The 55,755-nt window shown below is 66.8% G+C and carries 51 protein-coding genes and 1 pseudogene (2 of these 52 only partly in view); 26 read left to right on the top strand and 26 right to left on the bottom strand.

Features of this window, described 5'->3' with window-relative positions:
* The 3 genes from bioD to ACESMY_RS14370 form a co-directional block, all read left to right on the top strand.
* Window positions 1-491, top strand: the 3' portion of a protein-coding gene (bioD, locus tag ACESMY_RS14360) for a dethiobiotin synthase (RefSeq protein ID WP_372785289.1). Its footprint begins 133 nt before the window's first position; 491 of the gene's 624 nt are visible here — the last part of the coding sequence; its start codon lies beyond the left edge, outside the window; it ends in the stop codon at window positions 489-491.
* 207 nt (window positions 492-698) lie between these two features.
* A complete protein-coding gene (locus ACESMY_RS14365) occupies window positions 699-1,322 on the top strand; it encodes a hypothetical protein (protein ID WP_372785290.1) in 624 nt (207 codons plus the stop codon).
* Between the two features lie 143 nt (window positions 1,323-1,465).
* Window positions 1,466-1,924, top strand: coding sequence for a DUF488 family protein (locus tag ACESMY_RS14370; protein WP_372785340.1), 459 nt, complete (start codon window positions 1,466-1,468; stop codon window positions 1,922-1,924).
* A gap of 199 nt (window positions 1,925-2,123) precedes the next feature.
* Here ACESMY_RS14370 and msrB read toward each other — a convergent pair whose 3' ends face one another.
* On the bottom strand, window positions 2,124-2,612 hold the full coding sequence (gene msrB, locus ACESMY_RS14375) for a peptide-methionine (R)-S-oxide reductase MsrB (protein ID WP_372785291.1): 489 nt from the start codon (window positions 2,610-2,612) through the stop codon (window positions 2,124-2,126).
* Between the two features lie 831 nt (window positions 2,613-3,443).
* Between msrB and ACESMY_RS14380 the strand changes: the two genes are divergently transcribed.
* Both ACESMY_RS14380 and ACESMY_RS14385 read left to right on the top strand, forming a co-directional pair.
* Window positions 3,444-4,337, top strand: coding sequence for a hypothetical protein (locus ACESMY_RS14380; protein ID WP_372785292.1), 894 nt, complete (start codon window positions 3,444-3,446; stop codon window positions 4,335-4,337).
* A 62-nt stretch (window positions 4,338-4,399) separates the two neighbouring features.
* Window positions 4,400-5,779 (top strand): hypothetical protein, encoded by a 1,380-nt coding sequence (locus ACESMY_RS14385; protein ID WP_372785293.1) that lies wholly within the window; start codon window positions 4,400-4,402, stop codon window positions 5,777-5,779.
* Window positions 5,780-6,315: 536 nt separating this feature from the next.
* Here the strand turns inward: ACESMY_RS14385 and ACESMY_RS14390 are convergent.
* A complete protein-coding gene (locus ACESMY_RS14390; RefSeq protein WP_372785294.1) occupies window positions 6,316-7,293 on the bottom strand; it encodes a hypothetical protein in 978 nt (325 codons plus the stop codon).
* Window positions 7,294-7,576: 283 nt separating this feature from the next.
* Entirely contained in the window at window positions 7,577-8,269 is a 693-nt protein-coding gene (locus tag ACESMY_RS14395) for a TetR/AcrR family transcriptional regulator (RefSeq protein WP_372785295.1), read from the bottom strand.
* Window positions 8,270-8,359: 90 nt separating this feature from the next.
* Here ACESMY_RS14395 and ACESMY_RS14400 point away from each other — a divergent pair, with 90 nt between their 5' ends.
* From ACESMY_RS14400 to ACESMY_RS14430, 7 genes are all read left to right on the top strand, one after another.
* Window positions 8,360-9,259, top strand: a complete 900-nt coding sequence (locus ACESMY_RS14400) for a type II CAAX prenyl endopeptidase Rce1 family protein (protein WP_372785296.1) — start codon at window positions 8,360-8,362, stop codon at window positions 9,257-9,259.
* 118 nt (window positions 9,260-9,377) lie between these two features.
* Window positions 9,378-9,833 carry a DUF2147 domain-containing protein gene (locus tag ACESMY_RS14405; protein ID WP_372785297.1) on the top strand — a complete coding sequence of 152 codons (456 nt, stop codon included), beginning with the start codon at window positions 9,378-9,380 and terminating at the stop codon, window positions 9,831-9,833.
* The gene (locus ACESMY_RS14410) at window positions 9,830-10,054 is read left to right on the top strand and encodes a hypothetical protein (RefSeq protein WP_372785298.1); all 225 of its coding nucleotides are present in this window, start codon (window positions 9,830-9,832) and stop codon (window positions 10,052-10,054) included. Before ACESMY_RS14405 ends, ACESMY_RS14410 begins: the two co-directional genes overlap by 4 nt.
* Before the next feature lie 292 nt (window positions 10,055-10,346).
* Window positions 10,347-12,284 carry a pyrroloquinoline quinone-dependent dehydrogenase gene (locus tag ACESMY_RS14415; RefSeq protein ID WP_372785299.1) on the top strand — a complete coding sequence of 646 codons (1,938 nt, stop codon included), beginning with the start codon at window positions 10,347-10,349 and terminating at the stop codon, window positions 12,282-12,284.
* Window positions 12,285-12,313: 29 nt separating this feature from the next.
* A complete protein-coding gene (locus ACESMY_RS14420) occupies window positions 12,314-13,522 on the top strand; it encodes an acyltransferase family protein (RefSeq protein WP_372785300.1) in 1,209 nt (402 codons plus the stop codon).
* Window positions 13,519-14,211 (top strand): helix-turn-helix domain-containing protein, encoded by a 693-nt coding sequence (locus ACESMY_RS14425; protein WP_372785301.1) that lies wholly within the window; start codon window positions 13,519-13,521, stop codon window positions 14,209-14,211. The genes ACESMY_RS14420 and ACESMY_RS14425 overlap by 4 nt, the downstream gene beginning before the upstream one ends.
* Window positions 14,212-14,259: 48 nt before the next feature.
* Window positions 14,260-14,763, top strand: a complete 504-nt coding sequence (locus ACESMY_RS14430; protein ID WP_372785302.1) for a hypothetical protein — start codon at window positions 14,260-14,262, stop codon at window positions 14,761-14,763.
* Window positions 14,764-14,871: 108 nt separating this feature from the next.
* Here the strand turns inward: ACESMY_RS14430 and ACESMY_RS14435 are convergent, their stop codons facing one another.
* Window positions 14,872-16,170: an SMP-30/gluconolactonase/LRE family protein gene (locus tag ACESMY_RS14435; RefSeq protein ID WP_372785303.1), complete on the bottom strand. Its 1,299-nt coding sequence runs from the start codon at window positions 16,168-16,170 to the stop codon at window positions 14,872-14,874.
* A 62-nt stretch (window positions 16,171-16,232) separates the two neighbouring features.
* Complete coding sequence (locus ACESMY_RS14440) at window positions 16,233-17,180, bottom strand: hypothetical protein (protein ID WP_372785304.1); 948 nt, start codon at window positions 17,178-17,180, stop codon at window positions 16,233-16,235.
* Between the two features lie 231 nt (window positions 17,181-17,411).
* Here ACESMY_RS14440 and ACESMY_RS14445 point away from each other — a divergent pair, with 231 nt between their 5' ends.
* The 5 genes from ACESMY_RS14445 (at window position 17,412) to ACESMY_RS14465 (ending at window position 20,610) form a co-directional block, all read left to right on the top strand.
* Window positions 17,412-17,786, top strand: coding sequence for a YciI family protein (locus ACESMY_RS14445; RefSeq protein ID WP_372785305.1), 375 nt, complete (start codon window positions 17,412-17,414; stop codon window positions 17,784-17,786).
* Between the two features lie 51 nt (window positions 17,787-17,837).
* Window positions 17,838-19,142, top strand: a complete 1,305-nt coding sequence (locus ACESMY_RS14450; RefSeq protein WP_372785306.1) for an RNA polymerase sigma factor — start codon at window positions 17,838-17,840, stop codon at window positions 19,140-19,142.
* A 99-nt stretch (window positions 19,143-19,241) separates the two neighbouring features.
* The gene (locus tag ACESMY_RS14455) at window positions 19,242-19,787 is read left to right on the top strand and encodes an SRPBCC domain-containing protein (RefSeq protein ID WP_372785307.1); all 546 of its coding nucleotides are present in this window, start codon (window positions 19,242-19,244) and stop codon (window positions 19,785-19,787) included.
* Window positions 19,788-19,948: 161 nt separating this feature from the next.
* Window positions 19,949-20,188 carry an Arc family DNA-binding protein gene (locus ACESMY_RS14460; RefSeq protein ID WP_372785308.1) on the top strand — a complete coding sequence of 80 codons (240 nt, stop codon included), beginning with the start codon at window positions 19,949-19,951 and terminating at the stop codon, window positions 20,186-20,188.
* Window positions 20,185-20,610, top strand: coding sequence for a type II toxin-antitoxin system VapC family toxin (locus tag ACESMY_RS14465; protein ID WP_372785309.1), 426 nt, complete (start codon window positions 20,185-20,187; stop codon window positions 20,608-20,610). The genes ACESMY_RS14460 and ACESMY_RS14465 overlap by 4 nt, the downstream gene beginning before the upstream one ends.
* A 47-nt stretch (window positions 20,611-20,657) precedes the next feature.
* On the opposite strand, the pseudogene ACESMY_RS14470 reads toward ACESMY_RS14465, so the two are convergent.
* The 3 genes and pseudogenes from ACESMY_RS14470 to ACESMY_RS14480 all read right to left on the bottom strand — a co-directional run.
* Window positions 20,658-20,891 (bottom strand): annotated as a pseudogene (locus ACESMY_RS14470) (amidohydrolase family protein); the annotation flags it as partial.
* Window positions 20,892-20,945: 54 nt separating this feature from the next.
* Window positions 20,946-21,350, bottom strand: a complete 405-nt coding sequence (locus ACESMY_RS14475; protein WP_372785310.1) for a cupredoxin domain-containing protein — start codon at window positions 21,348-21,350, stop codon at window positions 20,946-20,948.
* Entirely contained in the window at window positions 21,319-21,840 is a 522-nt protein-coding gene (locus ACESMY_RS14480; protein ID WP_372785311.1) for a DUF4142 domain-containing protein, read from the bottom strand. The genes ACESMY_RS14475 and ACESMY_RS14480 overlap by 32 nt, the downstream gene beginning before the upstream one ends.
* 128 nt (window positions 21,841-21,968) lie before the next feature.
* Here ACESMY_RS14480 and ACESMY_RS14485 point away from each other — a divergent pair, with 128 nt between their 5' ends.
* Entirely contained in the window at window positions 21,969-22,658 is a 690-nt protein-coding gene (locus ACESMY_RS14485; RefSeq protein WP_372785312.1) for an RNA polymerase sigma factor, read from the top strand.
* A 50-nt stretch (window positions 22,659-22,708) separates the two neighbouring features.
* Here ACESMY_RS14485 and ACESMY_RS14490 read toward each other — a convergent pair whose 3' ends face one another.
* The 14 genes from ACESMY_RS14490 to ACESMY_RS14555 all read right to left on the bottom strand — a co-directional run bounded on the left by ACESMY_RS14490 (window position 22,709) and on the right by ACESMY_RS14555 (window position 39,590).
* Window positions 22,709-23,158 (bottom strand): MarR family winged helix-turn-helix transcriptional regulator, encoded by a 450-nt coding sequence (locus ACESMY_RS14490; protein WP_372785313.1) that lies wholly within the window; start codon window positions 23,156-23,158, stop codon window positions 22,709-22,711.
* Between the two features lie 95 nt (window positions 23,159-23,253).
* Window positions 23,254-23,853, bottom strand: a complete 600-nt coding sequence (locus ACESMY_RS14495) for a PRC-barrel domain-containing protein (protein ID WP_372785314.1) — start codon at window positions 23,851-23,853, stop codon at window positions 23,254-23,256.
* Between the two features lie 99 nt (window positions 23,854-23,952).
* Window positions 23,953-24,453 (bottom strand): GreA/GreB family elongation factor, encoded by a 501-nt coding sequence (locus ACESMY_RS14500; RefSeq protein ID WP_372785315.1) that lies wholly within the window; start codon window positions 24,451-24,453, stop codon window positions 23,953-23,955.
* 270 nt (window positions 24,454-24,723) lie between these two features.
* Window positions 24,724-25,269, bottom strand: a complete 546-nt coding sequence (locus ACESMY_RS14505; RefSeq protein ID WP_372785316.1) for a hypothetical protein — start codon at window positions 25,267-25,269, stop codon at window positions 24,724-24,726.
* A 297-nt stretch (window positions 25,270-25,566) separates the two neighbouring features.
* On the bottom strand, window positions 25,567-26,142 hold the full coding sequence (locus tag ACESMY_RS14510; protein WP_372785317.1) for a bacterioferritin: 576 nt from the start codon (window positions 26,140-26,142) through the stop codon (window positions 25,567-25,569).
* Window positions 26,143-26,272: 130 nt separating this feature from the next.
* Window positions 26,273-27,214 (bottom strand): class I fructose-bisphosphate aldolase, encoded by a 942-nt coding sequence (locus ACESMY_RS14515; RefSeq protein ID WP_372785318.1) that lies wholly within the window; start codon window positions 27,212-27,214, stop codon window positions 26,273-26,275.
* Window positions 27,211-27,951 carry a ribulose-phosphate 3-epimerase gene (gene rpe, locus ACESMY_RS14520; RefSeq protein WP_372785319.1) on the bottom strand — a complete coding sequence of 247 codons (741 nt, stop codon included), beginning with the start codon at window positions 27,949-27,951 and terminating at the stop codon, window positions 27,211-27,213. The genes ACESMY_RS14515 and rpe overlap by 4 nt, the downstream gene beginning before the upstream one ends.
* Window positions 27,929-28,783: an HAD family hydrolase gene (locus tag ACESMY_RS14525; RefSeq protein WP_372785320.1), complete on the bottom strand. Its 855-nt coding sequence runs from the start codon at window positions 28,781-28,783 to the stop codon at window positions 27,929-27,931. The genes rpe and ACESMY_RS14525 overlap by 23 nt, the downstream gene beginning before the upstream one ends.
* The gene (gene zwf / locus ACESMY_RS14530; RefSeq protein ID WP_372785321.1) at window positions 28,780-30,315 is read right to left on the bottom strand and encodes a glucose-6-phosphate dehydrogenase; all 1,536 of its coding nucleotides are present in this window, start codon (window positions 30,313-30,315) and stop codon (window positions 28,780-28,782) included. The genes ACESMY_RS14525 and zwf overlap by 4 nt, the downstream gene beginning before the upstream one ends.
* A complete protein-coding gene (gnd, locus tag ACESMY_RS14535; RefSeq protein WP_372785322.1) occupies window positions 30,312-31,295 on the bottom strand; it encodes a phosphogluconate dehydrogenase (NAD(+)-dependent, decarboxylating) in 984 nt (327 codons plus the stop codon). The genes zwf and gnd overlap by 4 nt, the downstream gene beginning before the upstream one ends.
* 17 nt (window positions 31,296-31,312) lie before the next feature.
* Complete coding sequence (locus tag ACESMY_RS14540; RefSeq protein WP_372785323.1) at window positions 31,313-34,165, bottom strand: bifunctional transaldolase/phosoglucose isomerase; 2,853 nt, start codon at window positions 34,163-34,165, stop codon at window positions 31,313-31,315.
* Complete coding sequence (gene tkt / locus ACESMY_RS14545; RefSeq protein ID WP_372785324.1) at window positions 34,162-36,309, bottom strand: transketolase; 2,148 nt, start codon at window positions 36,307-36,309, stop codon at window positions 34,162-34,164. The genes ACESMY_RS14540 and tkt overlap by 4 nt, the downstream gene beginning before the upstream one ends.
* Before the next feature lie 412 nt (window positions 36,310-36,721).
* Window positions 36,722-38,335, bottom strand: a complete 1,614-nt coding sequence (locus tag ACESMY_RS14550) for a mercuric reductase (protein WP_372785325.1) — start codon at window positions 38,333-38,335, stop codon at window positions 36,722-36,724.
* Window positions 38,268-39,590 (bottom strand): glucoamylase family protein, encoded by a 1,323-nt coding sequence (locus tag ACESMY_RS14555; protein ID WP_372785326.1) that lies wholly within the window; start codon window positions 39,588-39,590, stop codon window positions 38,268-38,270. The genes ACESMY_RS14550 and ACESMY_RS14555 overlap by 68 nt, the downstream gene beginning before the upstream one ends.
* Before the next feature lie 337 nt (window positions 39,591-39,927).
* Between ACESMY_RS14555 and ACESMY_RS14560 the strand changes: the two genes are divergently transcribed.
* The 4 genes from ACESMY_RS14560 (at window position 39,928) to ACESMY_RS14575 (ending at window position 51,247) form a co-directional block, all read left to right on the top strand.
* Window positions 39,928-41,571 carry an alpha-D-glucose phosphate-specific phosphoglucomutase gene (locus ACESMY_RS14560; protein WP_372785327.1) on the top strand — a complete coding sequence of 548 codons (1,644 nt, stop codon included), beginning with the start codon at window positions 39,928-39,930 and terminating at the stop codon, window positions 41,569-41,571.
* A gap of 300 nt (window positions 41,572-41,871) precedes the next feature.
* Window positions 41,872-42,129, top strand: a complete 258-nt coding sequence (locus ACESMY_RS14565; RefSeq protein ID WP_372785328.1) for a hypothetical protein — start codon at window positions 41,872-41,874, stop codon at window positions 42,127-42,129.
* A 292-nt stretch (window positions 42,130-42,421) separates the two neighbouring features.
* The gene (locus ACESMY_RS14570; protein ID WP_372785329.1) at window positions 42,422-50,770 is read left to right on the top strand and encodes a GH36-type glycosyl hydrolase domain-containing protein; all 8,349 of its coding nucleotides are present in this window, start codon (window positions 42,422-42,424) and stop codon (window positions 50,768-50,770) included.
* A 108-nt stretch (window positions 50,771-50,878) separates the two neighbouring features.
* Window positions 50,879-51,247 carry a DUF488 domain-containing protein gene (locus tag ACESMY_RS14575; protein WP_372785330.1) on the top strand — a complete coding sequence of 123 codons (369 nt, stop codon included), beginning with the start codon at window positions 50,879-50,881 and terminating at the stop codon, window positions 51,245-51,247.
* 61 nt (window positions 51,248-51,308) lie between these two features.
* Here ACESMY_RS14575 and ACESMY_RS14580 read toward each other — a convergent pair whose 3' ends face one another.
* Window positions 51,309-51,503 carry a hypothetical protein gene (locus tag ACESMY_RS14580; RefSeq protein WP_372785331.1) on the bottom strand — a complete coding sequence of 65 codons (195 nt, stop codon included), beginning with the start codon at window positions 51,501-51,503 and terminating at the stop codon, window positions 51,309-51,311.
* 2 nt (window positions 51,504-51,505) lie between these two features.
* Between ACESMY_RS14580 and ACESMY_RS14585 the strand changes: the two genes are divergently transcribed.
* Window positions 51,506-51,832 carry a hypothetical protein gene (locus tag ACESMY_RS14585; protein WP_372785332.1) on the top strand — a complete coding sequence of 109 codons (327 nt, stop codon included), beginning with the start codon at window positions 51,506-51,508 and terminating at the stop codon, window positions 51,830-51,832.
* Here ACESMY_RS14585 and sdhD read toward each other — a convergent pair.
* The 3 genes from sdhD to ACESMY_RS14600 are packed head-to-tail and all read right to left on the bottom strand — an operon-like array spanning window position 51,829 to window position 53,341.
* Window positions 51,829-52,200: a succinate dehydrogenase, hydrophobic membrane anchor protein gene (gene sdhD / locus ACESMY_RS14590; protein ID WP_372785333.1), complete on the bottom strand. Its 372-nt coding sequence runs from the start codon at window positions 52,198-52,200 to the stop codon at window positions 51,829-51,831. The genes ACESMY_RS14585 and sdhD overlap by 4 nt on opposite strands.
* Window positions 52,201-52,219: 19 nt before the next feature.
* Complete coding sequence (gene sdhC, locus ACESMY_RS14595) at window positions 52,220-52,636, bottom strand: succinate dehydrogenase, cytochrome b556 subunit (protein ID WP_372785334.1); 417 nt, start codon at window positions 52,634-52,636, stop codon at window positions 52,220-52,222.
* Window positions 52,637-52,639: 3 nt separating this feature from the next.
* Window positions 52,640-53,341, bottom strand: a complete 702-nt coding sequence (locus ACESMY_RS14600; RefSeq protein WP_372785335.1) for a succinate dehydrogenase iron-sulfur subunit — start codon at window positions 53,339-53,341, stop codon at window positions 52,640-52,642.
* Window positions 53,342-53,725: 384 nt separating this feature from the next.
* On the opposite strand from ACESMY_RS14600, the gene ACESMY_RS14605 reads away from it, so the two are divergent.
* The 3 genes in view from ACESMY_RS14605 to ACESMY_RS14615 are tightly spaced (each overlapping or abutting the next) and all read left to right on the top strand, a layout consistent with a single transcriptional unit that may run on beyond the window.
* Window positions 53,726-55,339: an FAD-dependent oxidoreductase gene (locus ACESMY_RS14605; protein WP_372785336.1), complete on the top strand. Its 1,614-nt coding sequence runs from the start codon at window positions 53,726-53,728 to the stop codon at window positions 55,337-55,339.
* Window positions 55,336-55,713 (top strand): DUF488 domain-containing protein, encoded by a 378-nt coding sequence (locus ACESMY_RS14610; protein ID WP_372785337.1) that lies wholly within the window; start codon window positions 55,336-55,338, stop codon window positions 55,711-55,713. The genes ACESMY_RS14605 and ACESMY_RS14610 overlap by 4 nt, the downstream gene beginning before the upstream one ends.
* A protein-coding gene (locus ACESMY_RS14615) for a DUF1971 domain-containing protein (RefSeq protein WP_372785338.1) crosses the window boundary here: on the top strand, window positions 55,710-55,755 show its beginning. The gene runs 242 nt beyond the window's last position; only the first 46 of its 288 coding nucleotides appear in the window; its start codon is at window positions 55,710-55,712; its stop codon lies beyond the right edge, outside the window. Before ACESMY_RS14610 ends, ACESMY_RS14615 begins: the two co-directional genes overlap by 4 nt.

The raw sequence follows: 55,755 nt of genomic DNA on the forward strand, positions 1-55,755 counted from the left end.
CAACGCTTCAGGCGCTGCACGCCCTCTCCCCCTGGCGCTTCACGGCGGCCCTGGCTCCGCCTACGGCGGCCCGGCTGGAGGGCCGCGACCTGCCGATCCGGCCCATCGTGGATTTCTGCCGCAACCGGATGGCCGCCGCTGTCGCCGACCTGTTGATCGTGGAGGGCGTCGGGGGGGTGATGTCCCCACTTGCCGAGCACGCCACCGGCCTCGACCTCATGACGGCCCTGAATTTGCCGACGATACTGGTGGGCGGCGCCTATCTGGGTGCGATCAGCCACACCCTGACGGCGCTGGAGGTTCTGCGGACCCGCCGCCTCGAGGTTGCAGCGGTGGTCATCAGCGGGTCTGCGGACCTCGAAAGCCCCGATTTCGTGCAGACGGTTGGGCTGGTGACCGACTTCGCCGGCGACTTGCCGGTCATCGCCGCGCCTCGCAACGACGCCCTGCTCGACCTGATCCCAGGACTCTTTCAGACCCTATGTCTTTGACCCAGAACGCCGTGACGGGTTTCGAGGTCCTGCAGACGGTTGGTCGAGGCGCCTCGTCGATATGTGTAATCATTCATCGCCTTGACTCCGTACATAGGTACAGCTGGTACCGGAATGCCGGCCCCTCCCCGGCCAAGCACAATTAATCGGAGCAGACACATGCGGCGAACGTCTTTGGGTTCTATCGGGCTGGTTTTGAGCGTGTTCATGTTCGCAGCGCCCGCGGGAGCCCAGTCCGCTGCACCTTCGACGCGAGCCTCGACGACGGCTGCGCTGAGGCCGACGCCGCCCACCCAAGGTCGTGTTGTCGGATTGACCGGCGACGTGCTGACCGTGACGGGCGTCGGCGGAACCGCAAAAACCTTCACGCTGGCGAGCGACGTTCGCATCCTGAAGCTCAGGAAAATCGATCCGAGCGCCATTCAGGCCGGCAGTTTCGTGGCCACCGCCAACGCCAACCAACCCGACGGCAGCGGGATGTCCACCGAGTTTCGGGTGTTCGCGCCGGAACTGCGGGGGCTTGGCGAAGGCAATGGACCCATGTCCGGAGAAGCGCCCGGCACGATGATGACCAACGGCACGGTATCCGCCAAGGTGGTCTCCACGCCTCGCGGTCGCGAGATGGATGTGAGCTATGGCGGCAAGCAGGGGCAAGGCGTGCGCCACATCGTCATCCCGCCAAACATCACCATTCGCGAGATGAGTTCGGTCGGTCGCGGGCAGATCAAACCTGGCATTGCGGTGGATGTGCGCGCGGGCCAAGCGGCGGATGGATCGTTTGTCGCTCGCGCCATCCTGATCGGCGAGAATGGCGCGCCGCCAGCCAGCTGAGTTGATTGATCGATGCCGAGCGTTGCGTCGGCCCGAGCGCCGTCGCAACGTCTTCGTTTGAGAGTTCGGCGCTATGGCGAATACCTTTTTCACGATCGGCCACTCGACCCGGACGCGTGAAGCCTTCGCGGCCTGCCGACCACGTGGTCGATGTCAGGTCCATCCCGCGATCGCGAACCAATCCGCAGTTCAATGGCGACGGCCTGGCCGAGGCCCTGGCTCCGTGGCAGGTCGGCTATGAGCATTTGGGGGGCCTTGGTGGCCTTCGGTCCAGGTCGCCCGGCTCCCCGTCCTCGCCCAATGGCTATTGGAAGGTGAAGAGCTTCCGCAACTACGCGGACTACGCGCTGACGCCGGCCTTCGGTAAGGAACTGGCGCAGCTTGAGGACCTCGGACGTCGGTTCCGCTGCGCGATCATTTGTGCGGAGGCCGCCTGGTGGCGCTGCCACCGGCGGATCATCGCCGATTACCTGTTGGCGAGCGGGCAGACCGTGCTGAACATCCTGGGGCCTTCCCACATCGACGAAGCTCGGCTGACGCCTGGCGCTGTGATCAGCAGTCCTGCGAAGATCGTCTATCCAGGCGCTGAGGGCGCCGTCTAGGCAGCCGAACAGGCCATCAGACGGCCGCCGCCACACACCACGAAAGGTCACCTGAAACCCCTGTCGAGTGAAGCTCTGCTCGTCGCCTAAGCGCCACGTCTGGCCGGTGTCGCGGTTGATTTGGTGGCGGGCGTTGAAATGGTCGCGATCGACCTTCGACGAGGTCAGCCTCGCGACGCGGGCTGCAGGGGACTGGGCGTCAGGTTGCCTGAAACCTCAGGGCTACCCCGTCATTACAGTACCGCAGTCCGGTGGGTTTGGGCCCGTCGTTGAAGACATGGCCCTGGTGGCCGAGGCACTGTGCGCAGTGGTATTCTGTACGCTCTTCGAGTGCGAGCAGGTGATCGGACTTGGATCGAATGTTCGGCTTAATCACCGTCCAGAAGCTCGGCCAACCGGTGTGGCTGTCGAACTTCCAGGCGGATTTGAACAGAGGCAGCCCGCAGGCCAGGCAATCGAAGGTTCCGCGACGATGCTCGTTCAGGAGCGGGCTCGTAAAGGGCTGCTCCGTGCCGTCCTGACGCAGCACCTGGTAGCTTTCCGGCGGCAAGCGCTTCTTCCACTCCGCGTCGGTAAGCTTTCGCCACTGCGACTTGGCGAACGGGTCCGGCCCGGCGGCGAAAGCGCTCGGGGCGATCATCAGCCCGGCACCGGTCAACAGCAAGGCGCGGCGGTGATGGCTGGTCATGTCTCTGTCCTTGAGCTGGTGATTTTGGATTCCTGGCCCGGCGTCAGGGCACGCGAAACCACGGATTGTCTTGCTGGGCCTAAGAGGCGGAAATCGGGCGCTTGGTCAGCGCCAGGTCCCGGACCTTCGACCAGGGCGTCTTGCTGGTGTGGATACGCGTCAGGGCGCCGCATCGACGATGGCGCGCCGGCTTTCGAGCGCCACCGGTGGGGCTGCCACGGGCGCCTTTTGGTCTGGAGGTCGCCAGGCGCTGCGACTTCCCCTAAGTTCCTTCTTAACCCATTGAGTCGATGATGCATTCGACGGCAGCCCGGACGACGACGTGGGTTGGAGCGTCGGACAAGCCGAAACTTAAGAGGCGGCTGGCCGTTGAGACAACGCACCTGGACTGAACCGTGTCCCTGGCCGGCGGCCCGGCTTGCGGTGACGCCGAGGGGACCTTACGTCAGACCTGATGCTGCGCCGCAGCATCATCGCGTTTTCGCCTTAGAGGAGTGTTCAGGTTCTCCGCTGGTTTAATTCCCTGGCGCCGGTGTCGCGGAGGCAGGAAAGCTAGACCGTAGTGGAGGGCATTGCGCGCTTGACCCCATGACGAAGAGAGGCCATTCAACAACTCCAGCGCGTGCGGCGGAGTCTCACGCGCAAATCGCACCGCGGGCTGGCGTCCTGCGGAAGATGGGCAAGCCGGCGCCCGGGGGGCGTCACAACGAGGGGGCGGCGGACAACGTGCCGACGACACTTTTCCCAGTCGTGCGTCGTGGGCAGCTGGTTTGCGCCACCTCAGCCTCAGGTAAACACGAGGCCCTGACTGTCGAGCAAAGCGGGGTCGCGATGGCCGCGCTGCAGTTGGCCGCGCCCAACACCTTGAAAGCCATCCAGGCCGCGATGCTCCAGGCTCTGCCCGGTCGGGTGGATATCCTCAAAGACGCCATGGTCGATCGTCAGGGTGGCGAGCCCGCCCACGGTCTCGGCATCGTTTTCAACTACCCGGAATTCGCCATCCTGCTCGATGGCGCGCAGATCATTGTGCGGTCGTCCGTCACGCTGTGCATCAAGCCGCCCGTGGGTTCCGACCCCAACCGTCAGATGCCGTTCTCAAAGTGCTGGACGCGGATGATCCTTCAATCGCATCCGGCGAGCACCGCTGACCAATATGCGGCGATCGACCTGCCGGATGAAATTCTGCGCGCCTTCGACGAAGACTGCACTGTGCTGCACCGGGCGGCCGTGGACGCGATCCTGCCGGACTACGCCAAGGTCATCAGCGCGGCGATGGATCAGACGCTGAGCCTGGACGCCTACGGCAATGGCGCGTTTGAGGTGCTGACACTCGGCGCACGTGGCGGCGATATTTCCGAGGTGTTCAACGCCATTGCCGACGGCGAGACCCTGACCGCTCAGGCTGCGGACTCGGACGGCGCACGCCGATTGGTCGATTTCGCGCTGCCCAGCCTCACCCGGCAGACGGGCGTGACGCGCGACAAAGCGCTGGCCGCCTTCCGCGCGGACGACGAGCGCCAGCTCCTGGTCGTCGAGACAGGCGAGGCCGATCAGGCGCTTTATCTGGCGCTGTTCAAGAACAAGACCGCGCGGTTCGTCGGGATGGCTGTCGACAACGGCCGGCGGGTGCCGGAAGCCTTGCGCAACAGTCCGGCCGAGGCCCGCCACGGCGTCGCCAATGTGGTCAGCGCCAGCCTGATCGCCAACTACGCGCGGCAGTTCTAGCTGACGCTTTACACCGCCCCCTGACGACTTATGGTTGTCGGATAGTAGTTGGGGGTACAGGGGTGTCTGAGGGGCCAGCCACCGACGCGTCAGACGCGTCGGAATCGTTAGCTGACGAATCGAAACTGTCTTTCGACGAGACAAACAAGATCAAGGCCCGAGAGCCGGGCGAAAGCATCTTCAAGGGCTATCGCGCGCGCCGTGAGCGGCAGAAACAACGCCGCGCGGCCGAGGATGTCGAGAAGGGACAGCTCGACGAGGATGAACGCGACCCCGGCGATGAGATCTATCTGCACGACGTGCTCGACCGCACGCGGCAGATTTTTTCCCGCTATACGATCTACCGGACCAAGGCCCACCCTGAGACCGCGACTCATTTCGAGAAACTCCCGGAAGATACACTCCGCCACGAGCGGCCAAATCTGAAGGTGATCTGCGTCGGCTCGGACCTCGACATCTGGTCCCAGAGCAAGCTGAAGATGACCACCGTTCAAGACGGCTGCAGCATCCTTCAGCCTCTGGAGAACTTCAATCCCAGCCGCTGGATCCACGAGCGGATCGCCGAGCTCAAGGCGGCCATCAAGCTCAAGCCCGATATCATCATCTTTCCGGAGTTCGCGTATCCGCCGGCGCCGCTCGTCGCCGGCGGCGGCTGGACCGTCGATGACGTCCGAGACTACTCAACTCACCGGTCTGAGTTCGAACGCCTGGTGCTGCAGGCGGTCAAAGGCCACCACGTGTTCCTGGTCATGGGGTCATTCCACTGCCAGATGACCCTCTACAATGTCGGCGTCATCTTCCCCTGGGGACGGCACCGCGACGGGCAGGCCTCTTACGACAAACCCATTCGGGTCAAGGGCAGGGGCGGCCTCGAAAACATAAGTCACCTGCCTAGCACCGACCGGATCATCGCGCCGGTCCAGTACCGAAAACGCTTTCCCGCCCGGAAAATCGGCGAACAGACCCGTGTCCCGGAAGGACAAGGGCTCAACATTTTCAAGACCGGATTTGGCAACGTCCTGGTGCTGATCTGCTCCGACATCCTCGACATCAACCAATTCATGACGATCATTCAGCAGAGCCTGGAGCACAAGGATTTCGACTATATCTTGGTGCCCGCCTACAACCCGGGAAAGAGCTTCAACAAGATCTGCCGCGACCTCTCGGATCTGGCGGCCACCACGGTCATCGTCGCCAATGCGCGCGACCAGGGCGTCGACCTCACGCCCTCGGAGATATTCATCTGCGGTCGCTCGGCCAGCGAGCTGCCAGACTCGAAGTGGCACGAACAACACGGCATCGTTACGCCCGGCGTGAAGAAGGTCGGCCACCACACGGTACTAAAAATCTTCGACCTGCACCTGTCGAACCTGAAGATTGCGCGTGATGAGCAAGTGCGCCGGCTGGATCCCAACGACGGCTTCCAGAAGGGCGGCAAGTAGGTCGCCAGCGGCGATCGCCGGCGAGGCGGCTCATTAACGTTCGAAGCGATAGAGTCTCGCGGTCGCCTCCGGGAAGCGTCGGGAATACGAATTCACAAAGGGCCAACTCGCCGCTGACGTAACCTCCGTTTCTCATCCAGTCACAATGAGAGTCCGGAGTTGACCTAAGCCTGGGTTTAGGAGGGTGGAGTTTCCGCTGATGGCGCGGGCACGTCCCTGGGCGCGGAGCGACCATACGAGGGTCGCTACGATCGGAGCCATTGCTCCGACGAGCCGGCGCCGTGCGGTTCGCATTCCGGATTGCTCCACATTTCGACAATGGCTAGGTGCGTCCGGCGGATCCGCCTCGACAACAGGATGACATCGCCCAGGCCTCAGGTGATCAGGACCGTCAGGGCGAAATAGACGATCCGTTGGGGGCGCGCGTGAGATTTGGTCGTGGCGCGGCGGCTTCAGGCGCGCGTTGCGTTGGTCATCTAGCGATCTTGGCCGGGTTGATGGCGAAGGCTCTGTGCCTGAGCAGGCGTCCGAATCTCTCACTCTACCCAGGCCTTGGCGTCCGGATAGTCAAGGGTGACGGCCAAGCCATGTAGCACGTTCCCGCCGATGGCCCCCTCGACGCGGCCGCTCATCATCGAGGACATGAACTCGTGATAGCTTTTGTCCGACCGCTCAGTGATCCAGACCGGCCCGGTTCTACGTCCGGCGATTTCAACGGAGGGGACCAGGATCATAAGCGCGTGGGTCCCCACCTGCGCGTCTTCGATCACTCGCCAATCCGGATGCCGCCTTCGCCACCCTTCGACGACGCTGTGCGCCATCATGCTCGTCGCGCGCAGCGCTGGCCGACCATCGGACAGTGCCCCAAGCGCCTGTGGCGTCAGGATGGTCGAAGCGCCCGTGTCGAACAGCACCGGCAGGTATTCCCCGTCGATCCGGACAGTCACGCGTGCAAAGTCGACCGCCCGCTTGCCGTCCGCATCCGTCTTGAATGCGACCTCAAGGGGCGTGGCCAAAGCAGGCGGACGCCAATGGGCCGGTCTCAGGATCAGCTGGCGGTGCGGGTAATCCCAGGTCCAGGTATGGCCGCCAAACCATGCGTTGCCCAAAATTCCGTCGCCGATGGGCGGCCACCCCGCCATCGGGATGACCGTAGGCATGACGACGAACCCGGCTTGGGCCGGAAGCGCGGGCCAGCTTTGCTTGACGAAGGCGGTCGCGTCCGCGGACTTCGTGTCCGGACCCAATTCGGCCAGGGTGTCCGGGTCGGTTTCGGGCCTGAGCGCCAGGTCGAGGCGCTTTGCAGCGTCTTGCGACAGAAGGAGCGAACCGCCGCCCGAGTCCGTGAACAGACGGATCGGCAGGCGCCCGTTGGGCGCCGGCATCTCGACCGTGACGCGGTCATCGACGAACGACGCCTTGATCTGTTCACCCTCTTTGGCCGGCTGGGGCAGAGCCGGCTGTCCATGGGCCGCCGTCGCGAGGACGATCACACATAAGGCCAGTCTCGCCATCTTGGGCGGCGGTCCCTGATCACCGCTTGGGCGTCGTTCGCGGGCTTCGGCGGGGTGCGGCCATGAGAGGGCGCGAGCGATCAAAGCCATGGCGTCGATGAGCTTGGGTCGTGCGTTTCGCATTCCGGGTAGCTCCATTTTCGAGGAGGTCTCGGTGCGTCCGACGGCTCTGCCTCGGATGATCGCCTTCGAGACGGGCGCGCGTGTTTAGACGGAGCCCACAGGCGCGTCGTTGAACAGCATAGGCAGACAGGTCTCAAGCGTCTTTCAGCGGTAAAGCCGGTCATGGCGTCTCACCTGCCAGCCGTCGCTCAACGCCGGCAATCAGGGCCTCGAGCCCGAAGGCGAACCGCGCGTCGAAGTCTGGCGGCGCGGCCAGCCGCTCGGCCAGGGCCCAGAGCGTGGGATAGGAGGCCACCCACTCGGGCTGAGGGGGTGCGTGGCGCAATCCGCCGGCGTCCTTCTGCGCAGCCAATTCGAGGTAGCTGGCCTCGGCGCTCGCGAGGCTGTGCACCAGCAGCATGCAAGCCTGATAGACTTCGATCAGCTCGTCATCCTTGAGGCCCGATGTGCGCAATATGCTTAGAGCCACATCCATCAGCGGCGCGATGTTCGGGCCGATCGAGACCTGCCCCAGGGCGATGCGGGTGGCGTCGCGCATCGTGATCAGGCGAAGACGCCAGGCCGCGGCGAAGGCGCGCAAATCGGCGCGCCAATCGGCGCCATCCAATCCAGGCACGCAGTCCGCCATGAGGTGGTCGAATAGCAGATCGTCCAGCTCTTCGCGGCTGTCGACATAGCGATAAAGCGCCGCCGCCTGAACATCGAGTTCGGTTGCGACCGAGCGCATGTTCAGGGCGTCATAGCCGTCTCGGGCCAGCACCTTGGCTCCGGCCTCGACGATCTCCTCGCGCGACAGGAATTGTCGGCGTTTGCGCGTTGCGGGTCCGGTCGCGGGACGGAAGGGAAGCGCCACCGAACGCGCCTTTCTGACAGTTAATTAATGCCGTTCGTTCTGTGAACGATGTTAATTCGGCTTGATGCTGTTGCAAGGGGAATAGGGCCGATGGCGATCGAATTCGCGAATGAAACCGGGTCGCGAAGCCGCACCCTACGTCAGTTGGGCGCCTATTTCGGCCTGACATTCGCGATCACCTGGGGCCTCGGGGCCCTGTTGATTCTGGCCCGGCCACAGCTAGAGGCGATCATCGGTCCGATCGGCGAGACCAGTCACCACTGGCTCTATTATGTGGCCGTCTATGCGCCGACGATTTCGGCCGTGTCCTTGAGCTTGGCGTTCGGCGGCTGGGCTGGCGTAAAAGCCCTGGCGATGCGATTTGTGCGCCCGGCCCGACCCGCGTGGCTGCTGATCGCGCTGCTCTTCTGGCCGCTTGTGCTCACATTATATGAGCTGGCCATGCGCGTGGCCGGCGCCGCAGGCGGAGTCGATCTCCACGCTCTGTGGGTCGGAGCCCCCGTGCTGGCGCTGACCACGACCGCCCTCATCACCGATCCGGGTGGTTTTGGAGAAGAAATCGGGTGGCGCGGATTCGCCCTGCCACGACTGCTCACGCTCTGTCGGCCGTTAACCGCGGCGCTCATCCTTGGATTCATTTGGGGCCTCTGGCACCTGCCGGCGTTTTTCGTTTCCGACTTGTCCCAGTCGCAGTTCGCGCTGGGCTGGTTCCTGCTGACGACGACGACCTTGACCGTGGTCATGACCTGGATCTTCGTGAACGCCAACGGCAACCTGCTGGTCGCAGGCGTCATCCCTCACCTGATGTTGAACCTGCTCTTCGACGTCCACGCCCTGAGTGGAAACATCGTCCGCATTGAGGCTATCTCGATGACGGTGTTGGCCGTGGGCCTGGTGGCTATCCTGGGACCGAGCCTAAAGGGGTGGCGGAGCCCCGAAAGCGCGTCGGAAGAGGCCCTGTCGTCCACCGTCTCGTCGGCCGGTTCTTGATCTGACTCTACGTCGACGCCGTCGTCCGGCGAGCGCTGATCAACGCCTGCGCTCTCATCGCGCATTCCACCATTACGCGCTGCTGCCCAGCTGCCTTGGCTGAGAGAAAGATACCATCATGAAAATCATCGCTGCAGCTCTAGCCAGTGTGTTGTCTGTGATCGCAATGGCGCCAGCTTGGGCCGCGACCACAGCCGTGACAGGGACATGGATGGGGCCGGGTGGATTTGGGGTGGCTATTGCGCCTTGTCCCGACCACGGCCAAGCAAAGCTGTGCGGGAAAATTACCGCCTTGAGCAAACCCCTCGACGCCCATGGCCATCCCGTCACCGATGAGCACAACCCCAACCCAGCCCGCAGATCTCTCCCACTTATCGGTTCGACATTTCTATCCGGCTTCATCGCGTCTGGTGAAGGCCATTGGGTCGGCGGCAGCATTTACGATCCCGATAGCGGTCGTACCTACAATTCGAAAATGACGCTCATCGGCGACGACCAACTGAAGGTCGATGGCTGTGTCTTGATCGTTTGCAAGGGACAGGTTTGGCAACGTGCGGCGGGACCGGTTCGATGACGCCTTCAGGCTCCGGCCGCGTAACAGCCCTCGTCCTCCTTGCACTGTTGTTTGGCACGCCCGCCGCGCCGCAGCCCGCTTTGGGCTCGCCTTTACTGGACCGCGCGCGGTTTGAACCGTTCATCGACGGCGTCGTTCGGCACGCGGTGCGGCAGGACGCGATCGCCGGCGTCACCGTTGCGGACGTCGGTCCCTCGGGACCGGTGATCATCAAGGGTTAGGGGATCGCGGCGCCCGGTCGTCTGGTCACGCCGGATATGCTGTTTCCGGTGCAGTGGATCTCCAAGACCCAAGGTCTGGATCGCGGTCACGCAACTGGTCGAGCAGGCCATCTCATCCCTGGCATAGTCGACACCTACGTCGACTTGTTCGGCTGTTCCGAAGCGACCAGGGCGATCCAACAACCGAAAACGCCATCCAGCGCATGCGGGCCAGGCGCGTGGCGCGGCGGTCGCGGAGCCGTCGAGCGAGGTCCGCTTTACAATCACCCCTCCCAACGCTACCGATAGGTGAATGAACCGTTCATTTCTATATTCGTTCGGCGCGGTAATGTTGCTGGTCCTCACCGGCTGCGGGCTAGCGCCGGATATTCATGCCGTCACCGAGGCTGACAAGGAATGGCCGTTCTATGGGTCCGATGAGGGCGGTCAGCGCTTTTCAGCCGCGGGCCAGGTGACGCCGCAAAACGTGCGCGCGCTCAAGGTCGCCTGGACCTTCTCCACCGGTGACCTGGCCAGCAAGAGCGACGCGATCAAGCGCGCCGCGTTCGAAGATACGCCGATCATGGCTGGCGGACGGCTCTACGTGGAATCGCCGTTCAACGAAGTCTTCGCGCTTGACCCCGCGACCGGCAAGACGCTGTGGCGTTTCGACCCCGCGATCGACACCTCAGTGCGCTACGGTGAGGGTTTCACGGCCCGTGGAGTCGCCTATTGGCGCGACCCGGCGGCCAACCCGGGCGCGCCCTGCGCCGAGCGGATCTTCATGGCCGCCAACGACCGGCGATTGTTCGCGCTGGACGCCGCCAGCGGACGCCGCTGCGCAGGCTTCGGCCAGGACGGAGTGGTGGACACCGCCGCCGGGATCCATCTGAACACCCCCGGCGAGATGCAAATCACCTCCCTACCCGTGGTCGCCCGCGGCGTGGTCGTCGTCGGCTCCGGCGTCGCCGACAACCAGCGGCTGAAGGAGGTCTCCGGCGCGGTGCGCGCCTTCGACGCGGTCACCGGCCGGCCTCGCTGGAGTTTCGATCCCCTCGCCTCAGCCAATCCGCCGATCGTGGCCGGCGCCGCCAACGTCTGGGCACCCATGTCCACCGACGAGAAACGCGGCCTGGTCATCCTGCCGACCACCAGCCCCAGTCCCGACTTCTGGGGTGGGATGCGCAAGGGGGACGACGGCGACGCCGATTCCGTGGTCGCGCTCAACATCGAGACCGGCCAGCGCGTCTGGGGCTTCAAGACCGTCCACCACGACGTCTGGGACTACGACAATCCGGCCCAGCCGACGCTCGGCATGGTCGCCTGGCACGGGGTGCTGCAGCCCGCGGTTCTGCAGCCCACCAAGCAGGGCCTGCTGTTCACCCTCAACCGCGACACGGGCAAGCCGGTCATTCCCGTGGAGGAGCGGCCGGTCCCGCAGGGCGCCGCCCCCGGCGAGGTGCTCTCGCCCACCCAACCCTTCCCGACCGCACCCCGCGCCTTGGCCCCCAGCACGATCCGCCCGCAGGACGCCTATGGCGTCTTCCCATGGGACAAGGCCTTGTGCCGCAAGGTGATCGCCGGCGCCCGTCATGAGGGCCTGTACACGCCGCCCTCCACCCAGGGGACGATCGAATATCCCTTCACCGGCGGCGGATCGAACTGGGGCGGCCTCGCCTTCGATGCAACCCGCCAGGTGGCCTACGTCAATACCTCAAGCGCCATGCACCTGGTCACCCTGATCCCGACCGACAGATTGAAGGCGGCTAGAGCCGCCGCCGGACCCGATCAGGAGATCTCACCGCAGGCCGGCGCGCCCTTCGGCGTGCGCCGCGAGCTGCTCCGCTCGAAGACCGGCCTGCCCTGCAATCCACCGCCTTGGGGCCAGCTGCACGCCATCGACATGCGCACCGGGCGCATCCTCTGGGAGGTTCCGCTGGGGACGACGCAGGACCTCGCGCCCGGCAGCCAGTTCCTCCTGCGCGGCACGGGAGCCCCCAATTTCGGCGGGCCGATGACCACGGCCTCGGGACTGGTGTTCATCGGCGCGGCGCTCGACAATTACCTGCGCGCGTTTGACGGGGCCACTGGCCGCGAACTTTGGCGCGGCCGACTGCCGGCCGGCGGCCAGGCCACGCCGATGACCTATGTCTGGAAGGGTCGGCAATATGTCGTGATCGCCGCCGGCGGCCACTCGAAGGCCGATACCAAACGCGGCGACCAGCTGGTGGCTTTCGCGCTACCGCAATAGGGCGCGCCATGGCGCCCGGAGACCAGGCCATGACGGCGAGAACGATGGACGGACGGACAGCAATCCGCGCGAACGTCACGTCGGTCTCCAAGGCGCCGGCGTCCGCGGCGCCGCGTCTGCTGTTCATCGACAATATCCGCTGGGCGATGATCCTGCTGGTGCTCAGCATGCACGCGGCGGACACCTACAGTCCGTTCGGCAACTGGTACTACACCGAGCACCCCGCGGCCGGGCCGGCGACCACTCTCTTCTTCCTGACCTACCAGACCTTCCTGCAGGGCTTCTTCATGGCTCTGCTGTTCTTCGTCGCGGGCTATTTCACGCCGAAGTCCTATGACGCCAAGGGACCCGGCCGGTTTCTGGCGGGGCGGCTCTACCGGCTGGGTTTGCCGACCTTGCTCTATGTGGCCGTGATCGGCCCGGTGACCGAATACTACATCGCCCATTCCTGGCGCACGCCGCACTCCTTCGCGCACGAGATGGGCCTCTATGTGGTCCGAGCCCGTTTCCTCTCCGGCACTGGACCCATGTGGTTCTGCGCGGCCCTGCTGATCTTCGGCTTCGGCTACGCCGCCCTGCGCGCGGCGCGGCCGCCCCGGCCCTCGTCCACCACCCCGCAGGCGCCTGGCGCGGCGGGCGCCGCCCTGGTGGTCGCGGGCCTGGCGCTCGCCACCTTCGCGGTACGCATCGCCATCCCCGGTGGAACCTCGGTCTTCAACATGTCGCCGGCCGACTTCCCAGCCTACGTGATCATGTTCGCCCTGGGTGTCACCGCGGGGCGGACCGGCTGGCTCACTCTGGTCAGCGACCGCTTCGCCTGGTGGGCCGCCGGCGTCTGCGTCGGCGCCGCCGTTCTGGCCTGGGCGCCCCTGCTGGTCCTTGGCGGCGCCTTCCGGGGTCAGTCGGCCGCCTATGCCGGCGGATTGCACTGGCAGAGCGCGGCCCGCAGCCTCTGGGAAGCTCTGGTCTGCGTCGGTATGGGTTTTGGCGTCCTGGCCGCGTTCCGCGCTAGGCTGCCGGGTCAGGGAAGGGTCGCGCGATTCATGTCGGACAACGCGTTCGCCGTCTATGTCGTCCATCCGCCGGTGCTGATCGGCCTGGCGCTGGCGCTCGCGCCGCTACCGCTGCTTCCGGTCCCGAAGTTCGCTCTCCTGTGGGGCCTGAGCGTCCTGGCCTGCTTCGGCCTCGCCGCTCCCCTGGCGCGCCGGATTCCGCTGGTAGGGCGGGTACTGCAATGAGCGCGGCCGTGGCGCGCCGCCGCGGCGTCAACCGCACCCGCGAGGTCGCGCAGGCCGCGCTCGCCTGTTTCAGCGACGGCGGATTCCGACTCACCCAGATCGCCGACGTGAGCGACCGGATGGGCGTCTCGGTCGGCACTATCTACCGCTACGTAGAGAGCAAGGAAGCGCTGTTCCACCTCGCGGCGCTTGAGGCCGTCGGCCTGCTGCCGGACGCCCTTTCGCTGCCGGTAAAAGTCTCCGGGCCGGCGGACACCGCCGCGATCCTGCGCAAACTGGTCGCTGAAGATCGCCTGTGGCCCATCCTGCAGGCCGCCCTGGACGGGCCAGCGCCCAAGGATGCGAAAGCCGAGGCCGGCGCGATCGCCGGCGAACTTTACGACACGATCGCCGCTCGCGCGGCGCTGATCTCCCTGCTCGACCGGTGCGCGCACGACATCCCCGAACTCACCGACGTCTTCGATCGCCAGATGCGGCACAGGCTAATGGACGACCTGGAGACCTGGGTCAGTCGCCGGGACGCGGCGGCCGGCCGGCAAAGGCCGGACGTCGCGGCGCTGGCGCGCGGCGCCATGGAATCCGTCGCCTGGCTGGCCAAGTCCCGCCGGCGAGATCCGACCGCCAGCGAGATCGCCGAGGACCACGCGCGCGCAGCGGCGGTGCGGATCTTCGCCAACGCCTTCGACTAGCAGGCCGGAGAAGGCCCTCCACGTCACCGAGCACCAAGGAGATCGAATATGACACGCCAAACCTCGGCGTCGCTTACAGCCGCACTCATCGGCCTCTGGGCGACAGCGGCGGCCGCGGCGCAGCCCGCCAGCGTCGAGCCGCTGATGCGCTACAACGGCGACTGGGCCGCCACGGTGGGAGACGGCAAGATCACCGACATCGACAACCGCTGCACGCAGGATAGGGCGTTCATCACCTGCGAGCAGGTCATCGACGGCAAGCCCACCGGCCTGCTGGTGTTTCTCCCGGTCGCCGGCCCCGCCGGGACCCGCGAATACCTGACGACCTCGCTCAGCGCGGACGGATCGCCGACCCACCCGTGGAGCCATCTTACGATCGCGGGAGAGCACTGGGTTTTCCATTCCGACAAGCCCGACGCGGACGGAAAGAACTACAGCCGGGTCATCAACGACTTCAGCGGTCCGACCCGGATCCACTACGAGATCCAGAGCTCTGAGGACGGGAGGACCTGGGCGACGCAGCGCGCGGGCGACGAACGCAAAATTCGGTAGGGCGCCGCCACCGAAGACGACTCGGGCGGGCCAGCTACGGCGCACGGCGGACGGCAGATCGTGGCGCCAGGACGACGTCCCGGAGAGCGTCAGCAATCGGTCGGCAACCTAGCGTCTGAGCCTCACGCTCAGGACCGGGGTTTGATTCAGACCCTCAACCTTTAAGGCGCCCGCGACCGTGAAGGCGTTCTGCTGGCTGTCGGCGATGAAGACCAGCGACGCCCCGACGACCACCCCCTCGGTCGCAGCCTTCATCTGGGGATCGTCACGCGCGAGCGCGCGTGCGGTGACGACCTTGGTCATCGTGCGGTCGAGCCGGAAGGCCATCACCCGGTTCACGCCGAAGCCGCTTTGGACGCCGATCAGCTGGCGGCGGTAGAGATAGAGGCCATCGATCCCGCCCGACGCAACGCCCGCCGGCTCCGCCATCCGAGTGATCTTGCCCGTGCGAACGTCGATCCGCGCGACGCCCGCCAGGTCGGCGACGAACAGGACCCGACCTTTGGGGTCGATCGCGATTCCGTTTGGGTAGAGCAAGCTGTCTGGGCCGGTCAGGGGGGTCAACCGACGGGTCTGGCCGTCCAGCACAAAGATCCGGCCATCGCGGCTGTCGGTGACATAGGCCGACCCGTCCGGCCCCACAGCCAGGTCATTGAAGAGGTGCGACCGTCCGTCCCCAACCCAGGCGGCGGCGCGCAGCTGGCCGGTGTTGAGGTTGTAGACAAGCACCCCGGAGCGGCCGATGTCGGCTGGCTGTGTGTCCTGCAGGTGATTGTCGTCGGCGCCGGTGCAGACAAACAGGGTGCGCCGCGCGGCATCGACCTTCAGGCCAAGGGCCTGGAGCAGGCCATGGTCCTTCGGCTGGACGAAATCGTCGGTTCGGCCGGACCGGTCTCGCACGACGACTTTCCGCAAGAAGGTGCTGCTGGCGAAGAAGCGCCCAGTCGCGGGGTCGAAGGCGAGGCCTTCGGGGATGAGGCGCGGATCGGCGAGGCGGAAGGCCTCCCGGTCTGCCCCGATCGGCCGCTGGGCGAGCGCGCGGCGCCGAAGCGAGGTCCAGCCCGGCCGCCCTTCCAGGCTCGCGAAGGCCGGATCCGCCGCGACGGCCGCGCCGACCCCCTGGTCGACCAGGGCCGCGTAGGCCGCGACGGCGGCGTCGGCCTGGCCGGCGCCCGCCAGGGCCCGGGCGTTGAGCAACTCGACGCCCGGGAGATGGGGCGTCACCTGCATCAGCCGCCGCGTCCCGGCCAGCGCTGCGTCAAACCTCGCCTCGCCGAGCGCGTTTTCGGTGGCATCGAGCGTCGTTTCGAACTCGGCGAAGGTCATCGCCGCGGCCTTTGCTGTGGCCGGCGCGACCAGTCCAATTAGGGCGGCTAGGGCGAGGTAGGTCAGGCGGGTGCGGCTCATGGCGGCGCCTCTGCGCGACTGGGGGTCGAGCGACCCGAGACCCAGATTGGCGACGCCGGCGCTCAGCCTACGATTTCCTTCAGCGCCGCACCCACCCGTGCTGGCATCTCCGCCTCAGGGATCCTTGCCAGCTCCGGCAGGGTGGCGCCTTTCTCAAGCATGCGGCCCACCACCAGCCAGCCGGCGATATAGGCCTCGCGCTCCAGGCCATTCGGACCCTTTCCCATGGTGAACTTGAAGAGCGTCTCGCCATCCTTGCGGTCGCTCAAGGGGGCGATCGCCCTGGCGATGGCGGTGCGCCGAGCGAGGCCCTTGGCGAACCAGTCTTGCTCGCCGACATAGGCGTAGTCCGGCCGTCCGGGGACCAGCCGCTGGGTGGTGCGCATGGCCAGCCCCTCCTCGAACACCACGCGCGCCAAGCTGCGCTCGTAGCCGCTGGAGAGGTGGCCCACGAGGATGTGCATGGCGTGGGTCATCTCATGCGGCAAGATCAGGCTGCGGACCTCCGGCGTCATCTCGATCGGCACGGCGACCACCGGGCCATCCGGCGTCGAATTGGTGAAGGCGTTGGTCTCGAAAGCCCCGACATAGGCGATGACCCCGACCTTGAGCGGTCTGGGCGCCTGTAACAGCTCGGCGATCCTCACCGCCACGTCCAGCGGGGCCGGGCGCATCGCTGCGGCGCCGGCTTCGATGACCGGCAAGGCAGCGGCATAGCGCGGCCAAGCCTCATCCAGCAGTTTGCGCGCCATGGCGTCGCCCTGCGGCGTCGGCGGGGTCGCGGCGAAGCCGTAGCGATCCTGCCAGATCGCAAAACGCGCGTCGGGGCTTGCCCCTTGGGCCGCGCGATAGAAGTCGAGAAAACGAGGACCAAGGTCCCGGGTCGAGAGGGTCACGCCATCGCGGGACGCCTCAAGGGGCGCGATCGGCAGCTTGGCCGCCAAGGCCGCCGGCGCGACCGCCAGCGCGGCGGCTCCCGCCAGGACGCCGCGCCGTGTCGCCGTTCGCATGGCAGCCTCCCTCGCCGGGCTCCCGCGGCGCGGGAGGCTCGAACGATATCCTAGAGGACAGTGCGACATTTGTTAGCTGAACAACGCTATGGGCGAAGCGAACGCCGTGCCTTCACGTCGCGGCGGGCGGCGCCCGAAACAATTTCCAACGCGCTGTCGATTTCAGCTTGAGCTGATCGACGGTCTATCGAAGTCCAAACGGATCTCACCGGATTTAGATCGGAGCACACGATGCAATTCATTCTTCTCAACTTCCCGGGGGACAAGGCCGAGACCCGGACCTTTCCCGATCGAGCGGCCATCACCGGCATCATGAAGTACACGGCCGAGCTTCGTAAGGCGGGCGTCCTGCTCGCGCTCGGTGGGTTCAAGCAGAGTTCGCTTGGCGCCCGGGTCCGCTTCGATGGGGACAAGCCTGCCATCACCGATGGCCCGTTCAGCGAAGCCAAGGAGCTGATTGGCGGCTACTGGCTGATCCAGGTGAACTCCAAGGCGGAGGCAGTGGAATGGGCGTCACGCGGACCGGCCGCCGAGTGCGAGATGATCGAGGTGCGCCAGCTCTATGCCCCCTCGGATTTTCCGGCGGAATTTCGACAACCCGCTTAGCCCACCGCGCGCGGTTGTTCCTGAACGGGGAAAGTGGTGGGATCGACCACGGTGGATAGGGTCGATCTTCATCAGCGCATCGAAGCGGTCTGGCGGATCGAGGCCGCTCAGATCATCGCGGGCCTGGCGCGTTACACCCGCGACGTCGGCGTGGCTGAGGAGCTGGCGCAGGACGCGTTGGTGGCGGCATTGGCGCAGTGGCCGGGCTCCGGGGTTCCGCGGAATCCCGGCGCCTGGCTGATGACGGCAGCCAAGAGACGCGCGATCGATCGGCTTCGTCATGCGGAGCGCGCCGCGCGTGTCCACGGCGAGCTTGGACGAGAGCTCGACGCCCTGCACGCTGTCGCCCAAGCGGACCTCGAACTGCGCCTCGATGACGACATCGGCGATGATCTGCTCCGCTTGATGTTCGTTGCGTGCCACCCCGTTCTGGCGCGGCCATCCCGGGTGGCGCTGACCCTGCGTCTGCTCGGCGGGCTCACAACCGAGGAGATCGGGCGCGCCTTCCTGACGTCCGAAGCGACAATCGCGCAGCGGATCGTCCGCGCCAAACGCACGCTCGCGGAGAAGGAAATCCCCTTCGAAATTCCGCGCGGGGCCGCCCTTCAAGCCCGCCTGGAATCGATTTTGGAGGTCGTCTATCTGATCTTCAACGAAGGCTACACGGCGACCGAAGGCGCCGACTGGATGCGCCCGGAGGTGTGCGACGAAGCGTTGCGGCTCGGCCGCATTCTGGCAGACCTGCTGCCCGGCGAACCGGAAGTCCATGGGCTGACTTCGCTCATGGAGTTTCAAGCTTCCAGGACGAGCGCGCGCGCGGGGCCGCAGGGAGAACCGATACTGCTTGCCGACCAGGATCGCGCCCTCTGGGATGAGGCTCAGCTGCGCCGAGGCTTTGCCGCCCTCGACCGGGTGGACGCCCTTAGGGTCTTGCCGGGCGCCTATGCGCTGCAAGCCGGGATTGCGGCCTGCCACGCTCGGGCCGCTACGGTCGAAACGACCGACTGGGCCCGTATCGCCGCCCTCTATGCCGCCCTGGCGACCCTGACGCCCTCCCCGATCGTTGAGCTGAACCGCGCGGTCGCGGTCTCCCGGGCCGCCGGGCCGGCCGAAGCCTTGGTGATCCTCGACGAACTCGCAGCGACGCCAGCGTTGACGCACTATCACCTGTTGGCGAGCGTTCGGGGCGATGTCCTCGAAAGGCTGGGGCGACTGGAGGACGCACAGTGCGAGTTCGAGCGCGCTGCCGGCCTTACGCGCAACGACTCCGAGCAGGCCTTGATGCTGCGGCGGGCGCAGGCTTGCGCAGATGCGATGCATCGCCCTCCCCGATCATCGGACGAAAATATTCGCTGACCTCCGTCGATCCAGGCCTCGCCCAACCGACGTCCTCATGAGCGCGCATCGGGCGCGTGCCCCGGCCAAACTCGCCGGAAGGCTCACGAGGATTTTGAAATGATCACCATGACGTCCAAGCGCAAGCTGATCTCCGCTGTCGCGGGGCTCGCCCTTCTCTCCGTTTTGGGCTTTACCCCCGCCACGGCTCAGGACGCGAAGACATCGCCCGGCCTGTCGTTCGATGGGTCGGTCATCCACCAGGAAGCGCACATCCCCGCGTCGCCTCAACGGATCTACGAGACGCTCCTCTCGACCAACGACTTCGACAAGGTTGTGAAGATGGGCGCGGCCTACCGCTCGGGCCGGCTCGGTGCGGTCCCGACCAAGATCAGCACAGCCGTCGGCGGTGAATTCACGCTGTTCGGCGGCTTCGTGGTCGGCCGCAACATGGAGCTCGTGCCGAACGTGCGGATCGTCCAGGCCTGGCGGGAAAATGAATGGACGCCTGGGGTCTATTCGATCGTGCGGATTCAGCTGACCCCTGAAGTCGGGGGAACCAAGATCTTGTTCGATCAAGCCGGTTTCCAGGCGGACGCAGGCCCGCACCTGACGGTCGGCTGGCAGGAGAACTACTGGAAGCCGATGGCGGCGATGTTCAACTGAGCAGGCGTCGTCGCCCGGCCCTTGGTGGGGGAGCCTGTTCACCTGAATGCGCTCCTCGACGACCGAGATCACGCTCGCTTCCTGCCATTGGGCGCCTGGCAAGTTGACGGCATTTCGCGCATACCGCTGTCAATGACGACGGTTTCCGTGGGATGATGTCAATGTCAGTGGTCACAGTCCGGAATTTGCCCGAGGAAACGCATCGCGCCCTGAAGGTGCGAGCGGCTCAACATGGCCGGAGCACCGAAGCGGAAATCCGAGCAATCCTGGAGTCCGCCGTGCGCCCGCCGGACCGGATCCGGCTCGGTTCCGTACTGGCTGCGATCGGCCGAGAGTTTGGCGGCGTGGAGCTCGATATTGAGCGCGATAAGACGCCCGCCGGCACGGTGAGCTTCGAATGATCGTCCTCGACACGAATGTCGTTTCCGAGCCGCTCAGGCCGACCAGGGACCCGAACGTGCTCGCCTGGCTCGATCGACAGAATATCGAGACCCTCTTTCTAAGCGCGATCAGCCTGGCCGAACTTCGCTATGGCGTCGCAGCGTTACCGGATGGTCGGCGCAAAGGCGGCCTGGGCGCGGCCTTGGAAGGTCGCATCGTCGCCCTGTTTGGTCCGCGCGTGCTTGCCTTCGATTCCGCCGCCGCGGACGCCTATGCGGTCATTCGCGCCCGGGCGAAAACAGCGGGCAAGGCCATCGCTGCGACGGATGGCTACATCGCCGCAACGGCAGTGGCGCACGGCTTCACGGTGGCGACACGCGACACGGCGCCGTTTGTGAGCGCCGGCGTTCCTGTGATCAATCCATGGGAAGCGGAACCCTAGTCATCAATCTCGTGGAAAGCCGACCCGCAGCCTGGGCCCCAAACCAATCACTTCCCGGTCTTTTCGGCTTGCGCCGATGACCAAAACGCATGCTGCAGCGCTGCCTCGCTGAACCAACGTCCGCGAAGCATCACGCCGTCCTGACGGAATGCGTTGGCCACGTCCTCTAAGGGATTCGCTTCCAACAACACGAGATCGGCGGCATAGCGCGGCAAAATGGCTCCGGTGCTCCGCTGCCGGCCCAGGAAACGCGCCGGGGTTGCTGTCGCGGCGGATTTGGACCTGTTGGCGGGCCACGACGACTCCCGGTTCCCCCTTGGTTTCCTAGGTCCCGATCATTTCGCAACCACCAGGCGGCCCATCATGCCCGGGTGATAGCGGCAGTAGAAGGCGAAGGCGCCGGCCTTTTTCAGCGTCAGGCGAACGTGCGTCTTGGGCTTCAGCTCAAGGTCAAAGCTCTTGTCCTTGGCGGTGGCCGAGTGGACGAAGATGTCGTTGTTGACCCACTCTATGGTGTCGCCGACCCGCAGCCCCGCAGGGACGGGCCCGAAGGCCATCTGCTGAAGGGTGATCGTAGAGACCTTGGGCGCCGCGGACGCCGGGGCGGCGACAAACGCCGCCCCGGCCAGCGCGAGCAGCAGACGGCGGGGGATCGCCGCAGACTCTCGGAAGGGAGTCGGGTCCGCAGCAGACTCGCGCTGAAGGCGCCTAGTGATGGCTGGCCGCCAGGTGTTCGGCATGCAGCTGATGGTCGGTGAAGAGCTTCAGTCCGGTCTTCAGCAGACTCTTCAATTCGGCGTTCTGGGCATTGGGGATCAGGGTTGCCGAGAGCGCTCCATTGACCGTCTTGTGGTAGGCGACTTCGTTGGCGAGATAGGCCTTGTCGAAGGCGCCGCCCTTCAACGCCGCAAGGGTCTCGAGCTCGGCCGCCGCGCCCTTGTTCAGCGCCTGGCTGGTGGGATTGTCCTGCGGGGTCACGCCCAGCTTTTTCTCCAGCGCCAGCGCCTGGTCGTTGACGGCGGTGTGGTCGCGGACCATTTCCTGGGCGAAGCCGCGTACCGCCTTGTCATGCGACTTGGCGAGCGCCTGTTTGCCCGCGGCCACGTCGATGACGCCGGCGGTATAGGCAATGTGGGCGATCTGGGCGTCGTTGATACTGGGCGCTTGCGCCTGGACGGCAAGCGGCGCCGCCAGCGCGAGTGCGGCGGTGATTGCTAGGGCTTTCAACATGGTCGTCTTCTCCGGTTAGGTTGGGCGGGCTTGGACGCGGTCTGCAGATTGGATAGCCGGGCGGCGCGAAGGTTCCCGGGAACCTTCGCGGTCCCTCGGCGTCCAACAGGTGTAACCAGGGACTCGCCATGGCTGTCGCCCGCGCATTCGATTACGCCCGCCTGGCCGAAGCCGAGCTGGTCGGCTTCGCCCGCACCGGCGACCACGGTGCGTTCCGCGTCATCATGCAGCGCTGTAACCAGCGCCTGTTCCGCGTCGCGCGCGCCATCATGCGTGATGAGGCCGAGGCTGAGGACGTGCTGCAGGAGGCCTACGCGCGGGCTTTCGCCGCGATCGCGACCTTCCGGGGCGAGGCGGGCATCGCCACCTGGCTGACCCGCATCGTGCTCAACGAGGCACACGCGCGCTTGCGCCGCCGCCGACCCATCGTCGAGCTCGACGAGGTGGAGACGGCTCAGGAGACCGCGCAGCTGTTGAATTTCCCCGGCGTGGCCAAAAGCAGCGATCCGGAGGCCGACGCCGCCCGCGCCCAGATCCGCCGCATCCTGGAGCGTGCGGTCGACGACTTGCCCGAGGCCTTTCGCCTGGTGTTCATCCTGCGCGAGGTCGAGGAGCTGTCGGTCGAGGAAACCGCCGTCCACCTGGGCCTCAAGCCCCAGACCGTGAAGACTCGTCTGCACCGCGCGCGCCGTCGGCTGCGCGAAGCGCTCGACGACCAACTCGCCGACGTAATGGTGGGGGCGTATCCCTTCCTCGGCGCTCGTTGCGCGCGGATCACCGAGGCGGTGCTCGCCCGGATGTCGGGCGAGCCGGCGTAGGGCGACGCCCGGGCGGTGCGGTTCGACGCGGCTCGGCGCGTCGGACGCCATCAGCCGCCGCTGAGCTTGTCCATCTGACCAAGCAGGCCCGCAAAAGCAGGCGCGATCATCCGCAGTTCTCGCAGATTGCTTACGGAAAGGTCCGCCAAGACCTTCTCGCCGCGCCGCGTTAGGGTCACCAGGACCTTGCGGCGATCCTCGACGTCCACGCTCCGGCGGGTGAAGCCAGCCTTCTCCAGGCGCCCCACCAGCTCGACCGTGCTGTGATGCTTGATGAGCAGTTCCGCAGCCAGGTCGCCGATCGACATGGGCCTGGTCGCCGTGCGAGCCTTGATGGCCAGCAGGGCCTGATGCTGCTGCGACGTGAGGCCGACGGAGCGGGCGTTGGCCTCGGCAAACGCCAGGTAGCGCCGCACGCCGTACCGGAACGAAGCCAAGGTGTCGTAGTCTCCGGGTGTCAGCAGGGCTTTTCCCGGCGCGGACGGTTTGGCGGACGTCATCAGGTCTTCAGGCCCTCGCTCGACCGACGGCGGAACAGATTGCCGAACGGCCTGACCAAGAATCGCGCTGTCGCAGCATTATATCGTAGCCCGATTCAACGACCATGGTGTTCCGGATGGGTCGATCTCGCCCGCGCGACGCTTCGGTTCGACGCGGCATCGGTGGGGTCCCCGGCCCGCGAGGTGATCGGTAGGTCGAGGTCCGGCCGGTCGTGGGCCTCATCGAAGGGTGACCCGTAGCCCGCGCCGCACCACTCCAGATCGGTGCGCTGCAAGCTGGGCGTGGCCGCGACCTCATCGCGGGCAAAGGGCAGCGTATAGCCCCTGAGCTCCGGGGCGTAGGTGAAGAGCCTCCAGGGCAGGGGGTGGAAACGCCGCCCGAACCCCAGAAATCCACCGACTTCAAGCAACACATGGGCGACTTGTCCGCTGGCCTTATCGATCGAGAGGTCGAAGACGCGTCCCAACCGATCGCCGGTCTTGTCGAAGACGGGCGTATCGCCGACCCGACCCGCCGTGACCAACAGGTGCCCGGGGTGCTCCGCGGCGAGAAATTCCGCCGACGGGTTCGGCTCGCGTGAGACCGGCGCCCGGTACCAGGAACTCTCCGCCGAGCGATGCCAGCGCCGATCGGCCTCCACAAAGTCGCGGCCCGACATGCCGTTGGATGCGAGCCATTCCGCAATGTTCTTCATCACAGCCTCCTATATCTTCTACATAGTATCGTAGTACGATATAACTAGAGGCGGCAAGCCGAATTTCTGGCCACACGTTCCGGCGAAATCGAGATTCTGTCAGCGCGCGGAGAGCAGTTCGGCGATCAACCGCCGCCGTGCTGCAAGGCGTTCACCCGCGACGCGATCCTGCGCATCGGGGTCGGCGGCGACCCGGTCCACGCGCAGCATCCGCAGGCCCTCGTGCGGCGAGACCCAGGGGAACCGATCGCCGACCTTCAGGCCGATCAGCGCCGCGCCGACCGAGCTTGCGACGGACACCCCCCGGCGGCTGCGTCTCCCGGGGCTGACGAGTTGCACCGTCCGATGCAGCGGGTCGGTCAGATCGGTATAGCCGACCGTGGAGTTCAGGTGGATCAAGCCTTGCGGGGCCTGGCCGGTGGGAAGGATTACAGCGCGCTCAAGCTCGCGCCAGAGCAGCTCGATCCCCGCCGTCGCGGAGGTGGAACCGCAGACGATATCGGCGAGAATATCGTAGTCTTCCTCAAGGATGTGGATCGGCGGCAGCGCAAAACCCTCACGTCGAAGTCCGAAACCGTTGCCAAATTCGTCAATCTTCATTGCAATAGCTCTGACTAACCGGCTCCACGAAAAACATTCGCAGCTAGCCTCTGGGTTGACGGTTCCCCCGCCCACTTCCTACTGAATGCAGTTTGCTTTCTATCCTTGCCTCTTGCGACGGCCTGTACTTTCCTGCTGCGTATTGAATCTATGTATTCGTTGGGGGGTTTCAAGCCCAGAAGACGTCGTCTGACGAATTGTTTACACGACGCCGGGTATGCCGGCGCGAGGTCGCCCGGAGCGCGGCGCGGGCTGGGCCGGCAGCTCGGCCTAGCGGCCGCGGAAATCCAACCCGAGCATTGGCGACATCGGCTGGCCACCCGGCGCGAAGTCGTGAGCATGTTGTTCCTCATCCCGACGCTGCGTGATGGCGTCGATCCGAGCGCTCAGCGCTCCGAGTTGTTCGGCGTAGGGATGCTGGGCCCCCATGGCCCCGTGACGCCCGACTTCGGCGATCAGCTGTAGAAACCTCGGGTGTTCGACCGAACCTGTCGCGGGCGGATGGTCGAGCAGCGGAGTCAGCTCCTGCAGCACCTCTGGAAAATGCCGGGCTTCCGACCTGTCAGGGTTCCTCTCTGCTGTCGGCGCGGCGGGCGACGGATTCGACGATGACGCCTGGCCGGTCACGAGTTGCGATGATGACGCCGCCTGGCGAGCGCAGAGGTCGGAGCGCCGCGCGGGGCGGACCATGGCTGGCGGATCACTGGCGGGAAAACTCTCGGCGAGCGCCTCATCAAGCGCGTCTTCCCGATGTTGAATATCCTCTCGGCTCGCCTCGGGACAGGCGGCGACCACCGGCTCGTGAGCTTCGACCATTCTTTGTCCTTTCTGGCCCGGGAATGAGCAACCAGGCCCTGAGCGCATTGCACCGAATGCGGACGGCCGTGCGGATCGCGCGCGGCTACCCTTAAACATCGGCTTACGATATATATGGGGCGAGTAGGCGGAAGGCCAATGGAGTTCGCGACATGACGGCGCGATCCGGTGACGATCGCACCGCAAACGCGGGTGGACGCGTGATGAGCGCCGCAGGCCGTACATCGGATCGATGTTCCGGCCCTCGGACGACGCAAAGGACGGGAGACCCGAAGGCGATGGGCGGCGTGCCTTTTTTTAAGTGGCCGGCAGCATGGGCCTGCCTTGGTGAGCCACCAGGAGGTCGTGCATGTCGCTCGCGTGCTCTTCTTCGACGCGCAGGATGCCTTCCAGCATCACCCGCGTCGCCGGATCGTCATCCCCGAAGAAGCGGATCAATTCCCGATAGTGATCGACGGCGATCCGTTCGGCGATCAGATTCTCCCGGATCATGCCGACCAGATTTTCCGCTTCTGTGTATTGCGAGGCAGAGCGCTGGCTCAGGCCATCGGGGTTGAAGTTCGGAACGCCGCCAAGTTGGCTTATCCGCTCGGCCACGGCCAAGGCGTGGTCGTGTTCCTCCTTGGCATGCTGCTTGAATTCCGCCTTGACGCCCTCGCTTGAGATGCCCGCAGCTGCGACCGTGTGCATCGTGTAGCGCAGGACACAGACGATTTCGGTCGCAAGAACCGTCTGGAGGATGTCGATCGTTCGCTCGACATCACCGACGTAGCTCGAGGCGATGGCCCCCGCCTCAAGATGCTCGCGGGCCCGGGCGCGCAGGGTCTGGATGTCTGACAGAAACGGCGTCGCCGTGGTTGGTCTTTTGGTCATGTGGCCTCCAGGATATTCGTGCCGTAGGCGGTTGGCCGATCCAGCTGCCCCGCACGGGGGAAATGTCGCCGCGGCCGAAGTGGACGCGACGTTCGCGCGCCGTCCGGCTCGGTGGCCTGTCGGTCCATGCTCAAGGCTTTCGAACTCTAGGCTTCGGCGCCGCATAGATGTCCATGACGTCGCCAAGCATTCGGAGCGCGTCAGCTTTCGGGCGCTGGAACGAGTTGCGGCCGATGATCGAGCCAAACCCGCCGCCGGCATGGATGGCACGGATTTCGTCGAGCAACTTCTCGTCGTCGAAGATCGCGGCGCCGCCGGAGAAGATGACGATACGGCGGCCCGCGAAGGCGCAATCCACGATATGGCGGACGCGCTCGGTCGCGGTGGCGATGGGAATGTTCTGCGCCTCGAAGACCTTGCGCGCCGCCTCTTGCTCGAGATGGGCGGTCGGCAGCTTCACCTTGATGATGTGCGCGCCGAGTTGCGCGGCGATCTGGACGGCGTACCCGACCACGTCGATGGCGGACTCGCCGTCCTTGCTCAGGCTGGAGCCCCGAGGATAGGACCAGACGACGACCGCCAAGCCTTGGCGCTTCGCCTCCTCGGCGCAGGCGCGGAACTGCTCGTACATCGCCAATTCGTGAGCCGATCCAGGATAGATCGTGAAGCCGACCGCGCAGCAGCCCAGGCGCAGCGCGTCGTCCACGCTCGCAACCAGGGCCTGGTTTGGATCGGCCTCGTCACGCAGGACGTCGCTGTCGTTCACCTTAAGGATAAGCGGTATCTCGCCGGCGAAATCGCGGGCGCCCGCCTCCAGGAAGCCCAGTGGCGCCGCGTAGGCGTTGCAGCCGGCTTCGATCGCCAGGTTGAAATGGTAGTGCGGATTGTAGGCTGGCGGGTTGAGCGCGAACGACCGCGCCGGCCCATGCTCGAAGCCTTGGTCGACCGGCAGGATCACCAGTTTCCCGGTGCCGCCCAACCGGCCGTGGTTCAACAGCCGCGCGAGGTTGGTGAGCGTTCCTGGGCTCTCCGCGCCATACCAGCTCAGGATCTCCCGGACCCGCGGTGTCATGGTCGATCTCCTCTTACCTGTGCGGTTGCGCGCCCCGCGGTGGTCGTCGCGGCCGCCTGTCGGATCGAGCCGATCGCCGAGGCATAGTCCCCGGCGCCGAAGATGGACGAGCCGGCCACGATGGCGTCCGCGCCGGCGGCCGCGACCTGGCTCACCGTTGAGGCGTTCTGACCTCCATCGACCGCGATCACCGGGTCGAGACCGCGCGCCTCGCACAGCGCGCGGAGTTGGCGGATTTTCGGCAGCATCTCCGGCAGGAAGGCCTGGCCTCCGAAGCCGGGGTTGACGGTCATCACCAGGACTACGTCGCAAAGATGCAGGACGTATTCGACGAAGTCCGGTGGCGTGGCGGGGTCCAGCACCGCGCCGGGCTTGCAGCCCAGCTCCCGGATCCGGCTCAGCACGCGGTGCAGGTGGAGGGTCGAGCCTGGTTCGGCCTGGACCAAGAGGTGATCGGCGCCCGCGTCGATGAAGGCCTGCAGGTAGCGCTCGGGCTCGACGATCATCAGATGCACGTTCAAGGGCTTGGGCGTGCACCGCCGGATCGCTTTCACGACGTCGGGGCCAAAGGTGATGTTCGGCACGAACCGTCCATCCATCACATCGATGTGGATCCAGTCCGCGCCGGCGGCGTCCACCGCTCGGACCTCTTCGCCGAGGCGGGTGAAATCGGCGGCCAGGATCGAAGGCGCGACGAGGATCGGCTGCGCCACGTCAGGCCTCCGTCCCGGCGCCATGGGCCTGGATCAGCTGTTCTACCGCGCTCGCGAAACCGTCTTCGGCATTGGAGCCGGTGACGGTGTCGGCCGCCGCCTTCACCTCGGCCGGCGCCTGACCCATGGCGATCGCGAACCCTGCCCGGGCGAACATCGCCATGTCGTTGAACATGTCGCCGATCACCGCGGTGCGGCGCAGATCGACGCCAATGCGCCGGCAGAGGGCCTCGACCCCATCGCCCTTGTTGGCGTTGGCGTGCGTCACGTCGAGATAGTAGGGATGCGACCGCTGGACCGTGGCCGTCTGGCCCAGCCGCGCGCGGGCTTCGGACTCGAGCTTGGCCAGCCGTGGAAGATCGTCGGAGACCCCCACGATCTTGTCGATGCGCGCGATGACGCTCTCGAAATCATCGACCGCCAGCGGCTCGAGCCCGCTGGCGCCGCGTTCGGCCGCCACGTGCGGCCCGCAGTCGTCGCGCAGGCGCCAATCCTCGTCCGTGAACACCCAGGGATCGACGCCCCGCGCCGCCAGTAGAGCCAGCATCTGCCGGGCCGCCTCCGGCGACAGGCGGCGAGCCTCCAGGAGGCTCATGTCCGGCGCGAGCAAGTTGCCCCCATTGAACGCGGCGAATGGCAGGCGCACGTTGAGGGCCGCCACCAGGGCGGACAGGCCCTGCGGCGGGCGGCTTGAGATCAAGGTGAAGCCGATGCCGACGTCGGCGAGACGCGCGACAGCGGCGGTCGCGCGCGGCGTCAGGCGTCGGTCGGGGCTGATCAAGGTGCCATCCACGTCACTGATCACCAGCGCGACATCGCGGCTCCGGGCCGGCCGTTTGGGGCGCGACGTGCTCATGGTCCGATCGAGCGCCAGGACCGGCCATCACGCGCCAGAAGCTCGTCGGCGGCGCTCGGGCCGACGGACCCGGCAGCGTAGCCGTGAACCTCGCCGGCCTCCCCCCAGGCGTCGAGAAAGGGCTGCACCGCGCGCCAGCCGAATTCGATCTCCTCGGCGCCCTTGAACAGCGTCTTGTCGCCGATCATGCAGTCGTAGATCAGGGTTTCGTAGCCGGTCGACGGCGCGGCGTCGAAATAGTCGGCGAAGTGAAAGTCCATCTGCACCGGCGCCGCGACCACGTCCGGCCCTGGCCGCTTGGCTTCGAATTGCAGCGAAATGCCTTCCCTGGGTTGGATTTGCAGGACGAGCGTGTTGGCCTCGGCGCCTATCCCTGCCGTGTGCTGAAACAACGCGCCGGGCGCCTGCTTGAACCGGATGGAGATCTCGGTGTCGCGCACGCGCATCGCCTTACCGGTCCGCAGATAGAAAGGAACTCCAGCCCAACGCCAATTGTCGATCGTCAGTTTCAGGGCGACATAGGTTTCGGTGCGGCTGCGGGCGGCCACGGCCGGCTCGCGCCGATAGTCGACCACGCCATGGTCGGCGACCTTGCCTGCGCGGTATTGGCCTCGCACCGAATTGGCCAGCGCCTCCCCGGGGGGCTGCAGGCGCACGGCGTCGACCACGCGGCTTCGCTCCGCGGCGATGGCGGCGGCGGCGAAGGAATTGGGGGGCTCCATGGCGGTCATGGCCAGGAGCTGGAAGAGGTGATTGGGGACCATGTCGCGCAGGGCGCCGGTCTTGTCATAGTAGGCGCCGCGCTGCTCCACGCCGATGGTCTCGGCGGCGGTGATCTGGATGTGGTCGATATGGAGGCGGTTCCACAGCGGCTCGAACACGCCGTTGGCGAACCGGGTGACCATGATGTTGCGGACCGTCTCCTTGCCGAGGAAATGGTCGATCCGGAAAATCTGTCGTTCGTCGAGATGCTTGAGAATCCGCCGGTTCAGGGCTTTGGCCGAGGCGAGATCCTCACCGAACGGCTTTTCGATCACGACCCGCCGAAAACCTCCCGCCTGGTCTTGGACAAGGCCCGCCTTCGAGAGGCGCTCGACGATGCCGGCGAAGAAGCGGGGCGCGACCGCCAGATAGAACAGCACGTTCAGGGGGCCCGTCCCAGCCAGGGCCGCAATCCCCACCGCCAGCTGCTGAAAGCTCTGATCGTCCTCGAAATCGGCGACTTGATAGTGAAATCGCGCACTCAGCGCCTTCCACGCGGCCGCATCGCCTTCGCGCCGCCCAACCTGGCGATCCTTGCTGGCCGCGACGGTTTGGATGAACTGGCCGGCGGCCTCGCGAAAGCTGGCGTCGTCGCCATCGTTGTGATCGACGCCGAGCACCTTGAAGCCATCGGCCAACAGGCTAGCCTGGGCGAGGTTTAGCAACGCCGGAATGAGCAGCCGTTTGGCCAGGTCGCCCGCGGCGCCGAAGATGACCAGCACGCAGTCCGGCGCCGGCGACGCCGGGGAGGCGTCCGCCGCCGCCCTCATTTCTCCCCCGCCTGTTCCACGTGGCCGCCGAAGCCGTAGCGCATGGCCGACAGCAGCTTCTCGCCGAAGGTGTGGGCCTCACGCGATCGGAAACGGGCGAAAAGGGCGGCGGCCAGCACATTGGCCGGAACCGCCTCTTCGATGGCTGCGTCGAGGGTCCAGCGGCCCTCGCCGCTGTCGTCCACCGCGCCGGTATAGCTTTCCAGCCGGGAGTCGCCGGCCAGGGCCTGGGCGGTGAGGTCGAGAAGCCAGGACGAGATCACACTGCCGCGCCGCCAGACCTCGGCGATGTCCGGCAGGTTGAGATCGAAGCGCTGGTCCTGCGGCAAGGCATCAGACGCCTTGTTCTGAAGGATATCGAAGCCCTCGGCGAAGGCCTGCATCAGCCCGTACTCGATTCCGTTGTGGACCATCTTCACGAAGTGGCCGGCGCCCACTGGCCCGGCATGCATATAGCCCTGGACGACGCGCGGATCGGAGCCCTCCGGCCGGTGCGTCAGCGGTATGGTCCCGACGCCGGGCGCCAGTGTCCTGAAGAGCGGGTCGAGGCGCTCGACGACGGCGTGCTCGCCGCCGATCATCATGCAGTAGCCGCGCTCAAGCCCCCAGACGCCGCCGGAGGTGCCCACGTCGACGTACGCGATGTCCCGAGCCTTCAGGACCTTGGCCCGGCGGATGTCGTCCCGGTAGAAGGTGTTGCCGCCGTCGATCACCGTATCGCCGGCCTGCAGCACGTCGCCCAGAGCGGTGACGGTGTCGTCCGTGGGCGGACCCGCGGGAAGCATCACCCAGACCGCGCGTGGCGCCGCGAGTTGGCGCGCGAGCGCAGCAAGATCGGCCGCCCCGGTCGCCCCGGCCTTGACCAGTTCGGCGACGGCCTTGGGATCGCGATCATAGACGACGCAATGATGCCCATCCTGCATCAGACGGCGGACAATGTTGGCGCCCATACGGCCAAGTCCGATGATGCCCAGTTGCATGCGCTGATCCTCGCCTTTCACGCCAACGACCGATCGAGCGCCTCGGCCAGGCGCTTGAGGCCGCCTTGCACATCGCGGCCAAGGTCGAGCCGCAACAGGCGCCGGCCGCGTTCGGCCAGGACATCGAAATCGCCCCGAGCCTGGGCGGCCTCGACCACGCCGAAACTGTAGCTGTGGCCCGGCACGGAAAGGTCGGCGGCCGGCTCGGCGGTGATCTGCAGGAAGACCCCGGAATTGGGTCCGCCCTTGTAGGCCTGGCCGGTGGAATGCTGAAACCGCGGTCCAAATCCCAACACCGTGGCGACCTTCTTGCGATCGCGCAGCGTCTTGCGGACCTGCTGCAGCGCAGAGATGTGCGCCGGGCTTCGATCCAGATAGGCCAGCAGGCCGATATAGTCGCCCTTGTGGGCGCGTTCGAAGTGGGCGCCGAGGAAGGCGTCCAGCGACCGGGCGCCGGCCGCCTGTTGCAGGGCGTCGGCGTTGCGCGGGTCGGCGTAGAGGGCGAGGCCGTCGCTGCGCAGGATCGGTTCTTCTGGCGGAAGGTGGCCTGTGGCCTCATAGCCCTCGGTGAGGGCTTTGGTCTTGAGCTTGCTGGCCTCCACGTCCGGCTGGTCGAACGGATTGAGCCCGATCACGGCGCCGGCCACCGCCGTGGCGATCTCCCAACGGAAGAACTCCTGGCCCAGGGTGTCGCGGTTGGACAGGGTGATGCGGATCACCGGATGGCCGAAGTCTTCGAATTCGCGGACGCTCGCGTCGATGTCCGATGCAGCGTCTTCTTGAAGGTGCAGGTAGACGAACAGGCGATCGCCGCCGTAGGCGCCCGGTGCGCCAAGCGGTTCGGCGTCCACCGGGATCAGGCCCTTGCCGCGCTTGCCCGTCGACTCGGCGATTAGCTGTTCGAGCCAGGCGCCGAGGTCGGCTATGCCTTTGGAAGCCACGATGGACAGCTTGTCGCGCCCGGCCTTCGCCGCGGCCCCCAGGACCAGGCCCAGCAGGATCCCCGGATTGGCGGCAGGCGGGACGCTGGGTCCGCAGCTGCGCGCCATCAGCTCGCTCGCGCCGATGAACGCCGCCACATCGATCCCGATGACCGCAGCTGGAACCATGCCGAAGTTGGAGAGCGCCGAATAGCGGCCGCCGATCTGAGGCTCGCCGTGGAACACCCGGCGAAAGCACTCCCGTTGCGCGGTCTCTTCCAGTTTCGAGCCGGGATCGGTGACCGCGATGAAGTGACGTGCCGCGTCGGCGGCGCCCAGTTTTCGCGCGGTCAGGTCGAAGAAGTACCGATGCAGGATGTCGGGCTCCAAGGTGGAGCCCGACTTGCTGGAGACGATGAACAGCGTCGCGGCAGGGTCGATCTGTGCTTCGATCCGGCGAATCTGGGCCGGGTCGGTGGAGTCCAGGACGAGGAGTTCGGGCATACCCGGCCGCGCCCCGAACGTCTGCGCCAGCACCTCCGGCGCGAGGCTCGAGCCACCCATGCCCAGCAGGACGGCGTGGGCGAAGCCGTCGGCCTTCACCTCGGTCTGGAATGCGGTCAGGGCGGCGAGGTCGATCGCCTGGCCGCGGCCCGCCTGCAGCCAGCCCAGCCAGCTGGCCTCGTCCTTGCCGGTCCACAGAGCGGCGTCGCCGGCCCAGATCCGCCGCGACCAGCCCTCGGCGCGGGCGCGCTCCAGGGCTTCGTCGAAGGCCGGCTGCAAGTCCGCCGGCAAGGTGATGGATTGCCGGTTCAACCGTTCGCCAAGCATCCGGACGCGCTTGTCGGCGACCGCGGCCAACAGCTTGTCGAAGGCCTGCGCGAACTGGGTCACGCCGTCTGCCACCAGGCGATCGCACACGCCGTTGAGGTCGAGGTCCAGGGTATCGGCGCCGCCCAGCACGTGCCCCGCCGCGGACAGGGAAGACGTCAAGCTCGGCGAGATCCGGCCATGGTCGCGGAACGCTTCCAGAGTCTTGACCGGCATGGTGTTGATGGTGTCCGGGCCGATCAGCCCTTCGACGTAGAGAACGTCGGAATAAGTGGGGTCCTTGGCCCCGGTGGAGGCCCACAGCAACCGCTGCGGGCGCGCGCCCGCAGCCGCCAGCCTCTTCCATCGACGGCTGGCGACCCGGTCCTGGTAGTCCAGATAGGCAAGCTTGGCGTTGGCGATGGCGACCTTGCCGCGAAGCGCCTTAAGCTCATCGGCGTGCGTCCCGGCCCCCGTCGCGAGCCGGCGGTCGATCGCCTTGTCGATCTGGGTGTCGATGCGGCTGACGAAGATGCTCGCTACGCCATGGACCTTGGAGACGTCGCCGCCGGCGGCCCTGAACGTCTCCAATCCCGCGATGTGAGCCTCGGCTACCGCCCGATAGGCGGCCAGGCCGAACAGCAGGGTCACATTGATGTTGATGCCTTCGCCGACCAGCCGGCGAATGGCCGGGACACCGGCGTTCGTGCCCGGGACCTTGATCATCACATTGGGCCGGTCCACCGCGCGCCAGAGCCGGCGCGCCTCGATGATCGTGGCCTCGGTGTCCATCGCCAGGTAGGGCGAGACCTCCAGGCTGACAAAGCCGTCCGCGCCGTTCAGCCGATCGTAGACGGGACGGAACAGGTCGGCGGCGGCCTGGATGTCGGCGATCGCCAGGGCCTCGTAGAGGTCCATCGCCTCCAGATCCTGCGTCGCCAGCACAGCCTTCAATCGGTCATCATAGTCGTCGCCGTCGCCGATGGCCTTTTCGAAGATTGAGGGATTGGAGGTCATGCCCTTCAGGCCGTCCTCGTCGATCAGTCGCTTCAGTTCGCCGCTCTCGATGAGTTTGCGGTGAAGATAGTCGAGCCAGACCGATTGACCGGCGTCGGCCAGCTGCAGCAGGGGATTGGTCATGGACGTTGCTCTCCGGCCTCGGGCTTTTCGATTGCAAGCTGCCGCCTGGCGGCGGCAAGCACCTGTTCGGACGTGAAGCCGAACCGGCGCTGCAGATCCTTGGCAGGCGCCGAAGACCCGAACCCGCGCATGGCGATCACTTCACCCGTCGAGCCGACATATCGATCCCAGCCCAGGGGCGCGGCCGCCTCGACCGCCACCCGCGCGGTCACCTGCGGCGGCAGCACGGCGTGGCGATAGGCCTCGCCCTGCGCCTCGAACAAATCCCAGGACGGCATGGAGACCACCCGGGCCCGCACGCCGTCGGCGATCAGTTGCTCGTAGGCGGCCACGCAGAGCGACACCTCGCTGCCGGTGGCCATCAGGATCAGCTGCGGCGCGCCATCGACGCTGTTGTCGGCCAGGACGTAGGCGCCGCGGGCGAGCCCGTTCGCCGGGGCGTACCGGGACCGGTCGAGGGTCGGCAGGGCCTGGCGCGACAGCACCAGGCAGGCCGGCTTGCCGTTTTGGGCCAGGATCGTGCGCCAGGCCTCGGCGGTCTCATTGGCGTCGCAAGGGCGAAGGGTGATCATGTCCGGTATGGCGCGCAGCGCGGCCAACTGCTCGACCGGTTGGTGCGTGGGGCCGTCCTGCCCCAGGCTGATGGAGTCGTGGCTGAACACGAACACCACGGGCAGCGCCATCAGGGCGGCGAGCCGTGTGGGCGGGCGCATATAGTCGCTGAAGATCAGGAAGGTGCCCGTGTAGAGGCGCAGGCCGGACAGCGCCAAGCCGTTGGCGACGGCGCCCATGGCGTGTTCGCGCACCCCGAAATGCAGGTTTCGGCCGCCGTAGCTTTCGGGTTGGAAATCTCCGGCCCCGTCGAATTCGAGGCGGGTCTTGGTGGACGGCGACAGGTCGGCCGACCCGCCGATCAGCCAGGGCACGCGTTGGGCGACGGCGTTGAGCACCTTGCCCGAGGCCTCGCGGCTGGCCATCCCCTTGGCGTCGGCCGGGAACGCTGGAATGTCCTTGTCCCAGCCCTGCGGAAGCGCGCCAAGACGCATCAACCGCAGCTCTTCAGCCAAGGCCGGCTCAGTCTCGCCGTAGCGGCGCAGGGTGGTCTCCCACGCCGCGCGGAGCCTGCGACCGCGCGCGCCGAGGGTGGTGTCAAAGCGTTCGCGCACACCCTCGGGAACCCGGAATTGGGCATCTTCCGGCCACCCGTAAGCCCGCTTGGTCAGCCTGACCTCGTCATCGCCCAGCGGGTCGCTGTGGATCTTGGAGGTGCCTTGCTTGTGCGGCGACCCGTAGCCGATGACGCTCTTCACCCGGATCAGGGTCGGCCGGTCGGACGTCGTGCGGAAGATCTCAACGGCGCGGGCGAAGGCGTCGCAGTCGTTGGCGTCCTCCACCTCGAGAGTCGCCCAGCCGTACCCCTGGAATCGGCGGACCACGTCCTCGCTGAACGCCAGATCCGTGTGGCCCTCGATGGTCACGGTGTTGTCGTCGTAGATCCAGCAGAGGTTGGAGAGCTTCAGGTGGCCGGCCAGCGAGGCCGCCTCGCCGCTGACGCCCTCCATCATGTCGCCGTCGCTGCAGAGCGCGTAAACCCGGTAGTCGAACAGCGTCAGGCCGGGGCGATTGAAGCGCCGGTCCAACCAGCGCTCGGCCATGGCCATCCCCACGCTGTCGGCGGCGCCCTGACCCAGCGGGCCAGTGGTGGTTTCCACGCCAGTGGTGACGCCGTATTCGGGGTGCCCGGGGCAGACGCTGTCGAGCTGGCGGAAATTCTCGATGTCCTCAAGACGAACGGCCGGCCGGCCGCGCGGATGGCCGTAACCGTCGACAGCCTCGACCCCCGCCAGGTGCAACAGAGCATAGAGCAGCAGGGAGGCGTGACCGGCCGAGAGCACGAACCGGTCGCGATTGGGCCAGGTCGGGTCCTTCGGATCGTAGTCGAGCAGGCGGGTCCAGAGCGTGTAGCCCACCGGCGCCATGCCCATGGGCGTACCCGGATGGCCCGACTGGGCCTTCTGCACCGCGTCGATTGTCAGCGTGCGAATGGTGTCGATGCCCAGTTGGTCGATGGCGGTCGCGCCGGACCGGGTTGCGCCGAGGGTGGCTTCCCGCTCCGCACCCTTTCGGCCGGCCTCGGCGCTCATCGCAAAGGCCTCTCGGAGGACCGACCCGGCGTCCGGACGCCATGGGCGTCCGCATCGAATCGGCGTTCCCGCCGACGGTCTTCGGTCTTCACGCTTCGGATCAGCTCGTCGCGCCTCATGGCGGCCTTCGTTCTGCATCCGGTCTGGCAGGGGTGCGCGGAAATCCGTGGCTCTACGCAGAAGGGACTATCGGGGACTGATCTGTGAACGCCGCAGATCGCGATAAGTTCTATCGCTACACGATATATATTCCGATGAACTCCGAAGGCGCGCCACAGCTGCGCCCGGCCGATGGGGAATCAGGACCTGCCGGACGTCGGCTCGGCAAGGAGGCCCAGGACGGCCGTCTCCGCAGCGATCGGCATTCGACCGAAACGCCCGGTCACAGCGCGACAGGAGTCAGCCGGCGATATCACCGGTTGATCCACCTGCGGATTACCGCGCCGATGAACGGCGACCGGCGTGAGCGCGCGTAGGCGTCCGCCGCCATCTTGATCGCATCGGCCTGCGTCGGGTAGGCGTGGATCACCCGCGCCATCGCGCCAAGATCGACGCCGGCGACCATCGCCAGGGTAATGCCGTTGATCATCTCGCCGGCATGGCGGGCGACCACCGTCGCGCCGAGGATCTTGCCGGTGCCTTCGCGCACGTGGATCTTCGCGAAGCCGTCTTCTTCCCCATCGACGATCGCCCGATCGACGGTATGCATCGGCACGGTGAAGGTCTTCACCGGAATGCCCCGCTCACGCGCCTGCCTGACATAGATACCGACGTGGGCGATTTCGGGATCGGTGTAGGTGCACCAGGGGATGGTCAGGGCGCTGAATCGCTTGCGGCCGAGGAGAAGCGCGTTGCGCACGACGATCCGGGCCGATGCGGCGGCGGTATTAGTGAACTTGTGCTCGAGACAGACATCGCCTGCGGCATAGATGCGCCGGTTGGTGGTGCGCAGGAAATCGTCGACCCGCACGCCGGCTTCCCTGTCGTAGGCGACGCCAGCGGCTTCCAGGTTCAAGCCATCGACGGTGGGCGAACGGCCGATGCCGGTCAGAATTCGATCGACCTCAAGGGTCGCCGTGACGCCATCGCTGATGGTGTCCACGTAGATCTTGCCGGCTTCGACGCGGACATTGACGGCCTGGGTGTTGAGGTGGATTCCGACCCCGTCCCGGGCCAGCGAATCCGACACCATCTGAGCGGCGTCGCGCTCCTCCTTCGGCAGGAACAGGGGTACCGCGTGCACGATGGTCGTCCGGACGCCGAAGCGGCTGAAGGCCTGGGCCATTTCACAGCCGATCGGTCCTCCGCCGATGACCAGCAGGCTAGCCGGAGGCTCCGTCAGATCGAAAACCGTCTCGTTGGTCAGATAGCCCGCGTCGGCGAGCCCCGGTATGGTCGGCAGCCTAGACCGCGATCCGGTCGCGATCATCGCCCTGTTGAACCGCAGTCGGACGCCGTCGACGTCGACCGCATCCCCGCTGACGAACCGCGCGGCGCCAAAGAACAGGTCTATTCCATCCGCCGAAAGCGACGCCGCGGACTCGGTCCGGCTCAGGCGCGCCCGAAGCCGCCGCATTCGCTCCATGGCCATCGGAAAATCGACCTTGATGTCGTCTGGCCGCTGGGCTCCGTACCGTTCGGCCTCGCGCATCTCGGCATAGACCCGCGACGTGCGGATCAGCGGCTTCGACGGCAGGCAGCCATAGTTCAGGAAGTTTCCCCCAAGCAGATCGCGTTCGACCAGCGCGACTTTGGCGCCGAGCGCGGCGGCGGCGCGGGCCGCGACCAGGCCGGCCATCCCGGCGCCGATGACCAGCAGATGGTAAGGGCCGCGCGGGTGCGGATTGCGCCAGGCCGAGGGCCGCACGTTGTGGCAGAGGTCCCGATCGTGAGCGCCTTCGTGCGGGTGGAAAAAGGCGGGATGCGGGTCCAGCGGCGTTACGACAGCGGTCATGCGGCTATAGCCAACCGCCGCGGAACCCGGCGCGGCGCAGGCCCCGGCGGAAGTGTGGGTTGCCGCGGCCAAGCCGCCACGGCAGGCCCGAGCGGTAGTTCTCGATCATCAGGACGATGATCCCCTGGTCGAGGCCGAATGCGCCGTCTGCGACCCAGTCGCCGGGTCGGTCTGCGCCGAGGCTCGCATTGAAGCCGCTGGCCCGCACGAGCGCGCCGGCGCACTGCGGGGCGCGTGCGACCATCGCACGCAAGGCGGGCAGGACGATTTCCGGCGCGAACGCCAGGGACGCGAGCGTGGCCGAGCCGGCGATCGTCCCGTCGTCGGGTCCGTAGGGAACGCCGCGCGCGGCATAGCCGTAGAACGCCTGGTGACGTCCGGCGATCATCCGCGGCGGGGCGCTCGGTCCGTCGCCGGCCGAGAGGCCCCAGCAGTCCGAAGTATAGCCGGCGAAACTGCCCGGATTGCGGGCCGCATACTCGCGCTGAACATAGGTGGCGCGGCGGCTATTCTCGAAATAATCGCAGTCCTTCTCGCGCATGAAGCGGTCGCGGATGCCACGGAAATCGATCCAGGCGTGCGAGAACTGGTGGATAAACAACGGGCCGGCGTACAGGAAGTCGCGCCCGTACAGGTTCTCCCACTGATAGGTCACGGTCCAGGCGTCGAAGCTCGCCTTGGTGAGCGGATGGGTCGGGGAGCCGAGACCCAAGACATAGAGCAGGATCGCCTCGCTGTAGCCTTCCCATCCATAGTGCAGGAAGCCGCTTTCGGGCTTCCAGCCTTGCATCAGGGTCGCGCCGTCGGCCTGCGCCCACCGCCAGTCGACCCTGCGGTAGAGCGTCTCGGCGAGCTCGCGCACCTCGCCTTCGGCCGGCGTCGGTGCGGTGAAGTAGTTCGCGGCGGTCAGGGCTCCGGCAATCAGCAGCGCGGTGTCGATCAACGACAGCTCGGAAAGCCAGGCGCGCGTGCCGGACCGCATGTCGAGGAAGTGATAATAGAAACCGCGATAGCCGGTGGCGTCAGGGGCGCCGGATTGATCGCTGTGCAGGAAGAAGCGCAAGATGAGGAGGGTGCGTTGGACCGCCTCGGCGCGCTCGATCCACCCGCGTTCGACCCCGACCGGATAGGCGGACAGCGCAAAGCCGACCGCGGCGATACTCGATGGCGCGTCGGGGCGCGTGGTGTCCGCGATCAAGCCGTTCTGCGGGTTCATCGTTAGCATGAAATAGTCGAAGGCGTCGCGCTGCAGCCGGTCGAGGAGTGCTCCGTCGGACGGATCTTCGGCCGGTCTCGCGGACGGCGGGCGGGGTCCACGGGCGCTCATCTGCGGGACTCAGACCTCACCCTGCTCGCCCGGCGCAGCTTGGCGGCGAGCGCCGGTGATCGAGGTGCAGTGCGTACGGATGGAGGGGCGGCGAAGCGGCATCGAAGTCGTGGCTCCCGACAGTCATTAGGTGATCGCTTCGACGAAAGGTTCCCCAACGCCTCGCGGGAAGCGGCGGCGGGCGTCGGCAGGCCAGGCTTTCGGAACGCGTGGTGGGACTCGCGTATTCTTGGAGTTCACGGCGCGCGTTCGGCGCTGGAGGTCAGGGACGGCTCGAGCGGGCCGTGCGCCCGGCTGGCCTTGAATCCCTTCCCCGCTCCTTGGAACGGCTTGCCCCATGGCCAGACCCGAAATCAGGACCGTTCCCACAACCCCGTTCGCCGACCAGCGGCCCGGCACCTCCGGGCTGCGCAAGAAGGTCTCGGAGTTCCTCCAGCCGAACTACCTGGAGAACTTCGTCCAGTGCATCTTCGACAGTATCGAGACGGGCCAGCGTCAGATCCTGGTGCTGGGGGGCGATGGCCGATTCCACAATCGCCAGGCCATACAGCCGATTCTGAAGCTCGCCGCGGCCAATGGCTTCGCCAAGGTTCTCGTCGGGCGCGGGGGCATCCTGTCCACGCCCGCCGCGTCCTGCATCATTCGCAAGACCGGGGCGTGCGGGGGAATCATCCTCTCCGCGAGCCACAACCCCGGCGGTCCGCACGGCGACTTCGGGGTGAAGTTTAATGTCGCCAACGGCGGGCCGGCCCCAGAGCCGGTCACCGAGGCGATCTATGAGCTTAGCCGTCACATCGCGCGCTACTACACGGTGGACGCGGCCGACGTGGATATCGATCATCTGGGAAGCCTCCAACTCGGCGCCACGACCGTCGAGGTCATTGATCCTGTCGAGGCCTACGCCGCCTTGATGGAGTCGTTGTTCGACTTCGATCGGATGTCGGATCTGCTGTCCGGCGGCCGGTTCAGGATGCGGTTCGACGCCATGCACGCGGTGACCGGGCCCTATGCGCACGAAATCCTTGAGAAGCGCCTGGGTGCGCCTGTGGGCACGGTTGTCAACGGGACACCGCTGGAGGACTTCGGCGGGCTGCACCCGGATCCGAATCTGGTCAACGCCCGGCAATTGATCGACGCGATGAACGCGCCGGACGGCCCTGACTTCGGCGCCGCCTCGGACGGCGACGGCGACCGCAACATGGTCCTGGGCCGCAACTTCTTTGTGACGCCCAGCGACAGCCTGGCGATTCTGGCTGCGAACGCCGAGGTGGCGCCCGGCTACGCCAAGGGCCTGGCCGGGATCGCCCGGTCCATGCCCACCAGCCGCGCGGCGGACCGTGTCGCCGCGGACCTCAACATCCCCTGCTATGAGACGCCGACCGGTTGGAAGTATTTCGGCAATCTGCTCGATGCGGGCCTGACCTCGCTCTGCGGGGAGGAAAGCTTCGGGGCCGGCTCGGACCATATCCGCGAAAAGGACGGTCTCTGGGCGGTGCTCTTCTGGTTGAATATTCTCGCCGCCCGGAAGGTAAGCGTCGAGGCGCTGGTGCGGGCGCACTGGGGGAAATTTGGCCGGCACTACTTCACGCGCCATGACTATGAGGGTTTGGACGTCTCCGTCGCTCAGGACCTCGTGGGCGCGCTAGAGCAGGCGGCTCCTGGCCTGGTCGGTCGCACCTTCGCCGGCATGGCTCTTACTCAGGGGGACGACTTCACCTACGTCGATCCCGTGGATCACAGCGTCGCGAAACACCAAGGCGTCCGGCTCGTGTTCTCCGATCGGGCGCGGATCGTCTACCGGTTGTCCGGCACGGGAACGCAAGGGGCCACCTTGCGGATCTACCTGGAACGCTTCGAGCGGGAGGTCGCGCAGCATGACCTGTCGCCTGAGCTCGCCTTCGGGGCATTGGCGGCGGCCGCCGAAGACATCGCGCAGGTCGAGTCGCGGACCGGGCGAACGCGCGCGTCGATCACGACCTAGACGATGTCAGGCCCTCAACAGCAGCCAACTTGCCTCAGCCGTGTATCAACGCCGGCTGGCCGCATGAAATGACCGCGGCCGCGCCCGATATCGGAACCAATATCTCAAATACGTGTTTAAGGCGCGGGAGGTGTAGGATTGTGCGCCTACCGCGAGCAGAAACGCTTTGGGCTCCTCAAGGGACCCACCGCGTCCCGGGACGCGCTCGCACTCTCCCAGCGTCTAAACGGGGCTCTTCGGGCCTCGCGTCCTCGCGACGCGCAACCAGGACAGTCCCACCCTCAAGTTCGGTGGACTCCGATGATTACCTTCAAGGTTGTGAAAGAGCAGCACGGATGGGCTGTTCGCATGGGCGAGCAGATGAGCACGCCCTTCTGGTCGCGGGTGCTGGCGATCCGCGAAGCTGATCGCATGGCCGCGGGAATCCGGCGCCACGGGGCCGTGACCGAAGTGCTCATCGAAGAGGTCGAGTCGCTGGACACGGTTGTCCTGGCGTGCGCCACGCCGACGCCCGGCGCGGACGCCATGGCAGGTCGCGGCCCGGCGGCCCGTCTTTGAGACCGCAGACCCCTGAGCGCGTGGCGGGCCCGCCCGCAGGGCCGCCTGAGCGTCCGGCGTGTTGACTCGCCCCCGCGGGAACGCAGGCGAGATACGGCCCGCCAGCCTGGACAAACCGCGTGGTCGAGCTTCGGGGTCGCCGCCCTGGAACGATACGGCGCCGATCAGCGCCGAACTCTTCAGCGTCGAACGTCTCGAGGAGCACGCCCGCAGTCTGGCGGCCGCCCAAGCCGTCGTGGACGGCCCCTCGAGAGGAAACCCTCTCGCGCACCGTCTTGCTGCGAACGAGGCGGTGTTGCTGTCGGCCTACCGCGACATTGTCGCGGCGATCGAGGAAAGCGCAGCGATCACCCCGGCCGCCGAATGGCTGGTCGACAACTACCATGTCATCGAGCGGCAGGTCCGCGAGGTCCGCCTGGACCTACCGCCTGGCTACTACCGGCAACTGCCGAAACTGGCGGTCGGACCCTTCGTCGGCTATCCGCGCGTGTTCGGCCTCGCCTGGGCCTTCGTCGCCCATACCGACAGCCTGTTCGATCCTGAAGGCCTGCGCCGGTTCCTGCGCGCCTACCAGGAGGTCCAGCCGCTCACGATCGGCGAACTCTGGGCGGTCGCGATCACCCTGCGGATCGTGCTTCTGGAGAACCTCCGCCGCATCGCCGCTCGTGTCACCGACAGCCGTGCTGCGCGCAGCGACGCCGATGCGGTCGCCGACCGCCTGTTGGGCGTCGCGGGGCGACAGGCCGAACCCGTCGAGACCTTGCTCGCCGCCTGCGGCGAAGGCCCGTTCGCCGACGCCTTCCTGGTTCAGCTGGTCCACCGGCTGCGCGACCAGGACCCCAGCATCACCCCGGCGCTGGCCTGGCTTGACGCCCGGCTCGCCGCCCAGGAGACGACCGCCGAGGCGGTCGTGCGGGATGAACATCAGCGGCAGGTCAGCGCCAGCGTCACGGTGCGCAACATCATCACCAGCATGCGCCTCATCTCTGACGTCGATTGGACCGAGCTGTTCGAGCGCGTCTGCCTGGTGGACGATCTGCTCTCGGCCGGCAGCCGGTTCGCCGAGATGGATTTTCCAACCCGCAACCTCTACCGCAGCGCCATCGAGGCGCTCGCGCGCGGCTCGGGGCGAACCGAAACCGAGATCGCCGAGCGCGCGCTGAGACTGGCCCGAACGGCGGCGTCGGGTGGCGGCGCGGGCGATGGGCGGCGCGCCGATCCCGGCTACTATCTGATCGCCGACGGGCGGCGCGGGCTCGAGGCGGAGATCGGGTTTCGCTCCCCCCCGGGCGCCTGGCCGTCCCGGCTCTACCGCTCGCTCGGCATCGGCGGCTATGTCAGCGCCGGCAGCCTGGCGGCGGTCGTCCTCCTGGGCGCCGTCCTGACGATGCTGGCGGCCGTTGGGGTTGAACCCCTGTGGCTGGGCGCGCTTGGCCTTCTGGGCCTGGTCCCCGCCATCGACGTGGCCGTGGCCCTGGTGAACTATGTCCTCACCCGGGCCTTCCGCGCCACCCTGCTGCCGGCCTTGGATTTGCGGGCCGGCATCCCGTCGCGCCTGCGAACCCTCATCGTGGTCCCGATGATGCTCACCTCGCGCGCGAGTGTCGAAGAGCAGATCGAACGGCTGGAGATCCACTATCTCGCCAGTCCGGACGGCGAGCTTCACTTCGCGCTGCTGTCCGACTGGGCGGACGCCGACAGCGAGCGGGCGCCGGGTGATGACGACCTGCTCGCGGCCGCCACGGCGGGCATCGCCGACCTCAATCGCCGATATGGCCGACAGAGCGGGGACCCGCGGTTCTTCCTGCTGCACCGCAAGCGCGTGTGGAACGAAGGAGAGGGCCGATGGATCGGATGGGAGCGCAAGCGCGGCAAGCTCTCGGAACTCAACAGCCTGTTGCGCGGCGCCGCGGATACGACCTTCCTGGGCCTGGAGGGTCTTCCCCCCGCGGTCCCCGCCGACGTGCGTTACGTGATCACCCTCGACGCCGACACCCGCCTTCCCCGCACGACGGTCGAACGGCTGATCGGCAAGATGGCCCACCCACTCAACTGGCCGCGGTTCGACCCGGCGCTTGGGCGGATCGTGGAAGGCTATGGGGTGTTGCAGCCTCGCGTCACGCCGGCGCTGCCCGGCGGGCGCGGAGGCTCGTTCTACCTGCGCGTCTTCTCAAGCGCGACCGGCATCGACCCCTACGCCGCCGCGGTCTCCGACGTGTACCAGGATCTGTTCGGTGAGGGGTCCTACACCGGCAAGGGCATCTACGATGTCGACGCCTTCCAGGCGTCGCTTGCCGGCCGCGTGCCGGAGTCGGCCCTGCTCAGCCACGACCTCTTCGAGGGCGTGTTCGCCCGAGCCGGCCTGGCATCCGACGCGGAGGTCGTGGAGGATTTCCCCGACCGCTACGACACCGCCGCGATGCGACAACACCGTTGGGCGCGCGGCGATTGGCAGCTGCTGCCCTGGATTCTGGGCAAGGGCCCGCGCGTCGCCGGCCACAGGCGTGGGGTCCCCAGCATCGGCCGCCTGAAGATGCTGGACAACCTGCGGCGCTCAGCCTCGGCGCCGTGCGTGGTCCTGGCCCTCATCGCCGGATGGAGCCTGCCGCTGGCTCCGGCCGCGATCTGGACGGGGTTCATCCTCGCCACCCTGGCGCTGCCGCCGCTGCTCCCCGTCTTTGCCGGGCTGGCGCGCCGCCGCCCGGGTGTGGCGCTCGGGAGCCACCTGGCTGCGCTCGGTGGCGAACTGCGCCTTGCGCTGGCGCAGACGGCCCTGGCGGTGACCTTCCTGGCCCACCAGGCCTGGCTGATGGGCGACGCGGTGCTGCGGACCTTGGTGAGGCTTGCCCTCACCCGCCGTCATCTCCTGGAATGGACGCCGGCCGCGCAAGCGGCGCTGACTTCACGGCCTGGGACATGGCGCAGCTATCGCCAGATGGCCGGCGCGCTGGTGGTCGCGCTGGCGGCGGTGTCGATCGACCTGATCTGGCGCCACGGGACCTGGCTCCTGGCCGTGCCGTTCGCGACGCTGTGGCTCGCCTCGCCCGGCGTGGCGGTGTGGGCGAGCCGCCGGCCCGACGTGGCGCCGCATCGGCGGCTGGACATCGCCGAGGTCACTGCTTTGCGGTTGATCGCCCGGCGCACCTGGCGGTTCTTCGAGACCTTCGTCACGTCGGCCGACCACATGCTGCCGCCGGACAATTTCCAGGAAATCCCGGAGCCGGCGCTGGCCCATCGCACCTCACCGACGAACATCGGCCTCTACCTCCTCTCAACCGCCAGCGCCCGCGACTTCGGGTGGATCGGAACGCTGGAGGCGGTCGAGCGGTTGGAGGCGACCCTGACCACGCTCGGCCAGCTCGCCCGCTACCGAGGGCACTTTTACAATTGGTACGACACCCAGGATCTGCGCCCCCTCGATCCGCAATATGTCTCCTCGGTCGATAGCGGCAACTTGGCCGGACACCTGATCGCGCTCGCCAACGCCTGCGCGGACTGGGCGGGACATGAACTGGCTGGAGCCCGTCGTTTCGCCGGCATCGGCGACGCCCTCGACCTTTGCCGGAAGGAAGCGGAGACGCTGCGGGTCGCTCGCCCGGCTCAATCCGGGCTCTGGCGCCGGCTGGCGGAGGACATCGCCGCACTTTCCAGCGCGATCGGGGCGGCCGAGGCCAATGGCGGCGCCGACGTCTGCGGACAACTCGCCGATCTGGCGGGACCCGCGGAGTCCATGCTCGACACGGTTCGTGCGCTCACCATCGAGGAGGGCGACGCGGCCGCGGACCTGCAGTTCTGGGCCGAGGCGACGTATGCCGCGATCGAGAGCCACCGGCGCGACACCGCCGCGTCGCCCGACACCGCCCGGCCCGCGCGCCTGCGGGTCTTGGAAGACACGGCGCGCAGCTTGGCGCTGGCGATGGAGTTCGACTTCCTCCTCAACCCCGACCGCCTTCTGCTGTCGATCGGTTACAAGACGCTGGAAGGCGCGCTCGACCCGAGTTCCTACGACATGCTGGCCTCGGAAGCGCGGCTCGCGAGCTTCGTGGCGATCGCCAAGGGCGATGCGCCCGCGCGGCACTGGTTCCGGCTCAGTCATGCGGTCGCTCAGTTGAAGGACGAAGCCGTTCTGGTCTCCTGGTCCGGCTCGATGTTCGAATACCTCATGCCCTCGCTGGTCATGCGGGCGCCGCGCGGCAGCCTGCTCGAACAGACCAACCGCTTGGTCGTCGGTCGGCAGATCGACTACGGCGCGACGCTGAACACGCCCTGGGGGGTTTCGGAGTCGGCCTACAACGCCCGCGACCTGGAATTCACCTATCAATATTCCAACTTCGGGGTTCCGGGGCTCGGCCTGAAGCGGGGCCTCGCGGACAACCTCGTCATAGCCCCCTACGCCACCGCGCTCGCGGCCATGATCGAACCGCAAGCCGCCGTGCGAAATTTCGAGCGACTCGCGGAGGCCGGTGCGCGCGGCCGCTACGGATTTTATGAAGCTCTCGACTTCACCCGGGCGCGGGTTCCCGACGATCAGTCTTCAGCGGTGGTGCGCGCCTTCATGGCCCATCACCAGGGCATGACGATCGTCGCCCTTGCCGACGCGCTGCTGGACGGCCTGATGCGCGAACGCTTCCACGCCGAGCCGATCGTCCAGGCGACGGAATTGCTCCTCCAGGAACGGGCGCCGCGGGACGTCGCCGCCGCCCCGGCGTCCGTCGCGGAGTCCCCTTCGGTCGAGACCGTGCGCCAGGTCGACCCGATCGGCAGTTGGCGCGTCGCCAACCCGAACGGGGCCAGGCCGGCGACGCAGCTGCTCTCCAATGGCCGCTACACCGTGATGTTGACGGCGGCGGGATCGGGCTACAGCACTTGGCGGGATCTCGCGGTGACCCGCTGGCGTGAGGACGCCACCTGCGACGCCTTCGGCGCCTATATCTATCTGCGCGACACAGCCAGCGGGGAGGTGTTCTCTCCGGCCCTGCAACCGACCGGGGTGGAGCCGGACGCCTATTCCGTCAGCTTCAACGAAGACTCCGCCGAGTTCACCCGTCGCGACGGAACCCTGGCGACAACCCTGGAGATCCTCGTCTCCGCCGAAGACGACGCGGAAGTCCGCCGCGTGACCGTATCGAACACCGGTTCGCGCGAGCGCGAGATCGAGATTACCTCCTACGCCGAACTGGTCCTGGCGCCGCAATCCGCCGACATCGCCCATCCGGCGTTCTCCAAACTCTTCGTGGAGACCGAGCACCTGGCCGGCCTTGGGGCGCTGATCGCGTCGCGTCGCCGGCGGACACCCACCGACCCGGAGGTCTGGGCCGCCCACCTGGCCGTCGTCGATGGCGACGTGGTCGGCCAGCGCGAATTCGAGACGGACCGGGCGCGCTTCCTGGGCCGAGGACATAGCGCCAGGACGGCGAGCGCGGTGTTCAACGGGCGTCCGTTGTCGGGAACCGCGGGCGCCGTCCTCGATCCGATCTTCGCGCTCCGGCGGCGGGTGCGCCTCGCGCCCGGCGGCGCGGCGCGGATCGATTTCTGGACCATGGTGGCCTCGTCCCGCGCGGAGATTGTGAACCTGCTCGACAAGCACCACGACAAGGGCGCGTTCCCCAGGGCGGCGGCGCTGGCCTGGACCCAGGCCCAGGTGCAGCTCCACCACCTGGGCGTCAATCGGGACGAGGCCGGCCAGTTTCAACGCCTGGCCAGTCTGCTGATCTATGCGGGGCCGGCGCTACGGCCGCCTTCGGAGACCATCGAAGACGGGCGCGCCGGACAACCTCAGCTCTGGCCGTTGGGCATCTCCGGCGATCTGCCGATCCTGCTGGTCCGCATCTCGGAGATGGAACAGCTCGACGTCGCGCGCCAGGCGCTGCAGGCGGTGGAATATGCGCGGATCAAGGGGCTGGCGGTCGATCTGGTGATCCTGAACGAGCGGTCGTCGTCCTACGTCCAGGACTTGCAGACCGCGCTCGAGACGCTTGTCCGGGCGAACCAGTCTCGCCCGCAGATCGGCGAGGAGAAGCCCGCCGGGCATATCTTCATGTTGCGGGCCGACCTCATATCGGCCGAGGCGCGCGCAATGCTGCTTTCCACCGCGCGCGCGGTGCTGGTCGGCGAGCGTGGCCGCCTCTCCGACCAGCTGGGGCGTACGTCCGAATTCAGGGGCCCGGCCCGCCCGCCTCGGGTGCGCGCCGAGGCGGTTTCAGAGCTGCAGGTGATCCGCCGGCCGCCGGCCGTAGAGTTCTTCAACGGGCTCGGCGGCTTTGTCGACGACGGGCGGGAGTACGTTGTCATCCTGGGGCCCGGCCAGACGACGCCGGCGCCCTGGATCAACGTCATCGCCAATCCCGGCTTCGGCTTCCAGGTCTCCGCGGAAGGCGGCGGCTACGCCTGGTCGCAGAACAGCCGGGAGCGTCAGCTGACGCCCTGGTCGAATGACCCGGTCACCGACCGACCGGGCCAGGCCCTCTACCTGCGGGACGAGGAGTCCGGTGAGGTCTGGAGCCCGACCGCCCTGCCGATCCGGGACGAGGCGGCGACCTATGTCGCGCGTCACGGCTGGGGCTACAGCCGCTTTGAACACAACGCCCACGGCCTGGCCCTCGACCTCGTCGAGTACGTGCCGCTCGCCGATCCGATCAAGATCTCGCGGCTGACGATCCGCAACACCTCGAACCGCCCGCGGCGGATCTCGGTGAGCGCCTACGTCGAATGGGTCCTGGGGCCTTCGCGCGCCGCGGCCGCCCCCTTCGTCACCACCCGGGTAGATCCCGACAGCCGCGCGCTGTTCGCGCAGAACGCCTGGTATCCGGCGTTCGCCGAACGGGTGGCGTTCGCCGACCTCAGCGGGCGCCAGACCAGCTGGACCGGCGATCGCCGGGAGTTCATCGGGCGCAACGGGACGCTTGCCTCCCCCGCGGCGCTCGCGGACGCGACCCCACTCTCCGGCCGCGTGGGGTCGGGCCTCGACCCTTGCGGGGCCCTGCAAGCGACCCTTGAGCTGGCGCCCGGCGCGACCGAGGAGATCGTCCTCCTCCTGGGGGACGGAACCGACGACGCCCACGCCCGGAACCTGATCGAGACCTATCGGACGGCCAACCTTGACGCTGTGCTGTCGCAGGTTCGCGCCCAATGGATCGACCTCGCCGGGGCGGTACAGGTGAAGACGCCGGACCGGTCGATGGACATCATGCTCAACGGCTGGCTGCTCTATCAGACGCTCGCCTGCCGCATCTGGGCGCGCACGGGCTTCTACCAGGTCAGCGGGGCCTACGGCTTCCGCGACCAGCTGCAGGACGGCATGGCGCTGGCCACGGTCCGTCCCGACCTGACGCGCGAGCACCTGGTCAGGGCGGCGGGGCGCCAGTTCGTGGAGGGCGATCTGCAGCACTGGTGGCTGCCGCACACCGGCCAGGGGGTCCGCACCCGGATATCGGATGACCGCGTATGGCTTGCCTACACCGCCGCGCACTATGTCGGCGTCACCGGCGACGCGGGCGTTCTGGACCAGGCGATCGCCTTCCTCGACGGTCAGGCCCTCCAGCCGGATGAGACCGACAGCTTCTTCCAGCCGACGACGTCCAGCGAGGTCGTCAGCCTCTATGAACATTGCGCGCTGGCGCTGGACGCCAGCCTGGCGACCGGCCGCCATGGGGCGCCGCTGATGGGGTCCGGCGATTGGAACGACGGGATGAACCGGGTCGGCGAGGGTGGCGCCGGCGAAAGCGTCTGGCTGGGCTGGTTGCTCCACACCACGCTCACCGCGTTTCTGCCGCTGGCCGCGGCGCGTAAGGATACCGGTCGGGTGACCCGCTGGCGCGCTCACGCCAAGGCCTTGCAGGCCGCGCTTGATGGCGAGGCGTGGGACGGCGACTGGTACCGTCGCGCCTGGTTCGACGACGGAACGCCGCTGGGATCGGCCGCCAACGCGGAGTGCCGGATCGATTCCATCGCCCAGTCCTGGGCGGTGCTCTCCGGGGCCGCCCCGATCGCGCGGGCGCGTCGCGCCATGGCGGCGGTGGATCGCGAACTGATCCTGTCCGAGGACAATCTGGCGCTACTCTTCGCGCCACCCTTCGACCGCACGCCCCTCGATCCGGGTTACATCAAGGGCTATCCGCCCGGGGTTCGCGAGAACGGCGGCCAATACACCCACGCCGCGCTCTGGTCGGTCATGGCCTTCGCGGCGCTCGGCGAAGGCGCGAAGGCCGCCGCGCTGTTCTACCTGCTCAATCCCATCAATCATGCCCGCACGCGCACGGACATGCACCGCTACAAGGTCGAGCCCTACGTGGTGGCGGCGGACGTCTATGCATCACCGCAACATGTCGGGCGCGGCGGCTGGACCTGGTACACTGGCTCGGCCGGCTGGATGCAGCGGGCGGGCGTCGAGAGCATCCTGGGCCTGCGGATGGAGGACGGGGTCCTGCACCTGGACCCGTGCATTCCCAACGCCTGGCCGGGATTCGAGGCGACCGTCCGGTGCGGCGCAGCGCACTACCACCTCGTCGTTGAAAATCCCGATGGCGTCAGCCGCGGCGTCGCTGCGGCCGAGCTTGACGGCGCCGCGATCGTCACGCGACCTCTGAGCCTGCCCCTCATTGATGACGGCGCCGTCCATCAGCTCTTGGTCCGGCTCGGATGACGCGGGCTCAGCCGCCGCACCGCTCGGCCCAAGTCCGTCGCGGCGTGGAGTGGGACGTGCGCCGGTTTCTCCCGCGGAAGACTGGCCAGACGACGTGGAGCTGTTGACATGACCACGAAGGCCGATGCGGCCGAGCTGCGGATCAAGCGAGCCTATGCGCCAAGATCCAAGGATGACCAGCAGCGCGTGCTGGTGGACCGCTTGTGGCCCCGGGGCCTGAGCAAACAGGATCTCGAGGGTGCGGTCTGGATGAAGGACGTCGCACCCAGCGCGGCCCTTCGCAAGTGGTTCGGCCACAAGCCCGAACGCTGGGCGGACTTCCGCAGACGCTATTTCAAGGAGTTCGCGAGCAATCCAGCCGTCGAGCCGCTTCGCAGGCTCATCGCGGCGGGCCCTGTCACCCTGCTCTACGGCGCGCGCGATGAGGTTCACAACCAGGCCGTCGCCTTGGCGGAGTTTCTGCGCAGCGAATCCTGATCGCCCCGCACCGACAAGGGCCTGTCTGATCTCGCCCCACCGGACGTTGCGCAGATCGACATCAAGGGGCGAACCGTTTCGCGCGCCAGCCGGCGCTCGACAGGTCGATGAAGGCGCTGGAGGACAGGGTGTCGTTGTTGGCCGCGGTGACGGTCTGGGTCTCCGGCGCGGTGGATACCCCGACAGCCGCCACCGAGTTGAGCCCCGGCGAAGAGGTGAAACTCCGCGGCGAGTGCAGCGAGACGCCGAAACGCAAGGATGGGCATGACCGTTGATCATATGGAGCGGGCCAGAAGAGCTTGGCCGTATCTGGCCAAGCGGGCCTTAAAGAATTTGCCCCCCTACACCTACAAGGAAGTCTGCGCTGAAATCGCCGTGCACTGGCGGGCGGCGCGGTACTTCCTTGGCGTCATCCAGCGATACTGCCGCGCCAATGGGCTGCCACCCCTGCAGTTTCTGGCGGTGAATGCGGCGAGCCGTTTGCCGGGCCGAGGTTGCGTGGGCTCTCCGCGCACCGACGCCGCGCAGCAGGAGGCTCTGCGGACGATCTACGCATATCGCTGGCCGGCGGAGGCCCCGTTCTAGCGGCCGAGAGCGACGCTCAAGGTCGCCAGGATACCGGCGGCCGCCAACGCGAAGCAGCTAAGACGCACCGCGATGACGGCTGCGAATTTTCCGCCGGAGTGGACGTAGTCCTCGATCACCACCTGCAGGCCCAACGCAGTGTGCTGAAACAGGGCGATCAACAGCAGGACCATCAGACCAGCCGTCAGCGGCGACCGCAGCCAGGCGACGAAGGCCGCGTAGTCGCTGCCGGAATGGGCGATGATCGAGGCGGCGAACCAAAGGGTCAGCGGCACGAGCGCGACGGCCGACACCCGCTGCGCCCACCAGTGCGCGACGCCGGATTTCGCCGAGCCGAGGCCCATGGCCTTCGCGAGGGGTGTTCGCATGGAGCGACGGTCCATTTCCCTACTTCGCCAGAAATAAGCTAGCGATCCAGGCCGCCATGGTGAGGATCACGCTTGCGGCCACGACCGCCCATCCGGACATGTAGATCGACCGGAGTTCGAAGCCTCGCACCGTGTCCCAGAAGAGGTGACGGATGCCGCCACACAGATGCAGGAAGAAGGCGAACGTGCAGCCCAGCAGCACGACTTGGCCGGGCCAGGACGCGATCACCCCGCGGACGGCTCCATAAGCCTCAGGTCCGGCCGCCGCGGCGCTCAGCCAGAGCACCAATCCAACGGCCGCAAGGCTCAGGACGACGCCTGTCATGCGGTTGGCGATCGACAGGACGGAGGTGAGCTGCGGCCGGTAGATCTGGATATTGGGCGATTGCGGTCGGGGGCGGGACAGGATTTTGGTGATCGCCGGTTCAGGCTCCATGGCTCAGCTGTCCCGCTCGATGACCATCTTTTTGATCTCGGCGATTGCCTTGCCGGGGTTCAATCCCTTGGGGCAGGTCCGCGTGCAATTGAGGATGGTATGGCAGCGGTAGAGGCGAAACGGGTCCTCCAGGGTGTCGAGGCGTTCCTCCTTAGCCTCGTCACGGCTGTCAGCCAGCCAGCGATAGGCTTGCAGAAGAGCGGCCGGGCCAAGGAAGCGATCGCCGTTCCACCAGTGGCTGGGGCAGCCCGAGGTGCAGCAAAAGCAGAGGATGCATTCGTAAGATCCGTCGAGCTGGCTGCGTTCCTCAGGCGACTGCAGCCGTTCCTTCTCAGGCACGGGCGTCTCGGCGTGAAGCCAGGGCTCGATCATCTCGTACTGCGCGAAGAGGTGGGTCGTATCGGGCACCAAGTCTTTGATGATCGGCAAATTGGCCAGGGGGAAGATCGTCGCCGACGGGCTCATGTCGGAGATGAACCGGGTACAGGCCAGCCAGTTTGTGCCGTCCATGTTCATGGCGCAGGAGCCACAGACGCCTTCGCGGCATGACCGGCGGAAGGTGAGCGCGGGATCGACCTTGTTCTTGATCCAGATCAGCGCGTCGAGGACCATCGGGCCGCAGTCGTCGAGGTCTATTTCAAAGGTATCGATGCGCGGGTTTCGTTCGGCTTCAGGATCGTAGCGGTAGATGTCGAAAGCCTTCACCCGCGTGGCGCCGGCCGGGGCGGGCCAGGTTCGTCCCTTCTCGATGCGCGACTGCGGCGCGACCTTGAAATTCCGCGGAACGGGAAAGCGCCTGAGCAGGTTGAAGCTGGGGACCTGATCAGAGGAGTCGATGATGATGTTTTTCGTGGTCACAGGTCACCCCTTATTCCCCCAACGCGCAGCCATCGTTGAAGGTGGCAGCCCGCGGCCGAAAGGACGTGATCGTTGGCGTGATCGGGGGGTCTCGTGACCCCCACAGCCCAACGATGGACAACGCCACGAGGGAACAAAGGCTAGCGCCACATCTTTGTTGAATAGCAGCGCCGTCCCGCCGAGAAGGTCCGAGGCCTTAGTCTCGACCACAGACGCTGGGAGATCGAGGACGTGGCTGCAGATCCCAAAGAATTGAGCGGCCCCAACTTCGCGGAAGGGGTCGAACTCTCGGCGATTCCAGACGGCGGCATGCTGCTTGGGCACGCCCTAGGCGAGCCGGTGCTGCTGGTCCGGCGCGGCCACGAAGCGTTCGCTATCGGGACGATCTGCACCCACTACGGCGCTCCGCTGGCCGATGGACTTCTGGTGGGGGACACCATCCGCTGCCCCTGGCACCACGCCTGTTTCAGCCTGCGCACCGGGGAAGCTCTGCGCGCGCCCGCTCTGGACCCGGTAGCCTGTTGGCGTGTCGAACAGGTGCGCGATGTGGCGCGCCAGTTCACGCCGACCGACGCGCCGGTCGGCGCGGTTTTCGTCCGTGAGAAGTTCGAACCCGCCCTACCCCCGCCGGCTGCGCCCGGCCCGGATATGCCAAATTCTGTCGTGATCGTCGGCGGCGGGGCGGCCGGGAATGCCGCCGCGGAAATGCTTCGCCGAGAAGCCTACGGCGGGCAATTGACGATGCTGAGCGCCGTCGGCGCCCTTCCCTGCGATCGCCCCAACCTCTCGAAGGGCTTTCTCGCGGGCACTGCGTCTGACACGTCTAACCCCTTGCGATCGGCGGACTTCTACGAACAACACAAGATCGACCTGAAACTGAACGCGCACGTCGTCGTGATCGACACGGCGGGGCGCAACGTGCAACTCGCGGACGGAAGCCGTCACGACTACGACGCCCTCCTGCTCGCCACGGGGGCAGAGCCGGTGCGGCTTAATCTGCCGGGCTCCGACCTTCCGCACGTCCACTACCTTCGGACGCAGGCCGACAGCGAGGCGATTGTCGCCAAGGCTCTGACGTCACACCGCGCCGTGGTGATCGGCGCAAGTTTCATAGGCCTGGAGGTCGCGGCCTCGCTGCGCGCGCGCGGCCTTGACGTGCAGGTCGTCGGCCGCGAGACGGTCCTGATGGAGAAGGTCCTCGGACCCGAGGTCGGGGCCTTTTTGCGCAAGCTGCATGAAGATCATGGGGTCATCTTTCACCTGGGAATGACGGCCACGGCGATCGACGACCAGGCCGTCACCCTGAAAGGCGGTGAGCGCCTGCCGGCCGATCTCGTCGTGATCGGAGTTGGCGTAAAGCCGGCGATCTCGCTGGCGGAGCAGGCGGGGCTCGCCATCGATCGCGGGGTGACGGTCGATGAATATCTTGAGACGAGCATCCCAGGCGTCTTCGCGGCCGGGGACATTGCGCGCTGGCCCGACCGGCTCACCGGCGAGGCCATCCGGGTCGAGCACTGGGTGGTGGCCGAGCGCGCCGGCCAGACTGCGGCGCGCAATATCCTTGGGCGCCGCGAACGCTTCAACGACGTGCCGTTCTTCTGGACCGAGCAGTACGACTTCAGCCTCGCCTATGTCGGCCACGCCGAGAGGTGGGACGAAGCGGAGATGGTGGGTTCGCTCGAAGCACGAGAGTGCACCGTCACCTACCGGCAGGGCGGCCAAGACCTCGCCAAGGCTTTCGTCGGTCGCGATCTCGAGGGCCTTCGGGCGGAACTGGCGTTCGAACAGACAAAGCGTTCGCTAGGACCAGCCGGCGCGCCCGCATCTACGCAGCCCAGCCGATGAGCACGAAGGTTGCGGCCAGCGAGGTCAAGCCGAAGCGGGCCTACGAGGCACCGGCGCACGGCGACGGCGTCCGCGTCCTGGTCGACCGGTTGTGGCCGCGAGGCGTCTCCAAGACGGACGCTGCCCTGGACCAATGGATGAAGGAGATTGCGCCCAGCACGGAGCTGCGAAAATGGTTTGGGCACGATCCGGAGCGCTGGGAGGAGTTCGGTCGCCGCTACGCCGCGGAGTTGCACGCCCACGACGAGTTGCTGGGCCAGTTGCGCGCGCTGGCGCGACAGGGGCCGGTCACGCTGGTCTATTCGGCCCACGACGAGGCGCACAACGATGCGATTGTGCTGAGGAATGTTCTTCTGGGGCGAAAGCCGACATGACCGCCCCGCCCCCCGCGCCAGCACCGTACAGAAGCACGCCAG

It is taken from the genome of Phenylobacterium sp. (assembly GCF_041691455.1).
GTDB lineage: Bacteria > Pseudomonadota > Alphaproteobacteria > Caulobacterales > Caulobacteraceae > Phenylobacterium.

What these genes read in the sequence shown, in the direction of transcription:
- ACESMY_RS14575 (WP_372785330.1), top strand. Translation starts at nt 50,879, where the DNA reads ATGACCACGAAGGCCGATGCGGCCGAGCTGCGGATCAAGCGAGCCTAT.
- rpe (WP_372785319.1), bottom strand. Translation starts at nt 27,951, where the DNA reads ATGGCGCCGGGACGGAGGCCTGACGTGGCGCAGCCGATCCTCGTCGCG.
- ACESMY_RS14400 (WP_372785296.1), top strand. Translation starts at nt 8,360, where the DNA reads ATGGCGATCGAATTCGCGAATGAAACCGGGTCGCGAAGCCGCACCCTA.
- ACESMY_RS14460 (WP_372785308.1), top strand. Translation starts at nt 19,949, where the DNA reads ATGTCAGTGGTCACAGTCCGGAATTTGCCCGAGGAAACGCATCGCGCC.
- ACESMY_RS14555 (WP_372785326.1), bottom strand. Translation starts at nt 39,590, where the DNA reads ATGAGCGCCCGTGGACCCCGCCCGCCGTCCGCGAGACCGGCCGAAGAT.
- ACESMY_RS14425 (WP_372785301.1), top strand. Translation starts at nt 13,519, where the DNA reads ATGAGCGCGGCCGTGGCGCGCCGCCGCGGCGTCAACCGCACCCGCGAG.
- ACESMY_RS14565 (WP_372785328.1), top strand. Translation starts at nt 41,872, where the DNA reads ATGATTACCTTCAAGGTTGTGAAAGAGCAGCACGGATGGGCTGTTCGC.
- gnd (WP_372785322.1), bottom strand. Translation starts at nt 31,295, where the DNA reads ATGCAACTGGGCATCATCGGACTTGGCCGTATGGGCGCCAACATTGTC.
- msrB (WP_372785291.1), bottom strand. Translation starts at nt 2,612, where the DNA reads ATGACCAGCCATCACCGCCGCGCCTTGCTGTTGACCGGTGCCGGGCTG.
- ACESMY_RS14380 (WP_372785292.1), top strand. Translation starts at nt 3,444, where the DNA reads ATGGCCGCGCTGCAGTTGGCCGCGCCCAACACCTTGAAAGCCATCCAG.
- ACESMY_RS14490 (WP_372785313.1), bottom strand. Translation starts at nt 23,158, where the DNA reads ATGACGTCCGCCAAACCGTCCGCGCCGGGAAAAGCCCTGCTGACACCC.
- ACESMY_RS14365 (WP_372785290.1), top strand. Translation starts at nt 699, where the DNA reads ATGTTCGCAGCGCCCGCGGGAGCCCAGTCCGCTGCACCTTCGACGCGA.
- ACESMY_RS14525 (WP_372785320.1), bottom strand. Translation starts at nt 28,783, where the DNA reads ATGAGCACGTCGCGCCCCAAACGGCCGGCCCGGAGCCGCGATGTCGCG.
- ACESMY_RS14475 (WP_372785310.1), bottom strand. Translation starts at nt 21,350, where the DNA reads ATGCCGAACACCTGGCGGCCAGCCATCACTAGGCGCCTTCAGCGCGAG.
- sdhC (WP_372785334.1), bottom strand. Translation starts at nt 52,636, where the DNA reads ATGGAGCCTGAACCGGCGATCACCAAAATCCTGTCCCGCCCCCGACCG.
- ACESMY_RS14500 (WP_372785315.1), bottom strand. Translation starts at nt 24,453, where the DNA reads ATGAAGATTGACGAATTTGGCAACGGTTTCGGACTTCGACGTGAGGGT.
- ACESMY_RS14410 (WP_372785298.1), top strand. Translation starts at nt 9,830, where the DNA reads ATGACGCCTTCAGGCTCCGGCCGCGTAACAGCCCTCGTCCTCCTTGCA.
- ACESMY_RS14510 (WP_372785317.1), bottom strand. Translation starts at nt 26,142, where the DNA reads ATGACCAAAAGACCAACCACGGCGACGCCGTTTCTGTCAGACATCCAG.
- ACESMY_RS14505 (WP_372785316.1), bottom strand. Translation starts at nt 25,269, where the DNA reads ATGGTCGAAGCTCACGAGCCGGTGGTCGCCGCCTGTCCCGAGGCGAGC.
- ACESMY_RS14405 (WP_372785297.1), top strand. Translation starts at nt 9,378, where the DNA reads ATGAAAATCATCGCTGCAGCTCTAGCCAGTGTGTTGTCTGTGATCGCA.
- ACESMY_RS14610 (WP_372785337.1), top strand. Translation starts at nt 55,336, where the DNA reads ATGAGCACGAAGGTTGCGGCCAGCGAGGTCAAGCCGAAGCGGGCCTAC.
- zwf (WP_372785321.1), bottom strand. Translation starts at nt 30,315, where the DNA reads ATGAGGGCGGCGGCGGACGCCTCCCCGGCGTCGCCGGCGCCGGACTGC.
- ACESMY_RS14515 (WP_372785318.1), bottom strand. Translation starts at nt 27,214, where the DNA reads ATGACACCGCGGGTCCGGGAGATCCTGAGCTGGTATGGCGCGGAGAGC.
- ACESMY_RS14585 (WP_372785332.1), top strand. Translation starts at nt 51,506, where the DNA reads ATGGGCATGACCGTTGATCATATGGAGCGGGCCAGAAGAGCTTGGCCG.
- ACESMY_RS14495 (WP_372785314.1), bottom strand. Translation starts at nt 23,853, where the DNA reads ATGAAGAACATTGCGGAATGGCTCGCATCCAACGGCATGTCGGGCCGC.
- ACESMY_RS14465 (WP_372785309.1), top strand. Translation starts at nt 20,185, where the DNA reads ATGATCGTCCTCGACACGAATGTCGTTTCCGAGCCGCTCAGGCCGACC.
- ACESMY_RS14480 (WP_372785311.1), bottom strand. Translation starts at nt 21,840, where the DNA reads ATGTTGAAAGCCCTAGCAATCACCGCCGCACTCGCGCTGGCGGCGCCG.
- ACESMY_RS14445 (WP_372785305.1), top strand. Translation starts at nt 17,412, where the DNA reads ATGCAATTCATTCTTCTCAACTTCCCGGGGGACAAGGCCGAGACCCGG.
- ACESMY_RS14455 (WP_372785307.1), top strand. Translation starts at nt 19,242, where the DNA reads ATGATCACCATGACGTCCAAGCGCAAGCTGATCTCCGCTGTCGCGGGG.
- ACESMY_RS14560 (WP_372785327.1), top strand. Translation starts at nt 39,928, where the DNA reads ATGGCCAGACCCGAAATCAGGACCGTTCCCACAACCCCGTTCGCCGAC.
- ACESMY_RS14415 (WP_372785299.1), top strand. Translation starts at nt 10,347, where the DNA reads ATGAACCGTTCATTTCTATATTCGTTCGGCGCGGTAATGTTGCTGGTC.
- ACESMY_RS14420 (WP_372785300.1), top strand. Translation starts at nt 12,314, where the DNA reads ATGACGGCGAGAACGATGGACGGACGGACAGCAATCCGCGCGAACGTC.
- ACESMY_RS14540 (WP_372785323.1), bottom strand. Translation starts at nt 34,165, where the DNA reads ATGACCAATCCCCTGCTGCAGCTGGCCGACGCCGGTCAATCGGTCTGG.
- ACESMY_RS14485 (WP_372785312.1), top strand. Translation starts at nt 21,969, where the DNA reads ATGGCTGTCGCCCGCGCATTCGATTACGCCCGCCTGGCCGAAGCCGAG.
- tkt (WP_372785324.1), bottom strand. Translation starts at nt 36,309, where the DNA reads ATGAGCGCCGAGGCCGGCCGAAAGGGTGCGGAGCGGGAAGCCACCCTC.
- sdhD (WP_372785333.1), bottom strand. Translation starts at nt 52,200, where the DNA reads ATGCGAACACCCCTCGCGAAGGCCATGGGCCTCGGCTCGGCGAAATCC.
- ACESMY_RS14430 (WP_372785302.1), top strand. Translation starts at nt 14,260, where the DNA reads ATGACACGCCAAACCTCGGCGTCGCTTACAGCCGCACTCATCGGCCTC.
- ACESMY_RS14435 (WP_372785303.1), bottom strand. Translation starts at nt 16,170, where the DNA reads ATGAGCCGCACCCGCCTGACCTACCTCGCCCTAGCCGCCCTAATTGGA.
- ACESMY_RS14390 (WP_372785294.1), bottom strand. Translation starts at nt 7,293, where the DNA reads ATGGCGAGACTGGCCTTATGTGTGATCGTCCTCGCGACGGCGGCCCAT.
- ACESMY_RS14440 (WP_372785304.1), bottom strand. Translation starts at nt 17,180, where the DNA reads ATGCGAACGGCGACACGGCGCGGCGTCCTGGCGGGAGCCGCCGCGCTG.